The 56,020-nt window shown below is 64.8% G+C and carries 53 protein-coding genes (2 of these 53 running past the window's edge); 30 read left to right on the top strand and 23 right to left on the bottom strand.

What is annotated here, in order from left to right; all coding sequences use genetic code 11:
• Positions 1–225, top strand: partial view of an AEC family transporter gene (locus AABA84_RS16135; protein WP_338312491.1) — the end only. 729 nt of this gene lie to the left of the window's left edge; 225 of the gene's 954 nt are visible here — the last part of the coding sequence; the start codon falls outside the window, past its left edge; its stop codon occupies positions 223–225.
• Between the two features lie 220 nt (positions 226–445).
• Here AABA84_RS16135 and AABA84_RS16130 read toward each other — a convergent pair whose 3' ends face one another.
• On the bottom strand, positions 446–1,630 hold the full coding sequence (locus tag AABA84_RS16130; protein WP_212249486.1) for a UbiH/UbiF family hydroxylase: 1,185 nt from the start codon (positions 1,628–1,630) through the stop codon (positions 446–448).
• A gap of 128 nt (positions 1,631–1,758) precedes the next feature.
• On the opposite strand from AABA84_RS16130, the gene pcsA reads away from it, so the two are divergent.
• From pcsA to AABA84_RS16115, 3 genes are all read left to right on the top strand, one after another.
• On the top strand, positions 1,759–2,484 hold the full coding sequence (gene pcsA, locus AABA84_RS16125; RefSeq protein WP_433960979.1) for a phosphatidylcholine synthase: 726 nt from the start codon (positions 1,759–1,761) through the stop codon (positions 2,482–2,484).
• Positions 2,481–3,215 (top strand): TerC family protein, encoded by a 735-nt coding sequence (locus tag AABA84_RS16120; RefSeq protein WP_038970373.1) that lies wholly within the window; start codon positions 2,481–2,483, stop codon positions 3,213–3,215. The genes pcsA and AABA84_RS16120 overlap by 4 nt, the downstream gene beginning before the upstream one ends.
• A gap of 74 nt (positions 3,216–3,289) precedes the next feature.
• Complete coding sequence (locus AABA84_RS16115) at positions 3,290–4,264, top strand: quinone oxidoreductase family protein (protein WP_135175366.1); 975 nt, start codon at positions 3,290–3,292, stop codon at positions 4,262–4,264.
• A gap of 149 nt (positions 4,265–4,413) precedes the next feature.
• On the opposite strand, the gene AABA84_RS16110 is transcribed toward AABA84_RS16115, so the two are convergent.
• The 3 genes from AABA84_RS16110 to AABA84_RS16100 all read right to left on the bottom strand — a co-directional run bounded on the left by AABA84_RS16110 (position 4,414) and on the right by AABA84_RS16100 (position 7,783).
• On the bottom strand, positions 4,414–5,604 hold the full coding sequence (locus tag AABA84_RS16110; protein ID WP_338312490.1) for an acetylornithine transaminase: 1,191 nt from the start codon (positions 5,602–5,604) through the stop codon (positions 4,414–4,416).
• A 269-nt stretch (positions 5,605–5,873) separates the two neighbouring features.
• Positions 5,874–6,515 carry a hypothetical protein gene (locus tag AABA84_RS16105; protein ID WP_338312489.1) on the bottom strand — a complete coding sequence of 214 codons (642 nt, stop codon included), beginning with the start codon at positions 6,513–6,515 and terminating at the stop codon, positions 5,874–5,876.
• Between the two features lie 110 nt (positions 6,516–6,625).
• Positions 6,626–7,783, bottom strand: a complete 1,158-nt coding sequence (locus tag AABA84_RS16100; RefSeq protein WP_338312488.1) for a tetratricopeptide repeat protein — start codon at positions 7,781–7,783, stop codon at positions 6,626–6,628.
• A gap of 125 nt (positions 7,784–7,908) precedes the next feature.
• On the opposite strand from AABA84_RS16100, the gene AABA84_RS16095 reads away from it, so the two are divergent.
• From AABA84_RS16095 to AABA84_RS16085, 3 genes are all read left to right on the top strand, one after another.
• A complete protein-coding gene (locus tag AABA84_RS16095; protein WP_212249475.1) occupies positions 7,909–8,856 on the top strand; it encodes a hypothetical protein in 948 nt (315 codons plus the stop codon).
• 158 nt (positions 8,857–9,014) lie between these two features.
• Positions 9,015–9,446: a MerR family transcriptional regulator gene (locus AABA84_RS16090; protein WP_212249473.1), complete on the top strand. Its 432-nt coding sequence runs from the start codon at positions 9,015–9,017 to the stop codon at positions 9,444–9,446.
• Positions 9,379–9,798: a carboxymuconolactone decarboxylase family protein gene (locus tag AABA84_RS16085; protein ID WP_212249715.1), complete on the top strand. Its 420-nt coding sequence runs from the start codon at positions 9,379–9,381 to the stop codon at positions 9,796–9,798. The genes AABA84_RS16090 and AABA84_RS16085 overlap by 68 nt, the downstream gene beginning before the upstream one ends.
• A gap of 209 nt (positions 9,799–10,007) precedes the next feature.
• On the opposite strand, the gene rimO is transcribed toward AABA84_RS16085, so the two are convergent.
• Complete coding sequence (gene rimO / locus AABA84_RS16080; RefSeq protein ID WP_212249471.1) at positions 10,008–11,327, bottom strand: 30S ribosomal protein S12 methylthiotransferase RimO; 1,320 nt, start codon at positions 11,325–11,327, stop codon at positions 10,008–10,010.
• Positions 11,328–11,745: 418 nt separating this feature from the next.
• Here rimO and AABA84_RS16075 point away from each other — a divergent pair, with 418 nt between their 5' ends.
• The 6 genes from AABA84_RS16075 (at position 11,746) to AABA84_RS16050 (ending at position 18,259) form a co-directional block, all read left to right on the top strand.
• A complete protein-coding gene (locus tag AABA84_RS16075; RefSeq protein WP_246550485.1) occupies positions 11,746–12,174 on the top strand; it encodes a hypothetical protein in 429 nt (142 codons plus the stop codon).
• Between the two features lie 233 nt (positions 12,175–12,407).
• Positions 12,408–12,998: an ANTAR domain-containing response regulator gene (locus AABA84_RS16070; protein ID WP_212249469.1), complete on the top strand. Its 591-nt coding sequence runs from the start codon at positions 12,408–12,410 to the stop codon at positions 12,996–12,998.
• On the top strand, positions 12,995–14,158 hold the full coding sequence (locus AABA84_RS16065; protein ID WP_212249468.1) for a CmpA/NrtA family ABC transporter substrate-binding protein: 1,164 nt from the start codon (positions 12,995–12,997) through the stop codon (positions 14,156–14,158). The genes AABA84_RS16070 and AABA84_RS16065 overlap by 4 nt, the downstream gene beginning before the upstream one ends.
• 336 nt (positions 14,159–14,494) lie before the next feature.
• Positions 14,495–16,282 carry a NirA family protein gene (locus AABA84_RS16060; protein ID WP_212249467.1) on the top strand — a complete coding sequence of 596 codons (1,788 nt, stop codon included), beginning with the start codon at positions 14,495–14,497 and terminating at the stop codon, positions 16,280–16,282.
• The gene (locus AABA84_RS16055) at positions 16,279–17,904 is read left to right on the top strand and encodes a sulfite reductase subunit alpha (protein WP_212249466.1); all 1,626 of its coding nucleotides are present in this window, start codon (positions 16,279–16,281) and stop codon (positions 17,902–17,904) included. The genes AABA84_RS16060 and AABA84_RS16055 overlap by 4 nt, the downstream gene beginning before the upstream one ends.
• A 202-nt stretch (positions 17,905–18,106) precedes the next feature.
• Positions 18,107–18,259 carry a hypothetical protein gene (locus tag AABA84_RS16050; protein ID WP_212249465.1) on the top strand — a complete coding sequence of 51 codons (153 nt, stop codon included), beginning with the start codon at positions 18,107–18,109 and terminating at the stop codon, positions 18,257–18,259.
• Positions 18,260–18,370: 111 nt separating this feature from the next.
• On the opposite strand, the gene AABA84_RS16045 is transcribed toward AABA84_RS16050, so the two are convergent.
• Genes AABA84_RS16045 through pxpB form a run of 3 tightly spaced genes read right to left on the bottom strand, consistent with a single transcriptional unit; the run spans position 18,371 to position 20,938 of the window.
• On the bottom strand, positions 18,371–19,141 hold the full coding sequence (locus AABA84_RS16045; RefSeq protein WP_166096610.1) for a LamB/YcsF family protein: 771 nt from the start codon (positions 19,139–19,141) through the stop codon (positions 18,371–18,373).
• 31 nt (positions 19,142–19,172) lie between these two features.
• Positions 19,173–20,210 (bottom strand): 5-oxoprolinase subunit C family protein, encoded by a 1,038-nt coding sequence (locus tag AABA84_RS16040; RefSeq protein WP_338312487.1) that lies wholly within the window; start codon positions 20,208–20,210, stop codon positions 19,173–19,175.
• Positions 20,207–20,938, bottom strand: coding sequence for a 5-oxoprolinase subunit PxpB (gene pxpB, locus AABA84_RS16035; RefSeq protein ID WP_338308156.1), 732 nt, complete (start codon positions 20,936–20,938; stop codon positions 20,207–20,209). The genes AABA84_RS16040 and pxpB overlap by 4 nt, the downstream gene beginning before the upstream one ends.
• A 252-nt stretch (positions 20,939–21,190) precedes the next feature.
• Between pxpB and AABA84_RS16030 the strand changes: the two genes are divergently transcribed.
• Together AABA84_RS16030 and AABA84_RS16025 are read left to right on the top strand one after the other, a co-directional pair.
• The gene (locus AABA84_RS16030) at positions 21,191–21,889 is read left to right on the top strand and encodes a ribonuclease activity regulator RraA (RefSeq protein ID WP_028144577.1); all 699 of its coding nucleotides are present in this window, start codon (positions 21,191–21,193) and stop codon (positions 21,887–21,889) included.
• 25 nt (positions 21,890–21,914) lie between these two features.
• The gene (locus tag AABA84_RS16025) at positions 21,915–22,319 is read left to right on the top strand and encodes a (R)-mandelonitrile lyase (RefSeq protein WP_212249462.1); all 405 of its coding nucleotides are present in this window, start codon (positions 21,915–21,917) and stop codon (positions 22,317–22,319) included.
• Between the two features lie 66 nt (positions 22,320–22,385).
• Here AABA84_RS16025 and AABA84_RS16020 read toward each other — a convergent pair whose 3' ends face one another.
• The 6 genes from AABA84_RS16020 to AABA84_RS15995 form a co-directional block, all read right to left on the bottom strand.
• The gene (locus AABA84_RS16020; protein ID WP_338312486.1) at positions 22,386–22,742 is read right to left on the bottom strand and encodes a hypothetical protein; all 357 of its coding nucleotides are present in this window, start codon (positions 22,740–22,742) and stop codon (positions 22,386–22,388) included.
• A gap of 151 nt (positions 22,743–22,893) precedes the next feature.
• Entirely contained in the window at positions 22,894–24,159 is a 1,266-nt protein-coding gene (locus AABA84_RS16015) for a hypothetical protein (RefSeq protein WP_338312485.1), read from the bottom strand.
• A gap of 7 nt (positions 24,160–24,166) precedes the next feature.
• Positions 24,167–25,744, bottom strand: coding sequence for a CHAT domain-containing protein (locus tag AABA84_RS16010; RefSeq protein WP_212249459.1), 1,578 nt, complete (start codon positions 25,742–25,744; stop codon positions 24,167–24,169).
• The gene (locus tag AABA84_RS16005; RefSeq protein ID WP_338312484.1) at positions 25,741–28,653 is read right to left on the bottom strand and encodes a PAS domain-containing protein; all 2,913 of its coding nucleotides are present in this window, start codon (positions 28,651–28,653) and stop codon (positions 25,741–25,743) included. The genes AABA84_RS16010 and AABA84_RS16005 overlap by 4 nt, the downstream gene beginning before the upstream one ends.
• Before the next feature lie 327 nt (positions 28,654–28,980).
• Positions 28,981–29,856, bottom strand: a complete 876-nt coding sequence (locus tag AABA84_RS16000) for a DUF2147 domain-containing protein (RefSeq protein ID WP_338312483.1) — start codon at positions 29,854–29,856, stop codon at positions 28,981–28,983.
• 247 nt (positions 29,857–30,103) lie between these two features.
• Positions 30,104–30,883, bottom strand: a complete 780-nt coding sequence (locus AABA84_RS15995) for a transporter substrate-binding domain-containing protein (protein ID WP_212249456.1) — start codon at positions 30,881–30,883, stop codon at positions 30,104–30,106.
• A gap of 126 nt (positions 30,884–31,009) precedes the next feature.
• Here AABA84_RS15995 and AABA84_RS15990 point away from each other — a divergent pair, with 126 nt between their 5' ends.
• A complete protein-coding gene (locus AABA84_RS15990) occupies positions 31,010–31,507 on the top strand; it encodes a DUF1993 domain-containing protein (RefSeq protein WP_212249708.1) in 498 nt (165 codons plus the stop codon).
• A gap of 62 nt (positions 31,508–31,569) precedes the next feature.
• Here AABA84_RS15990 and AABA84_RS15985 read toward each other — a convergent pair whose 3' ends face one another.
• The 6 genes from AABA84_RS15985 to AABA84_RS15960 all read right to left on the bottom strand — a co-directional run bounded on the left by AABA84_RS15985 (position 31,570) and on the right by AABA84_RS15960 (position 37,711).
• A complete protein-coding gene (locus AABA84_RS15985) occupies positions 31,570–32,079 on the bottom strand; it encodes a hypothetical protein (protein ID WP_338312482.1) in 510 nt (169 codons plus the stop codon).
• 163 nt (positions 32,080–32,242) lie between these two features.
• Positions 32,243–33,232 carry a hydroxyacid dehydrogenase gene (locus AABA84_RS15980; RefSeq protein WP_338312481.1) on the bottom strand — a complete coding sequence of 330 codons (990 nt, stop codon included), beginning with the start codon at positions 33,230–33,232 and terminating at the stop codon, positions 32,243–32,245.
• Positions 33,233–33,266: 34 nt separating this feature from the next.
• Positions 33,267–34,367, bottom strand: a complete 1,101-nt coding sequence (locus AABA84_RS15975) for an ABC transporter ATP-binding protein (protein ID WP_338308165.1) — start codon at positions 34,365–34,367, stop codon at positions 33,267–33,269.
• 6 nt (positions 34,368–34,373) lie between these two features.
• Positions 34,374–35,285: a carbohydrate ABC transporter permease gene (locus tag AABA84_RS15970; RefSeq protein ID WP_212249452.1), complete on the bottom strand. Its 912-nt coding sequence runs from the start codon at positions 35,283–35,285 to the stop codon at positions 34,374–34,376.
• On the bottom strand, positions 35,285–36,223 hold the full coding sequence (locus AABA84_RS15965; RefSeq protein ID WP_212249451.1) for a carbohydrate ABC transporter permease: 939 nt from the start codon (positions 36,221–36,223) through the stop codon (positions 35,285–35,287). Before AABA84_RS15965 ends, AABA84_RS15970 begins: the two co-directional genes overlap by 1 nt.
• Positions 36,224–36,370: 147 nt before the next feature.
• Positions 36,371–37,711 carry an ABC transporter substrate-binding protein gene (locus AABA84_RS15960; RefSeq protein ID WP_212249450.1) on the bottom strand — a complete coding sequence of 447 codons (1,341 nt, stop codon included), beginning with the start codon at positions 37,709–37,711 and terminating at the stop codon, positions 36,371–36,373.
• A gap of 468 nt (positions 37,712–38,179) precedes the next feature.
• Between AABA84_RS15960 and AABA84_RS15955 the strand changes: the two genes are divergently transcribed.
• Positions 38,180–38,962: a Spy/CpxP family protein refolding chaperone gene (locus tag AABA84_RS15955; RefSeq protein ID WP_212249449.1), complete on the top strand. Its 783-nt coding sequence runs from the start codon at positions 38,180–38,182 to the stop codon at positions 38,960–38,962.
• A gap of 111 nt (positions 38,963–39,073) precedes the next feature.
• Positions 39,074–39,451, top strand: coding sequence for a response regulator (locus AABA84_RS15950; protein ID WP_338308166.1), 378 nt, complete (start codon positions 39,074–39,076; stop codon positions 39,449–39,451).
• A 178-nt stretch (positions 39,452–39,629) separates the two neighbouring features.
• Here AABA84_RS15950 and AABA84_RS15945 read toward each other — a convergent pair whose 3' ends face one another.
• From AABA84_RS15945 to glk, 3 genes are all read right to left on the bottom strand, one after another.
• On the bottom strand, positions 39,630–39,785 hold the full coding sequence (locus AABA84_RS15945) for a hypothetical protein (protein ID WP_212249447.1): 156 nt from the start codon (positions 39,783–39,785) through the stop codon (positions 39,630–39,632).
• 143 nt (positions 39,786–39,928) lie between these two features.
• On the bottom strand, positions 39,929–40,132 hold the full coding sequence (locus AABA84_RS15940; RefSeq protein WP_028136378.1) for a hypothetical protein: 204 nt from the start codon (positions 40,130–40,132) through the stop codon (positions 39,929–39,931).
• A gap of 149 nt (positions 40,133–40,281) precedes the next feature.
• Positions 40,282–41,283 (bottom strand): glucokinase, encoded by a 1,002-nt coding sequence (gene glk / locus AABA84_RS15935; RefSeq protein WP_338312547.1) that lies wholly within the window; start codon positions 41,281–41,283, stop codon positions 40,282–40,284.
• 271 nt (positions 41,284–41,554) lie between these two features.
• Here glk and pncA point away from each other — a divergent pair, with 271 nt between their 5' ends.
• From pncA to ilvD, 12 genes are all read left to right on the top strand, one after another.
• Positions 41,555–42,181, top strand: a complete 627-nt coding sequence (gene pncA, locus AABA84_RS15930; RefSeq protein ID WP_338312480.1) for a bifunctional nicotinamidase/pyrazinamidase — start codon at positions 41,555–41,557, stop codon at positions 42,179–42,181.
• A 16-nt stretch (positions 42,182–42,197) separates the two neighbouring features.
• Positions 42,198–43,316, top strand: coding sequence for an alpha/beta fold hydrolase (locus tag AABA84_RS15925; protein WP_338312479.1), 1,119 nt, complete (start codon positions 42,198–42,200; stop codon positions 43,314–43,316).
• A 167-nt stretch (positions 43,317–43,483) separates the two neighbouring features.
• Positions 43,484–45,517: an NAD(+) synthase gene (locus AABA84_RS15920; protein ID WP_338308171.1), complete on the top strand. Its 2,034-nt coding sequence runs from the start codon at positions 43,484–43,486 to the stop codon at positions 45,515–45,517.
• A 32-nt stretch (positions 45,518–45,549) separates the two neighbouring features.
• A complete protein-coding gene (locus AABA84_RS15915; RefSeq protein WP_338312478.1) occupies positions 45,550–45,930 on the top strand; it encodes a GrlR family regulatory protein in 381 nt (126 codons plus the stop codon).
• 91 nt (positions 45,931–46,021) lie between these two features.
• Positions 46,022–47,245, top strand: a complete 1,224-nt coding sequence (locus tag AABA84_RS15910; protein WP_338312477.1) for a DUF1236 domain-containing protein — start codon at positions 46,022–46,024, stop codon at positions 47,243–47,245.
• 450 nt (positions 47,246–47,695) lie between these two features.
• Positions 47,696–48,511: a sugar phosphate isomerase/epimerase family protein gene (locus AABA84_RS15905; RefSeq protein ID WP_212249441.1), complete on the top strand. Its 816-nt coding sequence runs from the start codon at positions 47,696–47,698 to the stop codon at positions 48,509–48,511.
• Positions 48,512–48,534: 23 nt separating this feature from the next.
• Positions 48,535–50,172: an ABC transporter substrate-binding protein gene (locus AABA84_RS15900; protein ID WP_338312476.1), complete on the top strand. Its 1,638-nt coding sequence runs from the start codon at positions 48,535–48,537 to the stop codon at positions 50,170–50,172.
• A 1-nt stretch (position 50,173) separates the two neighbouring features.
• Positions 50,174–51,157 carry an ABC transporter ATP-binding protein gene (locus tag AABA84_RS15895; RefSeq protein WP_338312475.1) on the top strand — a complete coding sequence of 328 codons (984 nt, stop codon included), beginning with the start codon at positions 50,174–50,176 and terminating at the stop codon, positions 51,155–51,157.
• Entirely contained in the window at positions 51,154–52,140 is a 987-nt protein-coding gene (locus tag AABA84_RS15890) for an ABC transporter ATP-binding protein (RefSeq protein WP_338312474.1), read from the top strand. Before AABA84_RS15895 ends, AABA84_RS15890 begins: the two co-directional genes overlap by 4 nt.
• Positions 52,140–53,069 carry an ABC transporter permease gene (locus AABA84_RS15885; RefSeq protein WP_212249706.1) on the top strand — a complete coding sequence of 310 codons (930 nt, stop codon included), beginning with the start codon at positions 52,140–52,142 and terminating at the stop codon, positions 53,067–53,069. The genes AABA84_RS15890 and AABA84_RS15885 overlap by 1 nt, the downstream gene beginning before the upstream one ends.
• The gene (locus tag AABA84_RS15880; RefSeq protein ID WP_338312473.1) at positions 53,066–53,926 is read left to right on the top strand and encodes an ABC transporter permease; all 861 of its coding nucleotides are present in this window, start codon (positions 53,066–53,068) and stop codon (positions 53,924–53,926) included. Before AABA84_RS15885 ends, AABA84_RS15880 begins: the two co-directional genes overlap by 4 nt.
• 297 nt (positions 53,927–54,223) lie before the next feature.
• Positions 54,224–56,020 carry the 5' portion of a dihydroxy-acid dehydratase gene (gene ilvD, locus AABA84_RS15875; protein WP_212249436.1) on the top strand. Its footprint extends 54 nt past the window's final position, so 1,797 of the gene's 1,851 nt are visible here — the first part of the coding sequence; it begins with the start codon at positions 54,224–54,226; its stop codon lies off the right edge, out of view.

The raw sequence follows: 56,020 nt of genomic DNA, 5'->3' as shown, positions 1-56,020 counted from the left end.
TTCGGCCTGATGCTGGCGTTCGGCCCCTTCGCGCAGCCCTGGGCTGCGACCGCCGTGCTGATGGCCTCGCTGCCACCGGCGCTGAACGTGTTCGTGATCGCCCGGCAGAACGATGCCTGGATCGAATCGGCGTCCGTCGCGGTGCTGCTCGGCACCTTCGCGTCCGTGGTCACGTTGACCAGCGTGATGTGGCTGCTTCAGAGCGGACGGCTGGTGTTTCCGTGAGCGGTTTTGGAGCTTCGCCGTTTCCGCAAGGACGCTGCGCTCCCTCTCCCGCTTGCGGGGGAGGGTTGGGGTGGGGGCTCTCTCCGCGTTGGGACTGTCTGAAATCCGCGGAGAACGTCTTTACGCGGAGAGAGCCCCCACCCGGCGCTACGCGCCGACCTCCCCCGCAAGCGGGAGAGGTTGCACCGAGCCAGCGGCCAATTCGTTCAACCTAACGCAGCTACCTTCGCCAGGTCGGCGTCAGGCCCTCGCGCATGGCAAAGCGCCGGAGCGGGCCGATGGCGCCGAGCAGGTGCATGCCGACGGCGCGGACCGGCTGGAGCGGCAGGAAATCGTTGAGCAGCGAGCGGTTGGCGATGTCGATCGCAAAGGTGCGGCTCAAAACGTCCGGACGCCGCGCGCGGTCGTAGCGCTTGAGCACGTCGGGCGCGCCGGGATCCTGGCCGGCTGCGATGACCTCGCCCGCCAGCCTGGCAATATCGGCTGCATCGCGCAGGCCGAGATTGAGGCCCTGGGCGCCGATCGGGGGAACCACATGGGCAGCTTCCCCGACCAGCGCGATGCGGTCGCGGCCGAAGGATTTCGGACGTTCGATCGCCAGCGGGAACAGGTTGCGGCCGGGCTCGACCGTCATGCGTCCGAGGATCGAATGCGACTGTTTCTCGATCGCGGCCGACAGCTCGGCATCGCTGAGGCCGCGGAGCCGTTCGGCCTCCGCAGGCGCCGAGACCCAGACGATGCTGGAGCGGTCGCCGGGCAGGGGCACGAACACGCAGGGTCCATGCGGTGTGTGGAACTCGGTCGAGACGTTGCGATGCGGCCGCGTGTGGCCGACGTTGAAGGTCAGCGCGGTCTGCGTCAGCTCGCGCCGCGTCACCGCGATGCCGGCAGCTTCGCGGCACAGCGAATGCCGGCCGTCGGCGCCGACCACCAGGCGGGCCGAGAGAAACTGCGCGGAGGCCGTGCGGACCGCGACGTCGTCGGCTTCGATGACGACGCTTTCGGCCTCGTCGTCGAAACGGACGAGATTGGGCAGCTCAGCCGCACGCTCTTCCAGAGCCAGCATCAGCGAGCGGTTGTCGATATTGTAGCCGAAGGCGTCGAGCGCGATTTCGTGACAGGAGAACCGGACCTCGGGGCTGCGGAACAGCCGGCCGGTGTCATCGACGAGGCGCATGGTTTCGAGCGCAGCCGCCTTGCCCTTGCAGCGCGACCAGACGTCGAGCGTTTCCAGCAGATCAACGGAGGCACCAAGCAGCGCGGTGGTGCGATTGTCGGCATAGGGTACGCGCCGCGCCACCAGCGCTGTCCGCGCACCCGCCTGCGCCAGTGCGATGGCCGCCGCAAGTCCGGCCGGTCCACCGCCGATCACGGCGGCGTCATGAAGTGTCGATGCGTCTGTCATGGAACGACAAATGACACGCCCGGCGGCAAATTCAAGCCCACTGATTTTGCCTGATTTTTCGACGAATTGTGCGGGCGGGCGGCGCCATGGCGGATGTGCAAAGCGGCCTCATTCTGATAGCAGGGGCCATGGACAGCCAAGAGGATTCCCTGAAGCCCACGCCCGCGATCCGCGCCGCGGCGTTCTCGGTGCACATCTTCACCGCGTTCGGCGCGGCGATCGCGCTATTGGCGATGCTGGAGGCCGTGCGCGAGCATTGGGCGGCGATGTTTCAGTGGCTGGGCGTCGCCCTGATCATCGACGCGATCGACGGTCCGATCGCGCGCCGGCTCGACGTCAAGAACGTGCAGCCGAACTGGTCGGGCGACGTGCTCGATCTCGTGGTCGACTTCGTCACCTATGTCTTCGTGCCGGCCTACGCGATCGTCGCCAGCGGCCTGCTGCTGCCGGTCGCGGCTCCCTTGCTCGGCATCGCCATCATCGTCACCAGCGCATTATATTTCGCCGATCTGCGCATGAAGGCGGACGACAATCATTTCCGCGGCTTCCCGGCGTTGTGGAATGCGGCGGCGTTCTATCTGTTCCTGCTGCACTGGCCGCCGCTGTGGTCGACGCTGCTGGTGGCCGCGCTCGTCGTGCTGACCTTCGTGCCGTTCCACGTGCTGCATCCGGTCCGCGTCGTGCGGCTGCGCTGGCTGACGATGTCGCTGATCGGGATCTGGGCGCTGCTTGCCCTCTACGTGCTGGAGATGGATTTCCGCGTCGGCGCCGGCGTCACCATCGCACTCTGCGCGATCGCGCTCTGGATCAGCTTCAGCGATGCGCTGATACGACTGGCAAGATCCTTCGCATGATGCATCTGTTGACCAGTCCCGAAGCCTGGGCCGCGCTGCTCACCCTGACCGCGCTAGAGATCGTGCTCGGCATCGACAACGTCATCTTCCTGTCGGTGATCGTCTCGCGCATCCCCCAGCAGCAGGCGGACCGCGCCCGCAAGATCGGGCTCGCTCTCGCGCTGATCTTCCGCATCATCCTGCTCAGCGTCCTGGTCTGGCTGATCGGCCTGACCGCGCCGGTGTTTTCATTCAAGGGTTCGGACTTCTCCTGGCGCGACCTCATCCTGATCGGCGGCGGCCTGTTCCTGATCGCGAAGGCGACGCACGAGATCCACGCCGAGGTCGAGGCCGATGACGGCGAAGGCGATCAGAAATCCGGGGGCAGCGCCTTCTTCTGGGTAATCGTCCAGATCATCGTCATCGACATCGTGTTCTCGCTGGATTCGATCATCACCGCGATCGGCATGGCTGAGGATATCGAGATCATGATCGCGGCGGTCGTGATCGCCTGCCTGATCATGTACATTTCGTCGGGCCCGGTGTCGCGCTTCGTCGCGGAGCATCCGACCACGAAAATGCTGGCGCTGGCCTTCCTGGTGCTGATCGGCGTCGCGCTGGTCGCGGACGGATTCCAATTCCACATTCCGCGCGGCTACATCTATTTTGCAATTGCGTTCTCGGCGGCGGTCGAATTCTTCAACGTGCTGGCCAAGCGCAACCGCAGGAAGACCACCAAGCCGTCGGTTTAGGCGTTCCAGCTACATCGAGTTGACAAGGCGGGCGCGATGTCTTTCGTTGGCCTATGAGAAGAGGAGGTCAGGTGATGACCAAAGCGGTCCGTGTGCACAAGGTCGGAGGCCCCGAAGCCCTGGTCTACGAGAGCGTCGATGTCCCGGCGCCCGGCCCCGGCGAGGTGCGCATCCGCCAGCATGCGGTCGGCCTGAACTTCATCGACGTCTACTACCGTACCGGTCTCTACAAGGCGCCGGGGCTGCCCTTCATTGCCGGCAACGAGGCCTCGGGCGAGGTCATCGCGGTCGGGCCGGGCGTCACGAATTTCCATCCCGGCGACCGCGTCGCCTATTACTACAATCTCGGCGCCTATACCGGCGAGCGCAACATCCCCTGGGAGAAGCTGGTCAAGCTGCCCGATCACATCACCCACGAGCAGGGCGCCGTGCTGATGCTCAAGGGCCTGACCGTCTGGTATCTCCTGCACAAGACCTTCAAGGTCGAGCCGCATCACCGCGTGCTGATCCATGCCGCCGCCGGCGGCATCGGCCTTTTGGCCTGCCAATGGGCGAGGGCGCTCGGAGCCCACGTCATCGGCACGGTCGGCTCGCGCGAAAAGGCCGAGCTCGCCGAGGCCAATGGCTGCGATCACGTCATCCTCTACAACGAGGAGGACTTCGTCGCGCGCGTCAAGCAGATCAGCCGCAACGAAGGCTGCGACGTCGTCTATGACGGCGTCGGCAAGGCGACCTTCCCGGGCTCGCTGTCCTGCCTGAAGCCGCGCGGCATGTTCGTTTCCTTCGGCAACGCCTCCGGCCCGGTGCCGCCGTTCTCGATCGCCGAGCTCAACAATCACGGCTCGCTGTTTGCGACGCGGCCGAAGCTCAACGACTACGTCGGCACGCGCAAGGAGCTGCTCGAAGGCGCCGACACGCTGTTCGCCGCTGTCATCAACGGCAAGCTGCACGTGCCGATCAACCACGCCTACGCGCTGAAGGATGCCGCCAAGGCGCATATCGACCTCGAAAGCCGCAAGACCACGGGCGCGTCGATCTTGAAGCCGTAGTTCTCGTGTCCCGGACCAGCCGCAACGCCTGAAGCGTTGCGGCGCAGAGCCGGGACCCAGATGCAACACGCTCTGCGGGGAGATTGGCCCCGGCTCAGCAGCGCACCGTCGAAGAGACGCTGCGCTGCGTCCGGGGCACGAGACTGCTCCTACGCCACCCGCCGTGCCGCGCCGGCCTTGGTTAGAATCCCGTCGAGACAATCGATCATCTCGGCGATCTCTGCCTTCGCGACGTTCAGCGCCGGCATGAAGCGCAGGGTGTCGAGCTGTGGTGCGTTGAGGAGCACGCCGGCTTCGAACGCTTGCGCGACGATGCCGGGCGCGATCGGCAGCTTGAGGTCGAGCGCGAGCAGCAGCCCGCGTCCCCGCACGCCGCCGAGCCCGTGCCGGGCCGAGACCTTCTGCAGCTCGCTTTCGAGCAGCAAGCCGGTCTCGGCGACCTGTTTCAGGAAATCCGGCTTGCTGACCTCCTCGAGCACCGCGAGCCCCGCCGCGCACATGATCGGGTTGCCGTTGAACGTGCCGCCCTGGTCGCCGTGCTCGAAGCAGGAGGTATGTTCGGTGGCAAGCAAGGCGGCGAGCGGCACGCCGCCGCCGATGCCCTTGCCGAGCGTCATGATGTCGGGCGCAATCCCGGTGTGCTCGTAGTGGAAGAGTTTTCCGGTCCGGCCCATGCCGGTCTGGATCTCGTCGAAAATGAGCAGCAAGCCGTGGGCTTTGGTCAGCGCGCGCAACGCTTGCAGGAACTGATCGGTCGCTGGCCACACGCCTGATTCACCCTGGATCGGCTCGAGCATCACCGCGACGGTGTTGTCGTTGATCAGCTTCTCGACCGAGGCGATGTCGTTGAGCTTCGCCTTCTTGAAGCCCGCGACTTTCGGCTCGAACAGCGGTTCGAACGCCTTCTTGCCCGAGGCCGACATCGTCGCCAGCGTTCGGCCGTGAAAGCCGCCTTCGAAGCTGATGATCTCGAACGCGCCGCCCTTGTGCAGGCTGCCATATTTGCGCGCGAGCTTGATCGCACCCTCGTTGGCTTCCGCGCCGGAATTGGCAAAGAACACCTGGTCGAAGGCGCTGTTCGCGACCAGGGCTTGCGCCAGATTGAGGCTCGGCTCGTTGTAGAAGGCCGGGCTCGGCGTCAGCAGCCGCTTCGCCTGCGAAGCGAGGGCATCGGCGATCGCAGGCGGCGAGTGGCCGAGGCAGTTCACGGCCCAGCCCTGCACGAAATCGAGATAGCGCTTGCGGCCATCGTCCCAGAGGTAGGAGCCCGCGCCGCGGACGAACACGGCCTTGGGCCGTGCGGTGATGTCCATCAGCGCGTCATACGGATGCGTGGTCATGTCGAACTCCTCTGGGGTGGGTGGAAAACGGGCGCAAAAAGCAGAAAGGCCGCACCTTGCGGGTGCGGCCTTCTCGAAAACTTCAGCTGAATTCAGTGGTTCAGCGGCGTCGTCGGACATGGCGCACCCTCTCATCGTCGCGGGAGCGACGACGGAGCATTTCGGTGCGCAGGTGGGTCCGGGAATTGATCATGGGGCGGGTCCGTACAGCCGAATGGCAGGGCTTGTCAAGCTGCTGTTTTGCAAGACACCCGCCTGGCGTGCAGCGATCAGGTCAGATGCGCAGCTTCCTCGGTGTCGTCGTCGCCCCAGTCCGCACTCGCAATCGACGTGTCGATCAGCTCGCCGCGCAGCAGCTTGAGCGGCGATGACCAGTACAGCGCGATGTTGTGGAAGGGGTCGGTCAGCACCTTGAAGACCCACACGAGGCCAGTCGTGAGGTCGCGGGTGACGAAGAGCTGGATCATGCGAATGAGGCCGCCGCCGATGCCGATCGCGAGCCAGAGTGCGCCGACATGACGGACGAAATCGAGACGCGTGGTGGGCGGATCGAACAGACCGAACAGGGCAGGGAACGCGTACAGCGCGACCGGCGCGCTACCCCAGACCAGCAGCAGGATGATCTTGCGGCTCTGGTTATATCCGACCTTGACCGCTTCCTTGTAGTCGTTGCTGACGTCGTTGACGGCGTCGTAGCCATTCGGCTCGAAGAAGAAATGCCCGGTCTGCCGCGTCAGCATCGCCAGCCAGCCGACGATGCCGGCAAGCGCGGGGTCTGCGAACAGCAGCGCATAGCAGCCGAGGAAGATCGCGGCGCTGATCAGGTGCAGCGTCTGGTTGACGGTGCTCTGGTGGTAGAAGCGGTAATCGTCGAAGCGCTGCGTGCGCAGCATGTCCGAGAGACGGCTCATCAAGAAATCCTCGCTCGCGTTGAAGGCGCGGCAGAGTTAGGCCGAGTCCGTGACCCCTGCGTGAATGCATTATAGTGTCACATTGCCGGCGCGCGGCGCTGCGGTGCGGCTTACTCGACACCGTAATGCGCGAATTCGTCGACGATCCCAGCGTTGATCGCTTTCGCTGCAGCGATGTCGCGCTCGGCGCCTTCGTTGTCGCCCTTCTTCCGCTTCGCAAGCCCACGACCGTAGAGCGAGCTGTCGTACGCGGGCTTGGTGCTCAGTGCCGCGTCGTAGTCCGCAATCGCCGCGTCGAGATTGCCGAGCTTGAGGTAGGTGAGGGCGCGGCTGTCCAGCGTGTAGGGATCGTCGGGGGCCATCTTCAGGGACTGATCGCAGTCGGCCAGCGCCTCCTGCAGACGGCCGAGGATCGCGCGCGTCATGCAGCGCGAATTGAATGCGGCGGGATAGTTCGCATTGGCCTTGATCGACCGGTCGTAATCCTCCAGCGCCAGCGCATAATCGTGCGCATCGAAATACATATTCGCGCGCGCATAGAAATCGCGGTCGTTGTTCGGGCTGAGCTGCAGCGACTTGGCGAAGTCGGCCAGCGCGCGGACCCGGTCGCCGCGATCGCGGTAGACGCGTGCGCGGTTGCCGTAAGCCGGGCCGTAGTTCGGGTTGAACTGGATCGACAGATCGAGATCCGCAAGCCCGCGCTCGTCCTCGCCGTGGTTGCGATAAGCGGTGCCGCGGTTGAAGTAGGCCAGCGCGAATTTCGGGTCGAGCTTGATGGCCTGATCATAGTCGGCGATCGCGCGCTCGTAGTCGTTCTTGTCGATGAAGGAGTTGCCGCGGTTGTTGTAGTAGAGCGGGTCGCGGGCGTTCAGCCGGATGGCGCGCGTGTAGTCGGCGATGGCCTGATCTTTCTCGCCGAGATCGTCATGGGCAATCCCCCTGTTGTACCAGAGGTCGGGATGTCTGGGATTGAGCTCGATCGCACGGTTGAAGTCCGCCAGCGCACGCACGGCGTCGCCCTTTCGCCGAAGCATCTCGCCGCGATTGGCGAGCGCATGGACGTCGTTGGGATTGGCCTTGAGCACGGCCGTGCAACCCTCGATGCGCTGCTCCTCGCTGCCCGCGTCGTCGTCCTCGTAGCACCATTGGCGCAGCTGTGCGGCTGACGGGGATCGCGCCGCGGCGGGGGCGGACAGCGCGAGCAGGGCCATCGTGAGGCCGATTGCCGACAGCTTGAACCAAATTCCCGATGTCTCGTGGTATTTCATTTGCGTACCGCGTCGAAACCATTGCGCCTCTAGCGCGTTTGTGATCGAACAACGCGACTTGGTTCGAACCGGACGCAACTCGGCTCAGACCAAGAGGGACGGGACCAACCAGACAGATTTCAGCCTTGTCCGATACGCCTTATCCCATTGATCTCGACAGCATTCGCGGCGCGTTTCCGCCGGGCATCGAAGCGCCTCCGCTGCTGGTCGACTTTGCCACCTGGCTCAACGGGCGGCCCTGGGGCAGCGTCGGCTGCTTCTCGCTGCAGGGCCAGTTCTCAGATCACGCGCCAATTACCGACGGTAGTCCCTTGCGGGACAGGTTTTCGCTGTTCATGCGGCTGCCGGACGGCTCGGCCGTCGGCGGCTGGTACGGCGCCGGTCTCGACCGCGACAATCCGCCGATCGTGGGACTGGGATCGGAGGGCGACTACGAGCTGCTGGCGCCGAGCCTCGACGGCCTGCTCGCCAAACTGACGTCGCAACAATTCAACAATGCCTGGAGCGATCTCAAGCCGCATGACGAGGTCGAGCCGCAGACGGTCGAGCTTGCGCAGTGGCTGGCTGGACGGCCGCTCGGCGAGCCAGCGACGCCCGACGACAATTCGTCGGAGCTGCCCGACTTCCGCGGCTTCATGGAAAAATGGAGCCGGGATCGCGAAGACTACTGGGCCAATCACCGCCTGATGGCCGAGCTCGGCTGGCGGCTGGCCGCTCACCTGCCGAAGGGCAAGAAGCCCTGGGACCGGACGAGATTCGAGATTGCGATCGTCGGCAAGCAATATGAGGCGCGCGTGCTCTCGCACGGACCACGGCCGTTCGATGAAGCCGCGTCGATCGAATCCCTGCTGCGCGACCTGCGCGAGGAGATGCGCCGCGCCCAGCCCGAGCTTGGCCTGTGGTACACGATGAATTTTGGGCTCTATGCCGACGGCCGCGTCATGCCGAATTTCGAGTACGATGTGCGCCCGACCATCGACGGCGAGCCGGCGACCTTGTCCGAAGCGCAGGCTGATCTCGCCCGCGCCCCGCGCCCGGAGCGCTGGGTGCCGAAATGGCTGACGACCTCCTGAAGCCTCGGAATTCCGCGACGCTGCCGCCCAGCCGGCGCCCCCAAATCTTCTGTTGTGGCGCCATCTTGACCTCGCGGGGACGGCACCTTCGATCCCTCTTGACTTAGAGCGCGCTCGAAGGGGTATCTGTACGTGCGTCAGTACGAGAACGGGCACACATGAAGATCGGTGACCTCGCAAGACGAACCGGCTTGTCGACTCACACGCTGCGTTATTACGAGCGCATCGGGCTGCTGCCATACGCAGACCGGGATCGCTCCGGCCAGCGTGACTTTGACGCATCGATTCTCACATGGATCGCATTCCTCGGTCGGCTCAAGACCACGGGAATGCCGATCCGGGACATGTTGCGTTATGCGGCGCTTCGTGACGAAGGCGAAGCCACTGGGCCAGCCCGGCGGCAGCTGCTGGAAGTCCACCGGGAACAGGTTCGCACGCAGATTGCCGAACTCCAGGAATGCCTGCTCGTCCTTGATACCAAGATCGCCGGCTATGCCGGCGACGAACAGAGGACGAAGGAAAATGACGCACGCCCAAACACAAGCCGAAAGCCGCTTCGATCGCGGCCAGCGGGCCCTGTCACGCATTGACGGCAGAGCCGGCGAAAAGGTCGTCGCCTCACTCGCCGACATCGCTCCGGATTTCGCACGATACGTGATCGAGTTTCCCTTCGGCGACATTTACAGCCGCGAGGGCCTCGGCCTGCGCGATCGAGAGATCGCGACGATCGCCGCGCTGACGGCGCTCGGAAATGCCGCGCCTCAGCTCAAAGTGCATATCGAGGCGGGTCTGAACGTCGGGCTGTCTCGCGACGAGATCGTGGAGATCATCATGCAGATGGCCGTCTATGCTGGCTTCCCGGCGGCGGTGAACGGCCTGTTCGCAGCCAAGGAGGTGTTTTCCGCGCATGACGGACGGCAGGCGTCGGGAGAAGCGACATGACGAACTTGCGTGGGCACCGCGCCCGGAGCGCCGGGTGCCGAAATGGCTGGCCTGACAGCATCCGCATCGTCATTGCGAGCGCAGCGAGCCCGAATGTGAGCCCTCATCCTGAGGTGCGAGGCATGGGACGCAGCGCGCCCCGTGGGGAGTCTCGAAGGACGACGGTGATGGAGCTATCATCATCGCTACGCTCGCAACGACGGACAGCCTCAGAACCCCGCGACGCTGCCGTGTAGATCGTACTGATCGGCGCGCTCGATCTTGGCGGTGACGATCTCGCCGACGCGCAAGGGACGGCGGCTCGTCAGGTAGACCGCGCCGTCGATCTCCGGCGCATCGGCCTTGGAGCGGCCCTTGGCCACGGTCGGGCCGACCTCGTCGATGATGATCTGCTGGCGCGTGCCGACCTTGCGCTTCAGCCGGCGCGCGGAGATCTTCTGCTGCCGGGCCATCAGCGCGTTGTAGCGCTCCTGCTTGACCTCTTCCGGCACCGGGTTCTCGATCGCGTTCGATGTCGCGCCTGCAACCGGCTCGTATTTGAAGCAGCCGAGGCGATCGATCTCGGCCTCGTCGAGCCAGTCGAGCAGATAGGCGAAATCGGCATCGGTCTCGCCGGGGAAGCCGACGATGAAAGTCGAGCGCAAAGCGAGATCGGGGCACTCTTCGCGCCAGCGCTTGATCCGCGCCAGCGTCTTGTCCTGCGCCGCCGGGCGCTTCATTGCCTTCAGCACTTCGGGGCTCGCATGCTGGAACGGGATGTCGAGATAGGGCAGCACCTTGCCCTCGTTCATCAACGCGATGACCTCGTCGACATGCGGGTAGGGGTAGACATATTGCAGCCGGACCCACGCTCCAAGCTCGCCGAGCTCGCGCGCGAGATCGAGGAATTTGGCGCGGACCTGACGTTCCTTCCACGGGCTCTCGGCATATTTCAGATCGACGCCGTAAGCCGAGGTGTCCTGCGAGATCACCAGCAATTCCTTGACGCCGGCGCCGACCAAGCGCTCGGCTTCGCGCAGCACGTCATTGGCCGGGCGCGAGACGAGGTCGCCGCGCAGCTTCGGGATGATGCAGAAGGTGCAGCGGTTGTTGCAGCCCTCGGAAATCTTCAGGTACGCGTAGTGCCGCGGCGTCAGCTTGATGCCCTGCGGCGGCACCAGGTCCACGTGCGGATCGTGGGCCGGCGGCAGCGCGCGGTGCACGGCGTCGAGCACGCTCTCATATTGCTGCGGGCCGGTGATGGAGAGCACGCCGGGATAGGCCTGCTCGATCTGCTCGGGTTCCGCGCCCATGCAGCCGGTCACGATCACCTTGCCGTTCTCGGCCATGGCCTCGCCGATCGCCGAGAGCGATTCCTGCTTGGCGCTGTCGAGGAAGCCGCAGGTGTTGACGATGACGATGTCGGCCCCGTCATGCTTGCGGGCGAGCTCGTAGCCCTCCGCGCGCAGGCGCGTGATGATGCGCTCGGAATCCACCAATGCCTTGGGACAACCGAGTGATGTGAATGAAATACGGGGCGCTCTGTCCATGTAATCGCCTGGAGCCTAGATCGGAATTGTCTGGATTTGCTATCCAACTAATTGAACCGATGGCGAAATTCAATCACTAACCTATGCGGTGCGATGCTAAAGCGATACTCGCGCGTATATGACGTGATCGGCCAGTCACAAGGGAGGTCTGGACTGACTGAGGGCTGCTGATGCGGGAAGCCGGTTCCGATCGTGTGAGTGGAGGAACCGAGATGAATTGCTCCAACGTGCACGTTTTAGTTGTTGTTTTCTTTCTTGCTTGATTCCACGGAGCTAAACTGCGATGCGCCGTTTCATCTTCGGCATGGCTTTCGTTACCGCTTCCTGCGGCGCGATGTTTCCGGTACGGGCTGAAGTCGACAAGATCCTCCATGTCTGCGATCGGCAAGAACGAATGTGTCCGGAATTCAGGCCACGCGTGAAGGCACCTGATGGGTGGACGAGGGACGAGGCCGCGAGTCTCAAATACGGCGCCTCGATGTTCGTGCCCAACGGGACGAGGTTTGGCAAAGCCGAAGTGATCATCTATGCCGAAGGCCGCTACAACAAGGATCGGACCGAATTGGTCCAATGGGTCGCAACGAGCGATAGGGATTGGGCGACGACATCCGGCAAGAATGCCAAGATCACCACGCTTCCCTCGGTGAACCCCAAGATCGTTGTCAACCGCTACGACAATCCGTCCCTGAAGGACCAGCCGATTGAAGTGATCGCGCATTACGCAGATCTCGACAAGGACGGCAATTCCTACGTCGTGCGGCTAGCGGTCTCCGGCCTCAACGAGACGGCGGTGCTGGCCGCCGTGCCACTTCTCGACGAAATGATCGCTGGCGCGAGGATTCCGTGAGAGCGTAAGCCCAAATGGCAGCTGCCGTCGGGCGGGAGTGGGCGGCTTTGAAAGTTTACATTCGTTGTCTCAGGCACACCCGAGCGACACGAAGCTGACCTTGGGCCCAGCCGCCTGATCCATATCTGATCTGCCTGATTGACCGGCCTGAGCTAGTCCCAATCGCCCACAATTACAACCCTTTGCAGAGCGTTCGGGCGTGCTATGGATGAATCACCTGCCGTGAGTGAGCCATGAGCGCCGAACAGTCGCCCAAAATCGTGATCGTCGACGAAAGCCCGATCCGCGCTGCGATCCTGGAGGAGGGATTGCGGGAGGCTGGATTCACGCAAGTGGTCCATATCCGCGAGATGCAGAGCCTGCTCGCCCGTATTTATGCGGTCGACCCCGACATCATCCTGATCGATCTGGAGAACCCCAGCCGCGACGTGCTGGAGGCGATGTTCCAGGTCAGCCGCGCCGTGAAGCGGCCGATCGCGATGTTCGTCGACCAGAGCGATTCAGCCTCGATCCAGGCCTCGGTCGAGGCGGGGGTGTCCGCCTACATCGTCGACGGGCTGAAGAAGGAGCGCATCAAGCCGCTCCTCGACCTCTGCGTGTCCCGCTTCAACGCCTTTGCCAAGCTTCAGGAGGAGCTCGAGCGCACCAAGTCGCAGCTCGAGGACCGCAAGATCATCGAGCGCGCCAAGGGCATCCTGATGAAGGTGAAGGGCCTCACCGAGGACGAGGCCTACGTGCTGCTGCGCTCCACCGCGATGCGCGAGAAGAAGAAAATCGGCGAGATCGCGCAGTCGATCATCACCGCGTCGGAGATGCTGAAATGACCGCCCCCCTTCGCATCGGGTTCATTCCGCTGGTCGATGCCGCAGCCCTGATCGTTGCCGTCGACAAGGGATTTGCCGCCGCCGAAGGGCTCGAGGTCGAGCTGGTGCGCGAGGTGTCCTGGTCCAACGTCCGCGACAAGCTCAATATCGGCCTGTTCGACGCCGCGCATCTGCTCGCGCCCGTGGCGATCGCGTCCTCGCTCGGGCTCGGCCACGTCAAGGTGCCGATCGCAGCCCCCTTCAATCTCGGCATCAATGGCAATGCCATCACGGTGTCGCCGGCGCTTCATGCGGCGCTGATGGAGGAGATCGACGGCGATCGCTTTGACCCGATGGTTACGGCGAAAGCGCTGGCGAAAGTGGTGGCCAAGCGGCGCAAGGCCGGGGCAGAGCCGCTGACCTTCGGCATGACCTTCCCGTTCTCGACCCACAATTATCAGCTGCGGTTCTGGATGGCGGCGGCCGGCGTCGATCCCGACGAGGACGTGCGCCTCGTGGTGCTGCCGCCGCCCTACATGGTCGACAGCCTCAAGAGCGGCCATGTCGATGCATTCTGCGTCGGCGCGCCCTGGAATTCGGTCGCGGTCGATCTCGGCATCGGCCATATCCTGCATTTCGTCTCCGACATCCTGGTGCGCGCCGCCGAAAAGGTGCTGGCGGTCCGTCAGGTCTGGGCCGACAAGAATCCGGACGTGGTCGCTAGCCTGGTGCGCGCGGCGGTGAAGGCCGCCGAGTTCATCGAGAGCCCTGCGAACCTGGCCGAGGCAGCGCAGATCCTGGCGCGGCCCGAGCGGATCGGCGTCGATGCCGAGGTGATCCAGCGCTCGCTCGTCGGCCGCCTGAAGATCTCGCCCGAGGGTGAGGTGCGCGAAAGCGGCCGCTACCTCCTGGTGGGGCGGGAGGAGGCAGGGCGCCCCGATCCGGTCCAGGCTGCCTGGCTCTATGCGCAGATGGTGCGTTGGGGGCAGACGGCGCTCACTCCGGAGGGCGTCAAGACGGCGATGGCCGTGTTCAGGCCCGACCTCTACGATGCGGCCGTTGGCCGCCGCCCGCCCGAGCAGGCTGCGACCGCGTTCGGGGCATTCGCCGGCCCGGTTTTTGATCCTGACAACATCCGGGGGCATCTTGAGGCCTTCGAGGTCGGGCGCTGGAAGGCTTGATTCGGTCTGCGCCTTTTTTAGGCATGCATTCCAGCTGCCTAAAATTTGATCCCGCTGCTCGAATTTCGTGAAAGTGCATCGCCCGGGATTTCCCGGGGAGGCGCCTAATCATCTGAAATAGCGGTATTTTCCATTTTGACCAAGCTGGCACGCAACTTGAATGTTGCAGTGCGGCCAGCTTGTCACAGGTGCCTGCTGAGCCGAGTCCCGCAGCAACGAAGCTGATCGGACCGTTGGGTAACGAAGCCGGCTCCTAAGGGCCAGCCCAGTTCCTCGCGGGTCGCGCCAATGTCCGTCGATGCCACCCAGGTGGCCGCAGGAGCTTCGTTACCGACCATGAAAATCGATACGCTCGCAGTCGACTTCACCGACGAGCAGAAACGCTATCTCGAAGGGTTTACGACCGGTTTGCAGATCAGCCGGGTCGGTCGTGGTCTCGGCGGCGGAGGCGGCGCCGGCAAGGCGAATGCCGAGCCCGTTGGTCCCGACGCCGTGCACATCAAGGCGCAGGACAAGGTGATCGCGTCGGGCAAGAAGCTCGCGGACCAGGAGAAGTTCAAGCGCGACGAGCATCCCTTCGATGCCTATCCGCGGCTGCGTCAGCAGGCGCACGACAACACGCCGCCGAGCCCGGCGGACAATTTCCGCTGGCGCTATTACGGCATCTTCTATGTCGCGCCGACGCAGGACTCCTACATGAGCCGCCTGCGGATTCCGAACGGCATCATGAAGCATTGGCAGATGTCGGGCCTTGCCGATCTCGCCGACGAAACGTGCGGGCCGTACAGCCACGTCACGACGCGCGCCAATCTGCAGCTTCGCGAGATCCCGCCGAAGAATGCCGTGAAGCTGCTCGAGGGCATCCAGGAGCTCGGCCTGTGCTCGCGCGGCTCCGGCGCCGACAACATCCGCAACGTGACGGGAACGCCGACGGCCGGCATCGACCCGCAGGAAATCATCGACACGCGGCCCTATGCGCGCGAATGGCACTACCACATCCTCAACGATCGCTCGCTCTACGGCCTGCCGCGCAAGTTCAACGTCGCCTTCGACGGTGCCGGCAGGATCGCGGTGCTGGAGGAGACCAACGACATCGCCTTCACCGCCTTTGAGGTGAAGGACGGTTTCGGCGTCGAGCCGGGCGTCTGGTTCCGCCTCGGCCTCGGCGGCATCACCGGCCACAAGGACTTTGCAAAGTACTCCGGCATCATCGTCAAGCCGGAGCAGGCGACGGCCGTCGCCGATGCCATCGTGCGCGTGTTCATCGACCACGGCGACCGCACCAACCGCAACAAGGCGCGGCTGAAATATGTGCTCGACGCCATGGGCCATGACGGCTTTCTCAAGCTCGTCGAGGAACGATTGAAGACGCCGTTCACGCGCGTGCCGGAAGAGGCGTTTCAGCCGCGCCCCGCTGCGGATCGCATGGCACATGTCGGCGTGCACAAGCAGAAGCAGGACGGCCTCAACTGGATCGGCGTCTCGCTGCCGCTCGGCAAGCTCACCTGCGATCAGATGCGCGGTCTCGCCAAGGTCTCGCGCGACCTCGGCGACGGTGAGATCCGCCTCACGGTCTGGCAGAACCTGCTGATCTCAGGCGTGCGCGACGAGAACGTCGAGCTTGCGATTGCCGCGATCAAGCAGATCGGGCTCGCGGCCGAGGCCTCGCACATCCGCGCCGGCCTGATCGCCTGCACCGGCAATGCCGGCTGCCGTTTCGCGGCGTCCAACACCAAGCGCAACGCGGCCGAGATCGGTGACTGGTGCGAGCCGCGCGTCGCCATGGACAAGCCGATCAACATCCACGTCACCGGCTGCCACCATTCCTGCGCGCAGCATTACATCAGCGACATCGGCCTGATCGGGGCGCGCGTGCCGGTGAACGAGGACGATACGGTCGAGGGCTACCACCTCTTCACCGGTGGCGGGTTCGGCCCCGACGCCGATGTCGGGCAGGAGGTCTATCACGACCTCAAGGCCGAGGACGCGCCGAAGACGGTCGAGGGACTGCTCAAGGCCTACATCGCCCATCGCTCGTCGCCCGACGAAACCTTCCTGTCCTTTGCGCGCCGTCACGACGGCGAGACGCTGCGCAAGCTTGCCGATGCACAGGTGTCCGCATGAACCAGATCACGCCTCCGCCGAAACTCGATATCATTCCCGCGAGCGCACCGTTCTCCGATGCGCAGCGGTCCTGGCTGAACGGCTTCTTTGCCGGGTTGCTGTCGCCTGATGTTGCCGCGCCGCTGTCGGCGGAGCAGGGCGCCGCCGTCATGCAAGGCGCAGCCGGGGACGGCGACGACGGCGAAGCGCCGTGGCACGACCAGACCATGCCGATCGCCGACCGGATGAAGCTCGCCGAGGGGCGCCCGGTGCGCCGCAAGATGATGGCGGCGATGGCGCAGCAGGATTGCGGCCAGTGCGGCTACAATTGCCACGACTATTCGGAAGCGATCGCGGGCCGCAGCGAAGCCCGGCTCAACCTCTGCGTTCCCGGCGGCAAGGAAACCGCGCGGATGCTGAAGTCGCTCTACGAGGAGCTGGACAAGACACCGGCGGCCAAGACAAGTGACAAGGCTGCTGACAAAACGGACGCGGTGACCGCGCCGGCCGTGACCGTGACGATCGCAGAGCCGGGCCGCTCGCGCGACAACCCCGTGACCGCGACCTTCCTGTCGCGCCGTCTGCTCAACAAGGGCAAGTCCGAGAAGGAAACCTATCACGTCGAGTTCGATCTCTCCGAGAGCAAGCTCGACTACGTCGTCGGTGACAGCTTTGGCGTGTTCGCGCGCAACGAGGTCGGGCTCGTCGACCAGATCATCGCTCTGCTCGGCGCCTCCCACACCACCAAGGTCAACGGCAAGACGTTGCGCGAGGTGCTGATCGACGACGTCTCGCTGTCGCCGGCACCCGACACGCTGTTCGAGCTGATCTCCTTCATCACCGGCGGCGCGGCGCGCGAGAAGGCACGGGCGCTGGCGCAGGGCGAGGATCCCGACGGCGATGCCGCCACCCTCGATGTCATGGCGGCGTTGCAGAAGTTCTCCGGCACGCGGCCGCATCCGGAGGCCTTCGTCGAAGCGCTGGAGCCGCTCCAGCCGCGGCTCTACTCGATCTCGTCCTCGCACAATGCGACGCCCGGAAAGCTGTCGCTGACCGTCGATTCCGTGCGCTACGTCATCGGCAAGCGCAAGCGCCTCGGCGTCGCCTCGACCTTCCTCGGCGAGCGCATCGGCGAAGGCGAAAATCTCAAGGTCTATGTGCAGAAGGCGCACGGTTTCGGCCTGCCGCAGGACCCGAAGACGCCTGTGATCATGATCGGCCCCGGCACCGGCATTGCGCCGTTCCGCGCCTTCCTGCTCGACCGCAAGGCGACCGGCGCGCCCGGCAAGAACTGGCTGTTCTTCGGCCATCAGCGTAGCGATTGCGACTTCTTCTACCAGGAGGAGCTCAACGCGATGAAGACCTCGGGCCTGCTGACGCGCATGTCGCTGGCCTGGTCGCGCGACGGCGAGAAGAAGTTCTACGTGCAGGACCGCATGCGCGAAGTCGGTCGCGAGGTCTGGACCTGGCTCGCCGAAGGCGCCCATCTCTACATCTGCGGCGATGCCAAGCGCATGGCCAAGGATGTCGAGCGCGCGCTGGTCGACATCGTCGCCCAGTTCGGCGCGCGTTCGACCGACGAAGCCGTCAGTTTCGTCGCCGAGCTCAAGAAGACCGGCCGCTTCCAGGCTGACGTCTACTAAGGCTGTCACTCCACCGTCATCCGAGCCGGTTCCAGCTGGCTCGGATTTGAACGAATGAGATTCTCGGAACCTCTATCTGGAGAGAATTTACGTCTGCGATGCGGCCCGTTCGAAGCAGGCGCATCGCTATTTGCTCCGGCATCTTGCCTCCCGCCCTGGTTGATCCCTCATAATCCCGCAAATGGGGCGTTGGAGATCGACCATGCGCGAACTATCGGCGGAAGCCAGGCTGCACTTTTACGCGCGCTCGCTCTCGCGGCAGACCCGGGCGAGCATGCATCATGTTGGGCTTTACAGCGCATTCGCCGTGATCGCGGCGATCGTGTTCGGGACGTTGTCGGTGCATCCGTTCTAAAGCTCTCGCAGGGTGGGCAAAGCGAAGCGTGCCCACCACCTGCCTCAATCATGTAGACATCGTGGGCACGGCGCTATGCGCCTTTGCTCACCCTACGGCACTTGATGTGTCTCACGCCCCGCGCTTGAACGGCGCGACCTCGATCCCCGCATCCTTCAAGGCCTGACGCAAGGTCCGCGCGATCTCGACCGCGCCATGCGTGTCGCCGTGGATGCACACGGTGTCCGTGCGCATCTTGATGACCTTGCCCGTCACCGAGACCACCGCGCCGTCCTGCACCATGCGCACCACGCGGTCGGCGATCGCCTTGGCGTCATGCAGCACCGCGCCGGGCTTCTTGCGCGAGACGAGGTTGCCGTCGTCCTCATAGGCGCGGTCGGCGAACACCTCGTGCACCATCGGCAGATTGGCGTCCTCGCCGGCCTTCACCAGCTTCGAATTGGCGAGCACGACGAAGATCAGGCTGGGATCGACCGCCCGGATGCCGGCGGCGATCGCCTTCGCCGTCATGTCGTCCTCGCAGGCGACATTGGAGAGCGCGCCGTGCGCCTTGACATGCGTCACCTTGTGGCCGGCCGCGGTCGCGATCGCCTGCAACGCGCCGATCTGGTAGGCGACGAGGTTCTCGATCTCGGACGCCTTCAGGCCCGCGATCGGATGCCGGCCGAAACCGTGCAGGTCGCGATATCCAGGATGGGCGCCGACCGAGACGCCGCGCGCTTTCGCCAGCTCGACCGTTCGGCGCATGATGTCGGGGTCGCCGGCATGGAAGCCGCAGGCGACGTTGACCGAGCTTGCAAGCTCGATCATCGCAGCGTCGTTGCCCATCTCCCACGCGCCAAAACCTTCGCCGAGGTCGCAATTGAGATCGATCGTCTTCATGGGTGCTCTCCGCCTCTGGTCGTCGTGTCGTTTAGGGCTCCGCCGTCACCTGCCAGGTCCCGGCATCCATGGCGCTCACCGCATAGCCCGCGACGTTGGCATCGCTGAGCGCTTCGATGTTGAGCGCGACGGTGTCGGCAGAGCGCAGGCGATCGGGCAGGTTGCGGATCAGTTGCGCGAACTTCCTCGCCTCGTCCTGCGCCTCAGCCATGCCGACCGCCTTGAAGCGGAACGCGGTTCCCGCCGAGGTCTGGGCGAGGCGGCCGACATCGGCAGTGATCACCGTTGCGATCTTCGGATAGCCGCCGGAGGTGCCGCGGTCCATCATCAGCGCGATCGGCGAGCCGTTGCCGGGCACCTGGATGCTGCCGTTGACGGTGCCGTCGGAGACGATGTTATGGCCGTGCAGATGCTTGATGGTGGGGCCCTCGAGGCGGTAGCCCATGCGATCTGAGGTCGCCGAGATCTTCCACTCGCTGCCCAGGAACAGCGCCTTGTTGGCGTCGTCGAACTCGTCGTCCTGCGGACCCAGCACGACGCGGATCGGGCCGCTCACGGGCTTTGGCAGCTCGATGCGCAATTCGCCCGCGCCGCTTGCAGCATCGACCGAAAATTCGTCGCCGGCCTGCAGCGGGCGCGGGTAGGGGCTGCCGAGACCGGCGCGAGCGTTGACCGCGAGGCTGCCGAACACAGGCTCGCCTTTGATGGCGCCTTCGATCGCGAGATAAGTGAACGCGCCGCCGCGGGCAAAGCCCAGCGTCAGCGTCTCGCCGTCCTTCAGCGTCACCGATGTGTCCATCGCGACCGGGCTTCCAGCGACGTCCGCATTGCGCGGTGCGCCTGAAATCGCCACGCGCACGGCGCCGTCACGTGCGGTGAAGGCCGCACCGAACGGACCGATCTCCACAGTGGCTGCGAACGGCTCGTTGCCGACCAGCGTATTCGCCGCGGCCAGCGACAGCCGGTCCATGGCGCCGCTGACCGTCAGGCCGTAGCGCTGCGCGCCGTGGCGGCCGCCGTCCTGGACCGAGCTTGCAGGGCCGATGCTGGCGACGACGAGCCGGCTCATGCGAGCACCTGCTCAGCGATGATCTCGCCGGCTTCCGCGGCGCGGTCCAGCTCCTCGAACGTGTTGTGGTCGATGGCGAAGAACGTCACGCGATCACCGGGTTCGGTGAGGAAGGTCGGATTGCGGTGCAGTTGATAGGTTCTGACAGGCGTGCGGCCCAGAAGGTGCCAGCCGCTCGGGGCGGCCAGGCACTGGATCCCGGCCTGGATGCCGCCGATCGAGATCGTGCCGGCGGGCGTGAGCAGCCGCGGATTCTGCCGCCGCGACATGTGCAGGGATTTGTCGAGACCACTGAGATAGGACCAGCCCGGCGTGAATCCGATCATGGCGACCTTGTAGTCACCGGCGACGTGACGGGCGACGATGTCGTCGGGGGTGGTGCTCAGCGCCTTGGCGACATCCTCGAGATCGATGCCATGCTCGCCGCCATAGGCGACGGGAACGCGCCAGCGGCGCGCCTTGGTCACCGGCGGCGGCGGCTGGATAGCGATCGGGAGCAGCTTGTCGCCGAGCGCGTCGAAACCGATCTTGCCGGGATCGTAGTGCACCAGCAGAGAGCGATAGGTCGGCACAGTCTCGGTGATGCCATCGATGGGGCTTGCTGCAAGCGCCTTGTCCAGCGCCAGCACGCGCTGGTTGGCATCGTCGTCGATGGTACGGCTGAACTCGACCGTGACGGCGCTGTCGCCACTGGGCAGAAGGCGGGGCGGGGGGAGCGTCGCGGCCATTGAGCTGTCGAAGAGCTGTCGAAATCGGGCTTTTGCAGGAGCGGGCTCGAAGTTCCGCTTCACCCCTGCTTCGCGTAAATGCGCCCGCAAGTCCAATAAATTAATGCAGGAGGCCACGATAAGGCTTTGTTATCGCGTCGCATAACAGCCCACCGGCCCTGCATTATTGATAGCCTCTTGGCCCTTGACGCAAGGGCTGCGGCTCGCAAGATGCGCGCGTTGTTTCCCGCACCTCGGAGCTCGTCTGTTTCCATGTCGCTGTCCCCCGAAGCCCGCAAGATTCTCGCCGGCATCACCACTGCCACCATCACCACGGTCCTGCTGAAAAAGGGCCTGCGCAATGTGTGGATGCGGGGCGCGCGGCCGCTGCGCCCAGGCCTGCCGCGTCTGGTGGGGCCGGCCTTCACGCTGCGCTTCGTGCCGGCGCGCGAGGATCTGGCGACGCCGGAATCCTGGTCGTCGCCGATCTCGACCCGCACCGCGATCGAGGCGATGCCGGAGGGCTGCATCGCCGTGGTCGATGCCATGGGCATCACCGATGCCGGCATCTTCGGCGACATCCTCTGCGCCCGCATGATGAAGCGCGGCGTCACCGCGCTCGTCACCGACGGCGTCGTGCGTGACGTCGAGGGCGTGCTCGGCACCAATCTTCCGGTGTGGTGCGACGGCTATGCCGCGCCGCCCTCCGTGGCCGGTCTCACCTTCGTCGGCTGGGGCGAGCCGATCGGTTGCGGCGGGGTTGCCGTTTTTCCGAACGACATCGTGGTCGCCGACCAGGACGGCTGCGTGCTGATCCCGCAGGCGATGCTCGACCACGTCCTCAACGAGGGCGTCGAGCAGGAGCGCATGGAGGCCTGGATCGTCAACGAGGTGAACAACGGCGCGGTGCTGCCGGGCCTCTATCCCATGAACGCCGAAACCAAGGCGCGCTACGCCGCCAGCAAGAAGTAATCGGGAAAGAAGCGAGGTTATCCCCATGGAGATCACTGTAGCAGGCACGCGGCCGACCCGCCGCGCGCCCAAGGAAAACTTCACCGGCACCGTGTGGCAGGACCCCGTGATCATGGCGCCCGCGCCGGCACGGTTGAACTGCTCGCGCGTCGCGTTCGAGCCGGGGGCGCGCACCAATTGGCATCACCACCCGCTTGGGCAGACGCTCTACGTCATTTCCGGCGTCGGCCGCGTCCAGACCAAGGGCGGTCCCGTCAGGGAGATCCGTCCCGGCGACACCGTCTGGATTCCGCCGGGTGAGCTGCACTGGCACGGCGCCACGCCGACCAACGGCATGTGCCATATCGCCATGCAGGAGGCGCTCGACGGCGTCTACTCGACCTGGCTGGAGCCGGTGACCGACGCGGAGTACGGCGCGGCGGTCGGCTGAGGCCTTCGTGTCCCGGACAAGGCGCATCGCCCAAGGCGATGCGTCGCAGAGCCGGGACACGGCAACCTACATCCGTTCCGCCGTCCAGGTGCCCGTGCACAGCGGGCCGCGCCAGGTGCCGGAGCCCGAGGTGCCGCTGAGCCGGCCGAAGCCGACGGCGCGCTTGATGCCGGTGCTCAAGGTGACGTTGATGCTGCCGGCATCCGCCACACGGCCCGATGCCGTTACCGCGGCGCTGGTCGATGCGATCTGCCCATTGTTGATACCGATCGCGACGGTGGCGCCGTTGCCGCAGGTCTCGCTCGAGGACGAGATCCGCACGTTCCAGGCGCCGTCGAAGCTGGTCGATGCTGCATTTGCCTGTCCGCAGAGCAGAGCGAGGGCCCAGATTGCAGCAAAGATACCCTTGCAAAGATGTCGCATGACACGCCCCATTGGCTGAACCTGCGGGGCATCGTGTCACGACACCGGGTGGGCCGATGTGAGAGGTGTCACGCATGAGACCGGACGGTGCCATCGCGCCGAGCGCCGCCGCATCAGCCAGGCAGAGCCGTGAACGGGGGCGTTCTTGCCATCACCTTGTTTTCGCGGTGCGATTGATCACGCGCGCCAGCGAGACGGCGGAGTTTGTATCGACCAGAGGGGCCTTGCCGACCGTCTTTCGCAATGCGAACGCCTCGGACGCAAAAAGCTTGTCCGGATCGTCCGGGGCGTCCTTGATGCCGGTGAGCAGGCGGATTTGCATGCCCTTCAGGAGCTCAGTCACGGCCGGCTTGGCGATTGTCTTGTCGTTGGGGTCGGCCAGGAGTGCCTCTTCCCAGCCGCGGTGAGCATTTTTCGGTGTCACGCGCTCCACGAGCTTGTCGTAGCTGGTCTGGTAGGCGCCGATGGCCACGAGACGATCGCTCTCGGCGAGTTCAGGCGAAATTATCACCTCGGAGCGCAGGGTCAGCATCTGTTCGTCCGCATGCTCCAGCTCCCGCTTCATGATGCTGCTTGCAACACCCTGCCAGTGTCGATGAAATCCGAGCTGCGTGAGCGGGTTGATCGTATCAGGCCCCTCGGGCAGCAGGCTGGCTGTGAACTCTATGGCCAGGAGGCAATAGTCCAGGCCAGACACACGCTGGCCGTCCAGCAGCAATCTGTCGTCGGTCACCATCAGTCGCTTGGCAACCGCTTCGTCGAGATCGGAGCCGGCAACCAGGAGATAGCCGCTGCGGCCGAGCGCATTGCCGTCGGCATAGGAGAACAAGGGCGTGACGATGTTGAGTCCGAACAGACCGGAGACCCGGTCGTAGATCTTTTCAGCCACACGCAACCCGTCGGAAACACCCGGCGCGAGCCCGGTCTGTGTGGTCAGGTCGGCGGCCAATTGCAGGACCTGCTGCGCGACGTCGTGAAACGGAAGGCGGAACAGCCCGACGAACAGGGACAGATTGTCCTGCTTCATGGGCGCGCGCCTGACGGCGTAGATGTTCTTGAAGTCGACGTAACCTGGAGCGGCACCGGCCGCCTTCAGCTGAGCGGCGATCTCGTCATTGCTCAAGATCGTGGGCCGGCGCTGACGCCCGTCGCCGAAGCTGAATTCGGTGAGCACGACGCCGAGCGGAAGGAACGAGCTGAAAAACTTGCCGCCCTCTTGCAAGCCCATTTCGACCATACGCACGCCGAAATAGCTCGCTTCGGGCAGGAAGTTCTGTCCCGCTGTCATCGCATTGCTACCGCTCGACGCGACGTAACCGACATATGGGCGCCGCAACTCGCGGCTCGCCCAGTGCTCCACGACGTTCTTGAGTGTGGCCCAGACTGTCATGACATCCTTCCACTGCAAGCTGCTCACCGGCTGCTCACTGGCAGCGTGCTGCCCAATCGGTCGACTGCGCCAGCAGGATCGGCGAAAGCCAGATCGGACTTTCTTCGTCGTAGTTCAGGCTTTCCCACGATGCGCGGCACGCTTTCCGGAATGCGACGCAAACGGACCGCGTCTTGTGGAGTTCGTCATAGAACTCCCTGGCGAACTGCGGCGCGCGTTCGTCTTCGACATTCCATCGGAAGCCCAAGGCGTAGGGAATCCCGTTCATCACCAGTTGCTGAACGCAGCCCTTCGAGATGCCACGGCAGGCCGAGAGGTAGACCAGAGTCGTCGCTGAAAGGCCGTCGGAGGCCGCCACCCTGTCGAGCTTCAAGCCGACCGCTTGCTCCGGCTGCAGTCCGGGAAGCACGAGGGTCGCGGTTTGCTGGCCGTCGCTCCAGGCGTGACCGGCGTAGTGGAGAATGGTCGGCCGAAACGCGTCGAGCTGCTTCAGCAGATAGGGGGCGGCCTCGCCCGGAGGGGCATCCGACAAGTTGACGATCTTCAAATCGAAACAGCCCGCGGCACCCAGCTGTTTCACATGCTCCAGTTCGGTGTCGATATTGCCAAGCTTGTCGAATTTCTTGCCGGCGCAGATCGCGCTGTCGAGCTTCATATCGGGGTGTTCGCCGATCTGTGAACGAACGAACATCAGTTTTGCGCCCGGTTTGATCCGCGCCCGCTCGCTGGCCCTTCCGCGGACAAAGGACGGGATGCGCCGGACAATCGGTGCATAGAGCAGCACGAATGGCCCATTCTCCTCCGAGAGATAACGTACGCTCGCCTCGAAGGGCACCGGATAGAAGCCGGCGTCGCTGATGACGAACCGGAACGACAGTCCCACCAATCCGCCGGCGGACTTCTCGATCTGCGAGAACAGATGTTCGCCGATCGCTTTGACGACGAAGCTCTTGAACAAGCGGGTCCCGATGTCCCGCGTTTGGCCGAGCCAATTGTTCAGCGGCATCTCGTCGCGCGCGTAGGTTTGAGCGGCAGATTTGAGGTCATCGAGATCGCTGATGGTGTTCCAGCGAAGCATCGGGGAGCCGTCCTCACCCGTTCCGAGCCGGCATTCCACCTTGGCGCTGTGGATCTCGATCTCGATGACGCGGAATGCGCCCGGAATCGCATTCGTCTCGTCGGGATGCCCGGTCAGGATCGCAATGAACGGGCGCAAGATCCGATGCCGGTGCAGCTGCAGCGCGTCCATCGGCAGGATCAACGCATTGCCTGCTGCTCTGCACTCTTCCTCCAGGTCCGCGCAGGTCCCGAACGAGGGTGCGATGACCAGCACGGAGGTGTGGGGGTCCTGGGCCAAGACGACGGTGTTGAGGACGTGCTTCGCGCCGAGAGTTGTGCGTGTGTCGTATACGGCGCTGGGGTCAGTCGGCAGCCGGGCGTCGAGCACGAGCAATTCCGTCTCATTCGCGATGAGCCACTCGCTGGTCTGGTCGGGGGTCATCAGAGGCTTGTCGTACAAGTCCTCCAGGGCCACTCCTGCCGCGAGCAGATGTCCCCGTAGCGTCTCGAACATGTTTGGTTCGGCGGTGGCTATGGCAATCTTTGCTGTCATACCGGGGCCTCCTGCGCGCACAATGGCAGGTTGAATTCGAATCCCGCGCCGTCCAACTCGACCAGAGTGCCGTCGTGCTGCTCGGCAGCCTTGCGTATCGCCTCGATCGCGATGCTGGCCATCTGCCGTGCCCTGTGCTGGCTCTGCTCGATCGGGTCCGCTGCAGACGGAGCCAGGGTGTCGACGCTCGTGGCGGGCAGGCGCATGGACACCGAGAGGTGATGCGGCGGCCGCTCGGCAATCGTCACGGTCAATCGGTCGTTCGGCGTGATGCGCAACAGCAGGAGGGAGCTGAGGGCGGAGCGAAACGCAAAGCTCAACCTCTTCGTCCACCCCTTGACCCACAGAGGACGACGTGTCGCAATCTCGTCGATGAGATTGATCGCGTCACGGTCTTCGACGGGGAGGCCCTCGACCTCGTGATAGAGCACGTCCACTACGTCGAATAGCTCGGGCACCTCCTGCGGCGTCTGCTGAACGGTAAGACGCTCGGACAGACGTTCGAAAGTCAGGTCGGCCCTCAGCAGGTGGTTGGCGGCCTGCTCGAGCAGGCCGGCGCAATTTCGCATGAGGTCTGGCTTGCTCAGGAGCGACGCTGCGCCGCGCAGCAGGCCATCGGCCATCAACAGTGGGGCGCGGGTCTCGCGCGCAACGGCCGTGACGGTCTCCTCCAGATAGCCCCAGTCGCTCTCCCGGCTTTGGTCGGCAAGGCTGGTGAACAGCCAGAGTTGATGACCATAGTCGTCATTCAACGGCTCGCGATTTGCGAGAGTCGTCAGCTCGGTGCGCGGTGCGTCGCCGATCGTCAGGTGGATGTGAAGACGGTGCTGGATCCCGCATTCCGATAGTTGCATGGAATCTTCGTTCCGGGCGCCAAACGACGAGAGCTTCTTGTCACGCGCCTGGCCGAAGATGTTCTCCGCGGCACCATTCATGTGGCAGATGGTCCCAACGGCGTCGACGATGACGGCCGCCTGCTCGATTCTGTCCATGAGCGCGTGCTCGATCGCCTCGTGCCAGCGAGCCGCAAAGATCTGTTCGCAGTCGGCGGCGAGGCCACTTGCAGCGTCCCGATCAGGCCCACGGAACGCGTTGAGCTCCGATGATTCCATGTCCAGAATCAGTTCGATCTTGCCATTCACGAACAGGGGGACCGTCATGGCCGATCGTTGATCGGGTGCGGTCTTGATGAAGCCGTAGTTGCGCTCGGTATCGCTGATGTCAGGAACAACCAGGATGTCCCGCTCGGCCAGGCAGCTGCCGAGCATGCCGCTGGACAGCTCCTGGGTGTATTCGGCCTTGCGGTCAGGCGCTTTCACGAGCAGGTTTCGGTCGTTCTTGACGTGCTCGGCGACCAGCACGAACTTGCTGCGGCGGCGATCGACCCGGAACACGCCGACATATTCCCAGCCCAGGCATTTCGTGGTGCCTTTGGCCAGCAGCTCAGCGATGGCGCGTGCGCTCGCGGCCTTGTTCAGATCGTCCTTGAGTTTGCGCAAGGCGCGTGCCTGGGCATGTTCCATGGCGGCATCTGCGGCCTGCAAAATCTCCTCGACGCCGAGATTTTGCAGCGTCCGCAGGTCCGAGGCCGTGTATTTGTGCTTGCGGGACAGCAGAGCCAGCGAGCTTCCAAACCGGCCTCCGGCTTTCCGAATCGGCAATACGAGCATCGACTCGAATTCGTCGGCGATGATGGCCTTGCTCACCGGGTTGTCCATTTCCTCCGGGTTGAGGCGCTCGACGAACGCGGCCAGATTGTTGTCCCACGTCTTGCCCTGCTCGAGCCAATCGATCACGCCGGGCGGCACCTTGAACCAACGCGTGCTCCACTCCCAGCTGGGTCGTGGAAAGACAGTGACCGCTCGCCAGTAATCGCTGAGATCGTTGTAGACCCCGAACGTGCTCATTTCGAATGGGATGACCTTGCCGATGACCTGAAGCGTCGCCTCGATGATCTTCTGCGGATCATCGTGCTCGGCCAGAATCGTCTTGAGCTCGCGACGGGCGCGATCTTCGGCCAGAGGCGCGAACAGCACCAATAACCCGGCCGAGCTATTCGGTGCTTCCATGTAGGGGGTTCCGCTGACCCTTGCCAGAACAGAACGACCGTCCTTCGGGCGGAGCCTGACGAAGCTCGAGAAGCCCGTCTGCTCGGTGATCCATTCGGCGAACGGGTCCGTCGCTCCCTCGTCCTCGGGTCCGAATACGAGGGAGAGCGACATCTCTTTGAGCTCTGATTCCGAGAAGCCCAAAACCTGCACCGCGCGCTCGTTCGCGAACCGGATCTTGCCTGTCAGGTCGGTGCGGAGCACGCCATCCTGCAAGGCATCGAGGCGGCTCTGCTCAGCGCTCTGGTCGAGAAGAAGTGCATAATTGCCCTGCATTCCGTCTTCGTCGCGCAGCGGACCGATCTCGACTCTGACCTGACGAACCGCTTCGTCGGTCTGGATGTCTGCGCGCAAGCTCGTGTTGTGATTTGCCCGGAGGGCCATGCACACATCGGCTGCACGGGATCCGAACAACCCGGAGAAGGGAGCGCCGCGCCTGCCGGGAATGAGCTTGTCGAATGCCGCGTTCGAATAGACGATACGGCCGTCGTTCGCCAGTTCGACGAAGGGAATCTCGCTGTAATGTGCGGCTTCATCAAGCGCGTCATACCGATCCGACAATACGCTCAGCATGGTGTTTTGCGATTGCAGGATTTTGCCGACGGTCTCGGCGTCGAAACCAAACTCCGAAACGAGCATCCGCGCTTGCTCGTTGACCAGAGGCTGCAGCGCGGTCGTCAGGCTTGTCTGCCGACTTCGGAGCGCGCCGATCACATGGCGTCGTATGCTCTCCTCCGACATCAACAAGCCGGAGCCCCAGTCACCTGAGACCAGCGATGGCGTCGCACGGAGTTCCTCCATAACAACCTCGCTCGCTTACGCAACTAAAGGCGCCGAAAGGATCGGGAAACGACTCGTTTCGGTCTACTCAATCTCGGCGAAACGGCGCCGACTGCGTCGTACGCAGGTCGCAAATAGTCTGGCGATCAATCCAGACTAGAAGCAGCGAGAGCGGGCAGAGTATGAAATGGCTCACAGTGGGGGCATTTGAATCGAGCGGTCGTACGGCACGAGGCCCCGGCGGGATAGCGACGACTATCCCGGCAGTCGGATCATCGATTGCAGGTGGCGCAGCGAAAATGCGTCAGCCCACCTGCGCCATGTCGGCTCACGTGCAATCAGCGCCGCTCAGTTCACGCGCGTCCAGGTCTGGCCGCCGCAGAACATGCCGCCGAAGGCGCAGCCCTGCACGCGCAGGCGGTCGGTGCCCTTCATCGCGATCGTCGAATCGTAGGTCGAGCCGGAGTTCGGATCGAGGATGCGGCCGGACCATTTCTGTTCCTTGCTGGGCTTCATGTTGATCAGAACCTGCTCGCCATTCTGGTTCGATTTGCCGTCGACCGAATAGCCACAGAGATTGGTGCCGCATTGCTCGATGCGGACCTTGCCTTCCTTCTCCTCGGTGAGCCAGACGCCGAGCGGTGAATTGAGATCGCGCGTGGGCGCGGTCGCAGGAGCTGGTGGAGCGACGGCGGCGGCCTGAACGGGGGCTGGGGCCGGTGCGGGCGGTGGAGGCGGGGCCGCAGCCGGGGCTGCGGCAGCCACGGTCGGGGCCGGCGGCGGCGCGGCGGGCGCTGCCTGCTGCTCGACCGGCGCAGGGGCCGGAGGAGAGGGCGCGGGCGGCGGCGACACGGCAGTCTCGGCCGGCGCATTGCTGGCGGTCGCGGCCGGAGGCGGAGCGGGCGGCGGGGGTGCTACGGCGGCGGGGGCAGGCGAAGGCGCCTGCGCAGCCGCTGGCGGCGGGGCGACCGGCGCAGGAGCGGGAGCAGCCGGCGTTTGCGGCTCGACGGTGGCTTGCTGCGGTGCCTGCTGGCCCGGACCCGTCTCGTTCTTCTTGGCCTTCTTCGCCTTGCCCTGGCCGGTGTTGTCGTACACGCCGGGAATCTGGACGGTGCCGCGGTCCGGGTCGATGCGGATGGTGCGCCCGCCATATTCGAAAGTGTACTGCGCCTGCGCAGCGGTGCTCGCCAAAAGGAATGCGGCCGTGGCCAACAGCTTCCTCATTTCCATCTCCTGAACAGGTGGTCCCCGCACCGACGCTTACGCGCCGGCTCGATCGTAAAAAGTGATCTAGATCACTGTCACGGTATGAGTCGTCGTCCTGCGGTTTCGGGTTCAATAGGCCAACAGCCGGTCCAAAGTTTGGCGGGGGCAAGCGACAGGAGGACGCGGCTGGAGCCTATTCAGTTCCGACGCAATCGGAACGGGGCTCTCGTCGCGCGAACCGGTACCCACTTCGTCCGGAAACGCTCTAATCGAACCAGGCGGCGTAGATTTTCTTGTAGCTGCCGTCTTCCATGGAAATGTGCAGCCATTGGTCGACGAAGGCCTTCAGCGCCATGTCGCGCTGGAGCCAATAGGCCTTCTCGGAGAAGTCGAACGGCTTTTCGGGATGCACCGCGCAGAGCACGCCGGCATGCTGCTTCTGCTGGTAGCGCGTCTCGGAGGCGTCCGTCATCATCAGATCGGCGTTGCCCTTGGCGATCTCGTCGAAGATCACGGTGTTGTCGGAGAAGACGCTGATCTCGGCGTCCTTGATGTTGGCGCGCGCGAAGCGCTCGTTGGTGCCGCCGGGATTGACGATCACGCGGGTGCCCTTCTTGTCGATATCAGGAAGCGTCTGGTACTTGCCGACGTCGGCGCAGCGCGTGATTGGCGTCTTGCCCTCGCGCATGATCGGCGTCGAGAAGAATCCCTTTTTCTGCCGGTCGAACGTGACCGAGACGCCGCCCATGGCGACGTCGAACTGGTCGGCCTCGAAATCCTTCATCAGCTTCGGCCAGGCCGTCGGGACGAACTCGACCTTGACCCCGAGCGCCTTGCCGAGCGCCTCCGCCATGTCGACATCGAAGCCGCTGAACTGCTGCGTCGCCTTGTCCAGATAGGTGAAGGGCTTGTAGTCGCCGGTCATGCCGACGCGCAAGGTGCCGCGCTTGACGATCTCGTCGAGGCGCGAGGGCGCCTGCTGGGCGTGAGCCGGAAGGTTTGCCAGCAACGCCACGGCCGCAGCCGCCAGGATTCGAACAGCCATTCGAACGATCATCTCTTCTCCACCCCTGCGCGAGCTGTCATTGTGCAGCTCTTGAGGGGTGGATTTAGACCAGATGCCAGTCGCTGGCGAGATGGAATTGAAGGGAATCTTGACGTGACGATCTCGATGTACGAGGCCTCGGTCGGCCTCTTCGTGCCGCATTTGCGCAATCTGTCGGGGCTGCTCGACAAGGGCGTGGCCTATGCGGAGACCCGCAAGTTCAATCCGGCCGTTCTGCTCGGCATGCGGCTGGCCCCGAACATGTACGATCTGGCGCAGCAGGTCGGCGAGGCCTGCCGGCATGCCGTGGTCGCCCCGGCCTTGCTGGCGGAGCTCGAGCCGGTGGCGCTGCCGGCGCTGGAGCACGACATGGCCGGGCTTCAGGCGCGCATTGCGACCTCGATCGAGTTCATCGAAAGCCTGCCGCGCACGGAGATCGATGCGGCGGCGGAACGGAATGTCTTCTTCAGGCTGAAGAACGGGACCGAGCTGCCCTTCACCGGGCGAGCGCTGCTGCTGACGTTCAGTGTCCCGCAGTTCTTCTTTCACGTCACGACCGCCTACGACCTGTTGCGGCATGCAGGCGTCGAGCTCGTGAAGAAGGATTATCTGGGAAGGAAGTAGTTGCCGAGGCGCGATGTCACCTCTCCCCGGCGGGGAGAGGTGGAGAATTTCGACCTGTGGCCTCAGGCTTCGCCCTTGCGCTCGTAATCGGCGAGCGAGCTGCGGCCGGCGATCTCGCTGCGCAGCTGCTCGAAGCGCCTGTTCGCCTCGTCCTCCTGGACGTCGACGAAATGCACCGCGGCCTCGCTCGTCATGGGGCCGCTGACCACGGGCGCGGACTGCTCGCCGATGGTCTCGTGGACGTAGTACTGGCCGTCATCGCCGCGATGGACCGTCCATTTGAGCCGGATCGCCACCATGGGTCCGGGCCCGATCTTGCTGTAGCCGTCGGCATCGGTGTGCTCCGGCACCAGCGGCTGCTCCTCGACGACCGGATGCTCGTCGAGAGCCGCCTGTTCGTCGATGACCGCCTGTTCGTCGATGACCGCCTGCTCGTCGGAAGCCAGATGCTCACGCTCGCCGGCGACCACGATTTCAGTCTCGGTGTGGCGGACGACGAGGACGGGCTCGGGGTGCTCCAGGATGCTGGCGATGGTCGCCAGCGCGTGGTCGGTCGGGTCGATCTCTGACAAGGGTCCATCCTCCAGCTCGACGCGGCCGGCTAGTCTGTCCCACTGCCGCCGCGGCCGGTCTTATTACGCGCGTTTGATTAAGGCTGAGTTGGGGCTCGATCTGCACCAAAATGGGACGCATTCTGGCCTTCCGAAGGCGGGCTATCCGCCCGCCCTCGCTTGTTCAAGCCAGCACGTCCTGATTGATGATGTTCTGCCGGATGGGATCGCCGTCCAGCACGCTCAGGATATTGCGCGCGGTTTGCTCGCTCATGCGGCTCACCGCCTCCACCGTGACGCCGGCGACGTGCGGGGCGATGATGACATTGGGCAGCGCGAACAGCGCGTTGCTGACCGGCGGCGGCTCCACCTCGAACACGTCGATGCCGGCGCCGGCGAGCTTGCCGGAGACCAGGGCGTCGTACAGCGCGGCTTCCTTCACAATGCCGCCGCGCGCGGTGTTGATGAGATAGGATTTCGGCTTCATCCGGCGAATCCGCGCCGCATCGAACAGGCCGACCGTTTCCGGCGTCTTCGGGCAGTGGATGGTGACGAAATCGGCGTTCGGCAGCGCGGCGTCGAGGTCAGTGACGGGCTCGCAGCCGGCGGCCTTGATCTCGGCGGCAGGCTTGTAGGGATCGTAGACCTGCACGGTCATTTCCATCGCCAGGCACCGCTTGGCGGTACGGGTGCCGATGCGGCCGAAGCCGATGATCAGCACGGTCTTGCCGTAGAGATCGAACGGCAGCATGCCGAGCCGGTCGGCCCATTTGCCGTCCTTGACGCAGGCGTGCAACTCGTTCGCGCGCTTGGCCAGCGTCAGCATCATGAACAGCGCCTGCTCGGCGACCGAGGGCGAGTTGGCGCTGCCCGCAACCATCAGCGGCACCTTGCGGCGGGACAAAGCGGGCACGTCGACAGCGTCGTAGCCGACGCCGATGCGGGTCACGACCTTCATGTCCTTGGACGCCTCGAGCTCGGTCTCGCCGAACGCGGTCGCGCCGAGCGCCACGCCGTGGACCGGCGCATGGCTCTTCAGCAAGGCCTCGAAGTCCTTTGCCGAGATCAGATTCGCAAACTCGACGAGCTCGATATCGTCCCGCTGGGTGAGGAGAGCGCGTGCCCCTTGCGACAAAGTTTGTGTAACGAAAATCTTCTTCTTGTTGGTCGCCATCGTCCCCTGCCTGCGCGAGTTTCTTGGACCGGCGTCACAACACGACGCCGGTCGCCTCGTTTAGCAGGTGCATGTTATTGAGGTCCATCGCCAAACGCATGGGTGACCCGTCCTTGGCGCCGGCATTGGGATTGACGCGGCCGCAGACCGGCGTGCCCTCGAGCCCGAAATAGACCAGCGTCTCCATCCCCATCGGTTCTGTGACGTCGAGCACGGTGTCGAAGCTCTCGACGCCCGGCTCCAGATGCGCATGCGACTCGGTGAGATGCTCGGGCCGGAGGCCGAGCAGCAGCTTGTCGGTGCGCGGCAGCGCGTTGTAACGCGCCGCGCGGGCCGGCGGCAGCGGAAAGGCGATGCGGTCGGTGAGGCGGATCTGAAGCGTGCCGCCGACGTCCTCGAGCCGGCACGGCAGGAAGTTCATCGCGGGCGAGCCGATGAAGCCGGCGACGAAGCGCGTCGCGGGCTTGTGGTAGAGCTCGTTCGGCGTGCCGATCTGCTCGATCTTTCCCTTGTTCATCACCACGACGCGATCGGCCAGTGTCATCGCCTCGACCTGGTCGTGGGTGACGTAGACCGTGGTGGTGCGCACCTTCTGGTGCACCTTCTTGATCTCGATCCGCATCTGCACGCGCAGCTTGGCGTCGAGATTGGACAGTGGCTCGTCGAACAGGAAGACTTTCGGGTTGCGCACGATGGCCCGGCCCATCGCCACGCGCTGGCGCTGGCCGCCCGAGAGCTGCTTCGGCTTGCGGTCGATCAGGTCGGTGATGTCGAGCAGGCGGGCGGCTTCCGTCACCCGTGCCTTGATCTCGGCCTTCGGATAGTGCTTCAGGCGCAGCCCGAACGACATGTTCTCGGCGACCGTCATGTGCGGATAGAGCGCGTAATTCTGGAACACCATCGCGATGTCGCGGTCTTTCGGCGGCACGTCGTTGACGACGTCTCCCCCGATCATGATGTCGCCGTCGCTGATGTCCTCGAGCCCCGCGATCATCCGCAGCGTCGTCGACTTGCCGCAGCCGGAAGGGCCGACCAGCACGATGAACTCGTGGTCGGCGATATCCAGGTCGATGCCGCGCACGGCTTCGACATCGTCGTAACGCTTAACCACTTTCCGCAAAGCAACGTCAGCCATGAGACATCAACCCTTTGTCGCACCGGCGGTCAGGCCGGCAATGTAGTAGTCCATCAGGAAGGCGTAGATGATCAGCGGCGGCGCCGCGCCGAGCAGCGCGCCGGTCATGATCTGTCCCCAGTTGAAGACGTCGCCCTTGATCAGCGTGGTGGTGATGCCGACCGGCAAGACGAGCTGGTCGATCGACGTCGTGAACACCAGGGGATAGAGGAACTGCGCCCAGGACACCGTGAAGGCGAAGATGGTCGCGGCGATCAGGCCGGGCAGCGCCACAGGGATGAAGATCCGCGTCAGCGTCTGCAGCCACGAGGCGCCGTCGATCAGGGCGGCCTCGTCGAGCTCCTTCGGAATCGAGGCGAAATAGCCGATCATGATCCAGGTGCAGAACGGCACCGTCAGCGTCGGATAGATGAACAGCAGCACGTACCATCTGTTGAGCAGCGTGATGCCGGTCAGATCCTGGACCAGGCCGAGCGTCTTGAACAGCGGTATGAACAGCAGGCTGTCCGGGATCAAATAGGTGAGGAAGACGCCGGTGGCCAGCGTCGCCGAGCCCCAGAACTTCATCCGCGCCAGCGCGAAGGCCGCGGGGATGCTGATCAGCATCGTGATGATGACGACCACGATCGACACGATCGACGAATTCCAGAAGAAGCGCAGGAACTGGTTCGAGCTCAGGAGCTCGACATAGTTCGCCAGCGTCGGATGGAATACCCACCAGGGATTGGTTGCTGCCGATATTTCCGCGCTGCTCTTGAGCGAGGTGATCAGCATGTAGATCGGCGGCGTCAGGAAGAAGATCGCAAACAGCACCAGGAAGAAATAGGACCAGCGTAGCGCCCAGGTGCGGTCGCGGCTCATGCTGCCGTATTTGACCTTGCGGGAGGGGCCGGCCTTGTCGATTGCAAGCGTGCTCATCAGGCTTCGTTCCCGCGTTTGTTGACATCGCGCAGGATGAAGATCGCTGCGACGGCGAGGATCGGCACCATGAACAGGGAGACGCAGGCGCCGAGCGGAATATCGCTGCTCTGAATGCCAACCTGGAACGCCCAGGTGGCGAACAGATGCGTCGTATCGAGCGGGCCGCCTGACGTCAGGATGCGCACGATGTCGAAATTGGCGAAGGTCACGATCAGCGAGAACAGCGTCGTGATGGCGATGATGTTGCGCATCATCGGCAGCGTGACGTACCAGATCCGCTGCCACCAATTGGCGCCGTCGATCGCCGCGGCCTCGTAGAGCTGCTCGGGGACCGACTTCAGTGCGGCGAGGTACATGATCAGGAAGAACGGCGCGCCGTACCAGACGTTGACCAGGATGACGGAGAAGCGCGCCCAGAAGGTGTCGCCGAGCCAAGGGATCGGACCGACGCCGAAGAAGGACAGCGTGTAGTTGAAGGCGCTGTAGGAGGGATCGAACAGCCACAGCCAGGCCAGCGTGCTCATCGCGGGCGGAATCACCCAGGGAACCAGCAGCATGCCGCGCCACTTGCGCTGTTTCTTGCCCGGAATGTTGTGGACCAAATGCGCGACGATGAAACCGATCAGCGCCTTGAAGACCACGGCTGTGATGGCGAAGATGCAGGACTGCCGCACCACCATCCAGAACGTCTCGCGCTTGAACAGGAAGGTGAAGTTGCTGAGGCCGACGAACTTCGTCATCGCCTTGTTCAGCGTCGCGAGATAGACGGAGTAGAAGGCCGGGTAGAGCACGAGCAGGGCGATCAGAAGGATCAGCGGCAGCGTCAGGAAGAACGCCACCGTCGATTTCCGCCCGAGCGCGTTGCGCAGGCTTGTTCTCTTCCGCGCGCCCCCTGCACGGACGATGCGACCTTGCTCGACGACGACATCGGCCATCTCAGCTTCCTTAAGTCAGCTCTATTGGATCTACTTCTTTGTCCAACCGCGAAGCCGGCCATTGAGGTCGGCTTCCCGGCCGTGCGAATCCGATGACGGGATTCGGGCCGCTCACGCAGATGGCGTGAGCCGCCCGGCACACCCCGGCTAGCTCCGCATGAAGCCTTCGCACTCGCCCTCGGCCCAGGCGAGGGCCTGATCCATGGTCTCGCCGCGCGCAAAACGCAGCGCCATCTTGGTCAGCGTCGCCTGGAAGTAGATCTGCTGCGCAATCTTGGGCGGAGCGGGCGATGCCGCGATCGACAGGGTCTGGTGCTTGTGCGGATCCGGATAGTGATAGAGCGTGCCCTGCGGCGGTCCTTCCTCCGCCCAGGTCTTGAACTTGGTCATGTTCGCGTAGGCCGGCAGGTCATAGCCGCCGCTCACCGCGACGAACTTCTCAATCGACGATGGCGAGGACATGTGAACGAGCAGGCTCTTGGCCGCCTCCTTGTTCTTGCCGAAGCTCCAGACGCCCCAGAAGTAGGGCAGGTACGGCGCAAACCGGCCCTTCGGACCGGACGGGAAGCCGTGCGTCCAGCACTGCTCGGCGACCTGCGGCGCATCGCGCTTGGCAACGGCCCAGGCGCTTGGCGGATTCAGGATCATCGCGCCGCGGCCGGAGATCAGCCATTTGTTGTTCGACGCGTCGTCCCAGGACGGCGCATCCGGCGGCAGGAACGCGATCAGCTTCTTGTAGAACTCCATGGCTTGGCGAACCTGATCGGTCTTCACCGTGATGTCGCCCTTGGCGTTGACGAGCTCGGCGCCGAACGACTGGAAGATCGCGCCGGCGGTGTCCACGCTGTCGGTGGTCTCGCCGAGGCCGATGCCGAACGCGAAGCCGGCCTTTTGGCAAGCCTCGGCTGCCTTCAGGAAGGTCTCCATGGTCCAGTTGTCCGCCTTGGGCGGGGCGCCGGCCGGGTACATCTCCTGCACGTCGATGCCGGCATGCTTCTTCATCAGATCGATGCGGGAGCAGGGGCCCTTGATCTGGCTGCCGGGTGTCGCGGGCACCGCGAGCCATTTGCCGCCCGACTGCCCGAGATATTTGACCGTGCCGTTCACGTCGCCATTCTGCTTGAGGAGCGGCTCCATGATGTCGTTGAGAGGCTCGAGATTCTCGGAATAGGCCTGCGGCCACCAGCTCGGCATCTGAAGGATGTCGTGCCCGGACTTGGCCTGCGCTTCGGCCGCGGCGGTCAGCTCGATCTTCTTGTTGTTGCTGGTGATGTAGTCGATCGAGACTTCGACCTTCTCCTTCGCCGCCCATTCATTGACGAGATCGGTCGAGGCCTTGTTGGCGCCTGGCACCCAATGGTCCCAGAAGCCGATCGAGAGTTTGCCGGCGGCGTAAGCGCCCCGAACATAGGGCGCCGAGATCAGCGCCGCGGAGGACATTGCAGTGGCAGCCACAAATTGACGTCGCGTCAGTGTCTTGCGTGACATCTCGTTTCCTCGCCTGGGTGTTTGTTGTTGGAGTTTCCTCTAAGACTTCTTTTCCGAATTCTTGTTGTTGGATTTTCTTATTGATGCCGTCGGCCCAGGTGAACAATTCACGCAGACCGCAGCAAATTGGTAGCGCGATCAGATCATGATTGACCGCGTCTGTCGAGAAAGCCGAACGGCTCGCAGCTAGAACTAACGTTGCGTCCTGGAACGCGGCAGCGCTGTGCCGGTGGGTGAGCTGCGGTCGCTTGTTTTGCGACGCACACGTTGCGTGAACCGGCCTGGAACGATCCGTGCGCAATTACGCCGCAGTTTCGAATAAGCCTGCATAACCGCTTCGCGCGAAAGACTTTTCGGGCGTGGACAGCACTTGGCTGCGTCTGGACCGCGAAGCGGCGGAAACGATAGAATTGCAGCTGGCGGGTGCACCGCCCCAACAGGCCAGTCAGTTCGACGATGGAGACGAGAATGATCAACCCGGCGCCGTCAGCGCGGCTTCACATGCGGCGATGGCTCGCGCTGGGGGCCGTGCTTACGCTGCTGCTCAGCGCGGCCGCAGTGGCCCATGCTCAGGGTTTGGTCAAAGGCGTTCAGGACGGCGCGGCGGCCGGAAACAAGGCGGCAGGTCCGGTCGGTGGCGTGCTCGGCGGCGCAATCGGCGGCGTGGTCGGCGTTTTCACCGGCGTGCTCGGCGTCGGCAACAACAATGGCAATCAGGCCCCGGCTGCCAAGGATGCTGGCAAGGATGCCAAGCAGCAGGGCGCGGCCAAGGACAAGGATGCCAAGGGCGCCAAAGCCGGCAAGGGCGCCAAGGCGAGCAAGGAGGCCAAGAACGCACCGCAAGGCAAGGACAATAAAGATGTCACCGTGCTCACCCAGACCGGAGCGCCGCAGCAGTCCGCCGAGCAGATCGTCGCCAACAGCGATTCCTATATCGACCGGATCAAGACCCAGCTGAACCTCACGGCTGATCAGGAGAAGCACTGGTACGGCTTCTCGAGCGCAATGCACTACCTTGGGCATAATGGTGCAGAGCGGCTCAACTTGCGGGTTGCGCGCGCCAAGCGGGATCCGCCCGACGACATCATCGAGCAAATGCGCAACGAGGCGCAGTTTCTGATCGACCGCGCCGCCGACCAGCGCAATGTCGCCGACGCCGCCGAGCCGCTCTTTTCAAGCCTCGATGACAAGCAGAAGCAGGTCTTCATTCAGGAGATGGTGCGTCTGAGCCACGAGCGAGGATTGGATTGATCAAGTTGAATCGGATCGGGCGCGTTCGAATTAACGGCGCCTGCCACGAATTCGTGAACCCTCTCCGGGATTGAGGTATGATTATCTTCGCAAGCTGACTGCGGGGGTGATATGGCGGACGGACTCTCCGTTTTCCTGGTCGAAGACGAGGCGTTGATCCGGATGATGATCGCCGACATGGTGGTGGAACTCGGCCACCACGTCGTCGCGGAAGCGGACAATGTCCGGGACGCAAGCGCGTTCGCCATGACCGCGCAATACGACATGGCCATCCTCGACATCAATCTGATGGGCGTCTACGTCGATCCCGTCGCCGACCTGATCGAACGTCGCGGAAAGCCGTTCATGTTCGCCACGGGTTACGGTCCGGAATTGCTGCCGTCCTTGCTCCGGCGCAGGCCGATCTTGCGCAAGCCGATCGCGATGGATCAGCTCAAGGCGATGATCGATTCCATGTTTCCGGAAGCCTCGGTCAAATCGCCGCACTAGTGACGGCGAGGCGCCGCGCTGGCGACGGCGAAGACGCCGCGCTGGCGACGGCGAAGACGCCGCGCTGGCGACGGCGAAGACGCCGCGCTGGCGACGGCGAAGACGCCGCGCTGGGATAGCCAACGAAAATGGCCGCCCGTCGGGGGCGGCCATTTGGCGACGGAATTTGTCGCGGGTCTCAGATCAGGCCGGCGCCGAGGTCGATGCCGTGCGCCATCAGGCCGAACGAAGCGACCAGGCCCGTGCAGCAGAACAGCAAGATGGTCTTGAAGGAAGAATCAGCGAAACGCGTTTCGACGACGGCCGGCATCGCGGCGAGCGAAATCATGCTCATGTTCATTGCCCCCTTTGTTGACCCTGACTTGGATCAGGTGAGGGAACCCTAGAGCAAAAAGTTTGACGTCGGATTGCGAGGCATCGTTAACGAAATCGCAAACAAATCTCGCGTTCGCAGCTCTCCGTGATGGATTGCAAGTCTCAGTTGCGGCCGTTCTTCAGCACCCTGGCGATGGTGTGGGCCGTCATGGCCGCGCGATCCGAAGCGCGCTGAGCGGCGAGCCGGTCTCGCGCCTTTTCCTCGATCAGCAGGTCGATCAGGGCCAGCCGCTTGTCTTCGTCATCCGCCTCGCTCAGCAGGCGGTGATAGCGGTGATAGTCGAAACCCAAATCCTGCTTACGCATGTCACGCCCCCCGCAACTACGCCACACACACACGGTAGGATTGTTTCTCATCCGGAACACGCAGGCAAGCGCGTTCATGCCTGAAACCGCGCGCGCGGGGCAATCAGCTGTGCATGACTGGAACCGTGAGCAGGAAGGACAACGGAACTTCAGTTCGGATTGGAGTCGGCGAACATTTTCAGGCCGACGAAGCTCGCATCTGGCTTGGTCACGAGCCTGGTCGGGATGTTGCGCAAATAATCCTGGAAGCGCCCCTTGGCTTCGAAGCGCGCCCGGAACGCGGAGGCGAGAAGGAAGTCGGGAAAGCGCGGCACGATTCCGCCGGCGACGTAGACGCCACCGCGGGCGCCGAACGTCACCGCGAGATTGCCGGCGACCGAGCCAAGGATGGCGCAAAACATCTCCAGCGTCGCGCGGCTGACGGGACAACTGTCCTCCAGGGCGGCCTTGGTGATGGCGGCGGCATCCCGATGCGGCACCTGCGCGCCGTCAACCTCGGCCAAGGCTTCGTAGAGGCTCTGCAATCCGGAACCCGAGAGCGCGCCGCGCTCGATGGAGACGTGACCGAGGCGTCGGCGCAAGCACGCAATCACGCGTTCCTCGCGCTCGTTCTCCGCCGGCAGGGTCGCGTGTCCGGCTTCGGTGACGACGGCCAGTCGCGCGCCATGGCGTTCGACCAGACATGAGACGCCAAAGCCGGTTCCGGGTCCGACCACCAGCAACGGCTCTCCGGGCAGGCCATCCTGTCCGCCGAGGGGGATCAGATCCGCAGGCTGCAAGGCGGGCAGGGACCATGCCACCACCTCGAAATCGTTGAGCACATGGACGCTGTCGAAGCCGAGAGCCGGCTGCAGCTCGTTGCCGTCGATGACCCAGGGACTGTTGGTCATGACGCAGCGGTTGTTGGTGACGGGACCCGCCACCGCCAGTACGGCTCTTTGCGGCTGCTCGCCGCCTGACCGGCGCGCCAGCACGTCCGCGATGGCTTCCCGGACGGTCGGGAAGTCGGCGACCTTTACATAGTCGATCGGTCCGGTCTGGTCGCCGTTGCCCAAATCGCCGTGGCCCAATTCGCTCCGGATCAGCGCGAAGCGCGCATTGGTGCCGCCGATATCGGCGAGAAGAATTTGTCCTGTCTTGCCGATATTCATGACTTCGTGGCCGCCGTCGCCTTGCGGCGCGGCAACCCTGTCCTCCACTCCTTCGACCCGATCCGCGCAGTCACGGACAGGGCGAGAATCCGCCCTTGGGTGCGCCTAGTCAACACGGACGAGGCCAAACCGTTGCATCCTGGCGGGCTTCCCATGGCCAATTCGCGCGGGGCTTCGCTCTGCGCCAGCAGTTGCGAAGCCGCGCGGGAAGGCCGACACTAAGGGGACTTGTCCGGTGCCGGCGCGCCGGGCACATCGAACGAGACCGCCGATGAAGATTTCCGACCGCGACGTGCTGCTGGTGATCGACGTGCAGAACGATTTCTGCACCGGCGGGGCGCTCGCCGTTCCCGGCGGCGAGAAGGTCGTCCCCGCCATCAACCGAATCGCCCAAAAATTCGCCAATATGGTGCTGACCCAGGACTGGCATCCGCGCGACCACGTCTCGTTCGCGCCGAACCATGCGGGCAAGCAGCCGTTCCAGACCATCGAGCTCGACTACGGCACCCAGGTGCTCTGGCCGGCGCATTGCGTGCAGGGGACCTCGGGCGCGGAGTTCCATCGTGAGCTTGACGTCGCCAGGGCGAGCCTCGTGGTGCGCAAGGGCTTTCGCCGTGGCATCGATTCCTATTCGGCGCTGTTCGAGAACGACAAGCGGACGCCGACGGGCCTGCTTGGATATTTGCGCGAACGCGAGCTGAAGACCGTGTTCGTCGCCGGCCTCGCGCTCGATTTCTGCGTTCGCTTCTCGGCGGAGGATGCCCGCAAGGCAGGGTTCGAGGTCGCCGTCATCGAGGACGCCTGCCGCGGCATCGATCTCGACGGCTCTGTCGCCGCGACCCATCGGAGTTTTCGGGACCTCGGCATCTCCATCGTGAGCCTGGAGGCGTTCCTGTGACGATCGTGAGATAGCGATGGTAAAGCAGCAGCCCGGTAAACAGAGCGGTGCACAGAAGCCCGTCCCGGACGACCCGCTGCTGTGGCCGTTTGCAGCGGCGCGCCTCGCCATGGACAGCTGCTTCTGGTGGCTGGAGCGCGGACCGGCGGAGCAGGACGACAGTACTCTGTCCTGGACGACGCCGAGCACCGTGGCGCTCGAGCTCGCGACCATGCGTCTGCGCGATTGTTCGCAGACGCGGTCCGGCCAGCCGGCGCTGGTCTGCGCGCCCTATGCGCTGCATCGGGCCCTGATCGCCGATTTCGCCCCCGGCCACAGCGTGGTGCAGTCCCTGCAGACCGGCGGCATCGACCGGGTCTATCTCACCGACTGGCGGTCGGCGACGCCGGATATGCGCTATCTTTCGATCGACAGCTATCTCGGCGATCTCAACGTCGCCATCGATGAGATCGGCGCGCCGGTTGATCTGGTCGGCCTGTGCCAGGGCGGCTGGCTGTCATTGCTCTATGCGGCGCGCTTTCCGGCCAAGGTGCGGCGGCTGGTGCTGGTCGGTGCTCCCGTCGATCTGTCGATTGAGTCTTCGTTGTGCCGGCTCACCCGGAACGCGCCCGAGATGGTCTATGACCAGCTCGTCGCACGCGGCGGCGGCAATGTCCGTGGTGAGGAGATGCTCCGCTTCTGGTCCAAGGCGCCGGACAGCGACGACATCGTAACGGCATTGCAGAGAGACCTGTCGGACGCGGAGGGCGCGGCGCTGCTCGCGCGTTTCGACCGCTGGAACGCCGAGACGCTCGATCTGCCGGGCAAATATTATCTGGAGATCGTCAACCGGATTTTCCGGGAGAACCAGATCGCCGGCAGCAGCTTCATAGCTCTTGGCCGCACGGTCGATCCGAGGGACGTCAAGGCGCCCGTCTTCCTGTTGGCCGGGCTCGACGACGAGGTCGTGCCGGCTGCGCAGGCGCTCGCCACCGCTGGTCTCCTCGGCACGCCGCCGGCCTTCATTGCGGCGGCGTCCGAGCCGAGCAATCACCTCGGCCTGTTCATGGGCGCGCGCACCCACGCGCACGCCTGGCCGCGGATCGCCGCGTGGCTGCGCGACGATCTGTCCGGCGTGCTGGCCCGCAGCGCCTGAGCTCGCCAAGGCAAAACCAAGGCGCTGGACAGACCAAGGCGCTGGGCAGACCAAGGCGCAAATCCGTTATGCATGACGGCGGATGGCCTGCACGGGACCCGGTCGATGGGCTACATATGGTCCGGAGCCGACGGCTGCGGCAGCGAAGATTAAGGGTACGGCGCTCGATGACTTTCCACTCGATCTACGCTCACGGGTTTGCGCGCGTGGCCGCCTGTGTCACCACGTCCCATGTTGCCGATCCCTCGGCCAACGCGAAGGCCGTGCTGGCGGCCGCCAATGCCTGCCATGAGCAGGCGGTGGCGGTCGCCGTGTTTCCCGAGCTGTGCCTGTCCGGTTATGCGATCGAAGACCTCGTCAAGCAGGACCCGCTGCTCGATGCGGTCGAGCGCGGCCTGGCGGGAATCGTGGAAGCCTCCGCGGGACTGATGACGGTTTTGATCGTCGGGGCGCCGCTGCGCTTTGGTCATCGCATCTACAATTGTGCCGTCGTCATTCACCGCGGCAACATCCTCGGCGTGGTGCCGAAGACCTATCTGCCGACCTACCGCGAATTCTACGAGGGCCGGCATTTCGCTTCCGGCGCCGGCATGGTCGGGGAGACGATTGCGTTCGGTGGGCTGCATGCGCCGTTCGGCGTCGACCTGCTGTTTGCGGCCGAGGACGTTCCGGGCCTCACCATCGGCGTCGAGATCTGCGAAGACATGTGGATTCCGGTGACGCCGGCCTCGGAGCTGGCGCTTGCGGGCGCGAGCGTGCTGATCAATCTCTCGGGCAGCCCGATCACGATCGGCCGTGCGCGTTCGCGCGCGCTCTTGTGCCAATCGACATCGGCGCGCTGCCTCGCGGCCTACGTCTATTCGGCTGCAGGAGCAGGGGAATCGACCACGGATCTCGCCTGGGACGGCCAGACCTCGATCTACGAGAACGGCGTGCTGCTGGCCGAGGGCGAGCGGTTCCGCCAGGGCGGCCAGATCACCTATGCTGATGTCGATCTCGATCTGCTGAGGCAGGAACGTGCGCTGATGGGGACGTTCGACGACAACCGCCGGCAGCGTGAAGCGTTTTTCCGCAAGGTGACATTCGCCCTGAAGCCGCCGGCCGCCGACATCGGCTTCCTGCGCAAGATCGAGCGCTTTCCGTTCGTGCCGAGCGACGAAAGCCTGCTCGAGCAGGATTGCTACGAGGCCTACAACATCCAGGTCGCCGGCCTCGTGCAACGCATGCGCGCCACCGGCACCAAGCGCGTCGTGATCGGCGTCTCGGGCGGGCTTGATTCCACCCATGCGTTGATCGTCGCAGCCAAGGCGGTCGATCTGCTCGGCCTGCCGCGCGAGAACATCCTGGCCTACACCATGCCGGGCTTTGCCACCGGCAGCGAAAGCAAGACCCATGCGCTGGCGCTGATGCAGGCGCTGCAGACGAGCTGGCAGGAGCTCGACATCCGCACCACGGCGACGCAGATGCTGAAGGATATCGGCCATCCCTTCGGCACCGGCGAGAAGGTCTACGACGTCACCTTCGAGAACGTGCAGGCCGGCCTGCGCACGGACTATCTGTTCCGGCTCGCCAACCATCACGGCGGCATCGTCATCGGAACCGGCGATCTTTCCGAGCTGGCGCTCGGCTGGTGCACCTATGGCGTCGGCGACCAGATGGCGCATTACAACGTCAATGCTGGGGTGCCGAAGACGCTGATCCAGCATCTGATCCGCTGGGTGATCGCATCGAAGCAGTTCAGCGGCGACGTCAACCGGACGCTTGGCTCGATCCTGGTGGCCGAAATCTCGCCCGAACTGGTGCCGGTCGAGCCCGGCCAGAAGCCGCAGAGCACCGAAGCATCCGTCGGCCCTTACGAGCTGCAGGATTTCAATCTGTTCTACACGCTGCGGTTCGGCATGCGTCCGTCCAAGATCGCCTTCATGGCGCAGCACGCGTGGAAGGACGTCGCCAAGGGCGAATGGCCGCCGGCGTTCCCGAACGACCGGCGCAGGGCCTATGATCTCAAGGACATCCGACGCTGGCTCGAGGTGTTCCTGCGCCGCTTCTTCGCCTTCAGCCAGTTCAAGCGCTCGGCGATGCCGAACGGCCCGAAGGTCTCGGCGGGCGGCTCGTTGTCGCCCCGCGGCGATTGGCGCGCGCCCTCGGATTCGAGCGCGGCGGCATGGCTCGAGGATCTCGAACGGAACGTGCCGAGCTGAAGGGCGCGGCGGATCGGTGGGGAGATGATCGGATGTCGGCGGGGCATGGAGCGGAAGCGGAGGAGGCCAGGGTCGTCAACGGCCTCTACATCTTCGACATCGAAATGCGCGACGGCAAGCGCGGACAGGCGAGGGGCGTCGTCGTGCTCTGCGACGGACGCATCATGGGCGGCGACAGCTATTTCTACTACACCGGCACCTACACCTTCCGAAACGGCAAGTGGCGCGGCGACATGATCGTCAATCAGCATACCGAAGCGGTCGGCAGGACGCTTGCGTTCGGCGGCAGGGAGGTCACCTGCGGCTTCTCGGGCGACTATTCCGCAGGCGGTGCCGAGGTCGAAGGCATGGCACTGGTCGGCAAGACCAGCGTGACATTCACCGCCCGCCTCACATTGAAGGACGCGATGTAAATCCGCGTGACCGGCCCTCGTTCCTGCTCAGGAACCTTCGCACTTACAGAGCGTTCGCGTCTGTTGTTGCGAATTGTCGAGGAGAGGGACCATGCGTCAACACTTGATGTTATCGACTGCGGCCGTCGGGCTCATGCTCGCGTCCGGCATAGCCTACGCCCAGGCGCCCGGTGAGCGCAGAGACGAGCCAAAACGGACCGAGGAACCGGCGAAAGGCGCCGCGCCCCAGCGCGGTGGTGCAGCTCAAGAACGCGTCCAGGATCGCGCCCAGGGCGCACAAGAGAAAATGCAGGGAGCCGGCCGTGAGGAGAAGGGCGGCGGCCGCCGGGCAGACGAAGAGAAAGGACGGCCGGGCACCGCCACCGAACGCGGCCAGCCCAATGCGAAGGAGCAGGCACAAGACTCCCGCGAGCCATCGCGAGATCGCAACCGAGAAGCCGACACGACGAAACAAGGTCGCGAGACCGGCAAGAGCAGCGCCGAGACGAAGCAGGACAAGTCCGCGCCGCAGAAATCAACGGCCGAGTCCGAGAAGTCCAAGTCCGGTCCGGCTGGCCAGCAGAACGAGCGCAACCAGAACCAGCCTCCGCGCAATGCGGCCGAGCAACCGCCGGCGCAACAGAACAGCCGGCCTGCCACCGCGACGGACACGAACCGCGCGGCTCCGACCAACAATGCGCAAACCGTGCCTTCCGGTACGCAGACCAATCAAGCCAATCAGACCACCCAGACCAACACGCAGGTTGGTCAGCAGACCAGCGTGACCACCGAGAAGCAGGTGCGGATGTCTGAAACGGTGAGCCGCGCGCGGTTGGCGCAGCCGGAGCGCAACCTGAACATTTCGATCCGGGTGGGCGAGGCGATTCCCTCGCGCGTGCGACTGTACCGGCTGCCGCCCGAGATCGTCTCGATCGAGCCCCAATATCGGGATTACGAGTATTTCGCGACCGATGACGACGTCGTCATCGTGGAGCCGCGGACGCATCGCATCGTCAGCCAGGTGCCGCGCGATCCGTCGCGAGCCCGCGCGCAGATGGGCGGCGCTGCCTCGTCGAACGTGGCAGCCGCCGGCAGCGCGACGGGCAATAGCGTGAATTGCCGGATCATGCGGCGTGATGCATCGGGCAATGTCGCCGAAGCAGAGCCGTCAACTGTCGGCTCGACCGCGCGCACGGATTCGCTGAGCGTGATGGTTCAGATGCCGGACGGCAGCTCGTCCGCACCGGTCGCCCTCGGGGCGGCCGCCGGCAATATCGTGGTCGCGACGCAAGGGCAGGGCGACTGCACGGTGACGATCGAGCCGCAGACGCGCTGATCGAAAGACGACGCTGAAACGACAACGCGCCGCCCGGATGCCCCAACCGGACGGCGCGTTGCTGCGTTCAATCTGAAAGTTTCGAGGTCCGGAGTGCCTAGGAGTCCGGACCTCGTCACCTTGCCCCAGCCTTCAATCCCCCGCCCCATGTGGTCCCCCAACCCCATGTAGCGCGATCAGAGGGTGATGCCCGTGGAAGTGGCCGCCGATCGATGCACGCGATGTACGTGACATCGCGATAGGATTCTATTCCGGATCACTACGGACACAGATGCCGCTTGCCATGTGCCCGTTCTGCATCGGTGGTCTGATCGCCGTGGCCTGATCTACCGCACGCGATCGGCAGGATGTCCACATCTCCGCGGCGCTGCTGAACCTCGATTTCACGGGCCTGTCATTGAACTGGTCTAGCGCTGCTCCCTGTCATCGCCGACAGCCAAGGAGCAAGCCATGTCGAAGCCGGTGTTGGGCGCCGCATTGTCCATCAAATCTATCCCCGCGCATCGCGACTGGCTTCTCGACCGGCAGCGCGATCTCGAAATCCAGGATTTCTTCCGCGCCGATCTGCTCGATAGCGACTGGCGCAGCACGGCCGGCGAGATCAAGCAGATGCTCTCGGGCCATACCGGCCGGCTCGGCATCCACGGCCCGTTCTGGGGCTTCAAGATTGACAGCCACGATCCCATGATCCGCCAGGCCGTGACCAAGCGCCTGCTTCAGGGCCTCGACGCCGCCGAATTCCTCGGCGCGACGCAGATGGTGATCCATTCGCCGTTCACGACCTGGGACCACAACAATCTCGATCTTTATCCGGACAATCGCGGCAACCTCGTCGAGCGCGTCAAGGCGACGCTCGCCGAGGTGATCGCGCGCGCCGAGACCATCGGCTGCGAGATCGTCATCGAGAACATCGAGGACAAGGATCCGCGCGACCGGGTGCGCCTCGCCAGGGCGCTGGAAAGCGCCAAGGTCCGCGTTTCGCTCGACACCGGGCACGCCAACTACGCCCACATCTCCACCGGCGCGCCGCCGGTCGACTATTACGTCGAGACCGCTGGCGACATGCTGACCCATGTGCATCTGCAGGACACCGACGGCTTTGCCGACCGGCACTGGGCGCCGGGCGAAGGCAACATCCCCTGGGTCGCCGTGTTCCGTTCCCTGGGACGGCTGAATTCCAACCCGCGGCTGATCCTCGAACTCCGCAACCACGACGACGTCCGCGCCGGCGCAGCCCATCTCGCCGCGCTCGGTCTCGCCGAATAACCGCATCATCTGGGGCTACCGCCATGAGCAAATTCACCCGTCGCACCATCCTGAAAACCGGCGGCGCCGCCGCAGGTACGCTGCTGCTGCCGCGTTTTGCGATCTCGCAGGGCGACAACCGTCCGTCGGTGACGATCGCCGTGCAGAAGGTGACGAATGCGAACGTGCTCGACGTGCTGCGCGAGCAGTCCAATGTCGGCGAACGCGTGTTCTTCTCCTCGATCTGGGAGGGCCTGATCTCCAAGAACTGGCGCGGCAGCCTCGAGGCCGTGCCCGGCCTTGCCACCGAGTGGCGGCGCATCGACGACCAGACCGTCGAGGTGAAGCTTCGCCAGGGCGTCAAGTTCCACAACGGCGACGAGCTGACGGCCGAAGACGTCGTCTTCACCTTCAGCCGCGAGCGCATGTTCGGCGAGACCGAGGCCAAGAGCCGCTCGACCATCCAGGCCTTCGAGAAGATCCCGACACCGCGGCCGGGCAAGGAATTGCCGCCCGACGTTCCCGCGGTCGCACGCCGGATCTGGCCGGACCTCGTGCGCGTCGATGCGATCGACAAGTACACGGTGCGCTTCTACAACGCGACGCCCGACGTCACGATCGAGGGCCGGCTGTCGCGCTACGGCTCCGACATCATGAATCGCCGCGCCTGGGACGAATCCGCGAGCTACCTCGACTGGGCGCGCAAGCCTGTGACGACCGGCCCCTACAAGGTCGTCGAGCTCAAGCCCGACGTGTCGCTGACGCTCGAAGCGCACGACGAATATTGGGGCGGTCGTCCGCCGCTCAAGCGCATCCGCTTCCTGGAAGTGCCGGAGGTTGCCAGCCGCATCAACGGGCTGCTCTCGGGCGAGTACCAGTTCGCCTGCGACATCCCGCCGGACCAGATCGCCGGCATCGAGAAGAACGCCGCGTTCGAAGTGCAGGGCGGCACCATCCTCAATCACCGCCTGACCGTGTTCGACAAGAACCACGCCCAGCTCGCCAATCCGCTGGTGCGCCGCGCCTTCACCCACGCGATCGATCGCCAGGCCATCGTCGACAGCCTGTGGGCCGGCCGCACCCGCGTGCCGAAGGGCCTGCAATGGGAATTCTACGGCGACATGTTCAACGCCGACTGGAGCGTGCCGGCCTATGATCCGAAGCTGGCGCAGGATCTGCTGAAGCAGGCCAATTACAAGGGCGATCCGATTCCGTACCGCCTGCTCAACAATTACTACACCAACCAGGTCGCGACCGCGCAGGTGCTGGTCGAGATGTGGAAGTCGGTCGGCCTCAACGTCCAGATCGAGACCAAGGAGAACTGGTCGCAGATCATGGAGCGCGCGCCGAGCCGCGCCGTGCGCGACTGGTCGAACTCGGCCGCCTTCAACGATCCGGTTTCGTCGCTGGTCGCCCAGCACGGGCCGAATGGCCAGCAGCAGCAGATCGGCGAATGGACCAATGTCGAGCTGAACAAGCTCTCGGAGTTCCTGGAGACCTCGACCGACCGTGCCGCCCGCAAGAAGGCGTTCCGTCGCATGTTGGAGATCGCCGAGCGCGAAGACCCCGCCTACACGGTGCTGCACCAGAACGCGACCTTCACGGCCAAGCCGAAGTCGATCAAGTGGAAGGCCTCGCCGGCGTTCGCGATGGATTTCCGCGCCGGCAATTTCGAGGCCTGAGGTGTCACCACTGGTCAGCATTGCGGGCCTGAGCGTCGCCTTCAGCGGCGTGCCGGTCCTGCGCGGCGTCGATCTCGCTCTTGGCAAGGGCGAGGCGCTCGGCCTCGTCGGCGAGTCCGGATCGGGCAAGTCGGTGACCTGGCTTGCCGCGCTCGGGCTGTTGCCACGGCATGCCAAGGTCTCGGGCTCGGTGCGGCTCGACGGACGCGAGATCCTGGGCGCGGCGGCAGCCGAGCTCGACACGGTGCGGGGCGGGCGCGTCGCCATGATCTTCCAGGATCCGGCGAGCGCGCTCAACCCGGTCTTGACCATCCGCAGGCAGCTCTGTGAAGCGCTGGCGCTGCATCGTGATCTCCAAAGCAGCGCCGTGAAGGCGGAAGCGCGACGGCTGCTCGATCTCGTCGGCATTCCCGATGCGGTGCGGCGGCTAGAGGCCTATCCGCACGAGTTCTCCGGCGGCCAGGTCCAGCGCATCATGATCGCGATGGCGCTCGCCGGAAATCCGGACCTCTTGATCGCGGACGAGCCGACCACCGCGCTCGATGCCACCATCCAGGCGCAAATTCTGGAGCTGCTCTCCACAATCCGCCGCGAGATGAACATGGCGATGGTGCTGATCAGCCACGATCTCGGCGTCGTCGCCGAGAATTGCGACCGCGTTGCGGTGATGTACGCCGGCCGCATTGTGGAAGAAGCGCCGGCCAACCAGCTCTTCGCCGATCCCGTGCATCCCTATGCCCAGGGCTTGATCGGCGCGCTGCCGCCGCTCGACGGGCCGCGGCGGCGTCTTGTCGCCATTCCCGGGACGGTGCCCGATCCCGCGCACATGCCCGTCGGCTGCGCCTTCGCGCCGCGTTGTGCGATGGCGGCCGAGGCGTGCGGCGTTTCCGCGCCGAGTCTGGCGCCCATCGCCGATGATCGGGCTGTCGCCTGCATCCGCGCCGAAGCCTCGCGCCGCGCGCTGCTCGGGATCGCGGCCGAATGAGCCCGCCGCTCGTCGAGGTGTCGTCGATCATGCGCAGCTACAGCATGCGCTCCGGCATGTTCGGTCGCAGCACGGCCGTCCACGCGGTCGACGGTGTGTCGCTCACGATTGCGAAGGGCCAGACGCTGGGCCTCGTCGGCGAGTCCGGTTCCGGCAAGTCGACCACCGGGCGCATCGTGCTCGGCCTCGAGCCGCCCGATAGCGGCGAGGTGAGGTTCGACGGCAAGCCGATGGCGGCGACCGGAACGGCCGCGTGGCGCGCAGAGCGGGCACGCATGCAGATGATCTTCCAGGACCCGCTGGGCGCGCTGGACCGGCGTTTGCCGGTCGCAGCGCAAATCCGCGAGCCCCTCGACATCCACGGCGTCGGCACACCCACGATGCGCGAGGAGCGCGTCCGCGAACTGCTGCGCGCGGTCGAACTGACGCCTGCGCATGGCGCGCGTTATCCGGGCGCGCTGTCGGGAGGCCAGCGTCAGCGCATCGTGCTGGCGCGGGCGCTCGCCACAAAACCGGATTTCCTGGTCTGCGACGAGCCGGTCAGCGCGCTCGACGTCTCGATCCAGGCGCAGGTGGTGAACCTGCTTTGCGATCTCCAGGCCCAGCTCTCGCTCACCCTGCTGTTCATCAGTCACGATCTGCGCGTTGTCAGGCAGATCAGCAACGTCGTCGCGGTGATGTATCTTGGCCGCATCGTCGAGATCGGCAGCGCGGACGATTTGTTCGCGCGGCCCGAGCATCCCTACACCCAGGCGCTGGTCTCGGCGTCGCCAGCGCCGGGCCGCCGCAGCGCAGGCCGCATCGTGCTCGCGGGCGACCCGCCGAACCCGGCCTCGCGCCCCGGCGGCTGCGCGTTCCATCCGCGTTGTCCGCGCGCCATCGCCCGATGCGCACACGAGGTGCCGGCGCTGTCGACCGTCGGCGGGGACCGGCAGGTCGCCTGTCATCTCGTTACGGGCGCTCAAACGCGAGACGCCGCGTGATGGGACGCTACTTCGCCATTCGCATCGGTCGCGCTGCACTCACGATCGTGCTCGTCGTCACCTTCGCCTTCGTCGTGCTGCGGCTGTCAGGCGATCCCGCGCTGATGATTTTGGGACCGGAGGCGCCGCCCGAGGTGCTCGCGGCTTTCCGCAAGGCCTGGGGCCTCGATGATCCCATCTGGTTTCAGTATCTCGATTATTTCGGCGCCATCGCCAAGGGCGAGCTCGGCCGCTCCATGCGCGACGGACGGCCCGCGATCGAGCTGGTGCTGGAGCGGATTCCGGCGACGCTGGCGCTGACCTTGCCGGCCTTCGCCTTCAAGGTCGCGCTCGGCGTTCCCGCCGGCATCTACGCCGCGCTGCACCGGGGCTCCGGAATCGACCGCGCCGTCATGATGACGGCGGTCGCCGGCTTCACCGTGCCGAGCTTCGTCCTCGCGCTGCTGCTGGTGCTCGTGTTCGCCGTGCAGCTCGGCTGGCTGCCCTCGGGCGGGCAGGACAGTTGGCGCCACGCGATCCTGCCCATTGCGACGCTGAGCCTCGGCGGTGCCGCAGTGCTGGCGCGCTTCACCCGCAGCGCCATGCTGGAGGTGCTGGGCCAGCCCTATATCCGCACGGCCTCGGCCAAGGGGGTGCCGTGGCGCAAGGTGGTGACGTCGCATGCACTGCCGAACGCGGCGATCCCGACCGTCACCATTTTGGGCTTCATGGTGGGCACGCTGATCGCGGGCGCGGTCGTGGTCGAGAGCGTGTTTGCCTGGCCGGGAGTAGGGCGGCTTCTTGTCGTTGCGGTCGCCAATCGCGACCTCGCCGTCGTGCAATGCATTCTGCTGCTGGTCGCCATGACCATGGTTACGTCCAACCTGGTGGTCGACTTCCTCTACGGCTTCCTCGATCCGCGGCTGCGCGCCAAAGGAGCGCACGCATGACCGACGCCACGCTGAAAGACACGGCCAGCGGCCGCCGCATCAATCTCCCAGCGATCCCGGTCTCGGTCCTGCTTGCGATCACCTGGATCGCCGCGATGCTGGTGGTTGCGGCTTTCGCGGAGAAGATCGCGCCGTACGGCTTCACCCAGCTCGACTTGCGCAACCGGCTCGCCGCACCCGGCAATGTCGCGCACTGGCTCGGCACCGACGAACTCGGCCGGGACGTGCTGTCACGGCTGCTGGTCTCGATCCGCATCTCGCTGCTGATCGCCTTCGGTGCGACCGCCATCTCCGCGATCGTCGGCACCACGCTCGGCTTCCTCGCCGCGCATTTTCGGGGCGCCGTGGAGCAGCTTGTGCTGATGCTGACCGACTTCCAGGCCAGCATGCCCTTCCTGATCATGGCGCTGGCGGTGCTCGCCTTCTTCGGCAATTCGCTGCCGCTCTTGATCGGCCTGATGGGCATGTTCGGCTGGGAGCGCTACGCCCGCATCGCCCGCGGCCTTGCCATCTCCGCCAATGCGCAAGGCTACGCCGCCGCGGTCCGTCAGCTGGGCGCGACGCCGCCCCGGATTTACCTCCGGCACATCCTGCCCAACATCGCCTCGACCCTGATCGTCTCGACCACCCTGGTCTTCCCCGAGGTGATCCTGATGGAGTCGGGCCTGTCCTTCCTTGGTCTGGGCGTGCAGCCGCCGATGACCAGCCTCGGCAACATGGTCGGCTACGGCCGCGAATATCTGACCCGGGCACCCTGGATCATGCTGGCGCCGGCCACCACCATCGTCGTGACCACGCTGGCCGTCTCCGTGATCGGCGACTGGCTGCGCGACCGGCTCGATCCGACGTTGCAGTAACGGATGCGCCTCGGGATCATCCGCCGTCATTCCGGGGCGCGCCGAAGGCGCGAGCCCGGAATCCATTGTCCCGCGGGTGCTGCCGCCCGATGGATTCCGGGTTGGATGCTGCGCATCGCCCCGGAATGACGGAGAGAGGTAGGCTAGGCGCCGAAAACCCCGCGCCGGGAGCAGGGGAGCCCTGTCCGCCCCAAGTTCCCGTTGCGCGCGTTCCCCGCGTGCGCTATCCGGCCACAAAGGCCTGAGGCGGCACCACATTTTCCCGCCCGGCCGGTCAAACCGAGGACGGAAACCGCCATGCCAGCCTATCGCTCCCGCACCACCACTCACGGCCGCAACATGGCGGGCGCCCGCGGCCTCTGGCGCGCGACCGGAATGAAGGACGGCGATTTCGGCAAGCCGATCATCGCGGTCGTCAACTCCTTCACCCAGTTCGTGCCGGGTCACGTCCACCTCAAGGACCTCGGCCAACTGGTCGCCCGCGAGATCGAGCAGGCCGGCGGCGTCGCCAAGGAGTTCAACACCATCGCGGTCGACGACGGCATCGCCATGGGCCATGACGGCATGCTCTACAGCTTGCCGTCGCGCGAGCTCATCGCCGACAGCGTCGAGTACATGGCCAACGCGCATTGCGCCGACGGCCTCGTCTGCATCTCCAACTGCGACAAGATCACGCCCGGCATGCTGATGGCCGCGCTGCGGCTCAACATCCCCGCCGTGTTTGTTTCCGGCGGGCCGATGGAGGCCGGCAAGGTCAAGCTGCAGGGCAAGACCAAGGCCGTCGACCTCATCGACGCCATGGTCGCCGCGGCCGATAGCAAGGTCAGCGACGACGACGTCAAGGTGATCGAGCGCTCGGCGTGCCCGACCTGCGGCTCCTGCTCGGGCATGTTCACCGCCAACTCCATGAACTGCCTGACCGAGGCGCTCGGCCTCGCGCTGCCCGGCAACGGCACGGTGGTGGCAACCCATGCCGACCGCAAGCGTCTGTTCGTCGAGGCCGGCCACACCATCGTCGATCTCGTCCGCCGCTATTACGAGCAGGACGATGCATCCGTGCTGCCGCGCAACGTCGCTAACTTCAAGGCGTTCGAGAACGCCATGACGCTCGACATCGCGATGGGCGGCTCGACCAACACCGTGCTGCATTTGCTCGCCGCCGCCCATGAAGGCGAGGTCAAATTCACCATGCAAGACATCGACCGGCTGTCGCGCCGCGTGCCCGTGCTGTGCAAGGTCGCGCCGTCAGTCGCCGACGTGCACGTCGAGGACGTGCATCGCGCCGGCGGCATCATGGGCATTCTGGGCGAGCTCGATCGCGCCGGCCTGATCGACACCTCGGTCTCGACCGTGCATGCGCCGACCATGAACGAGGCGCTGGAGCGCTGGGATATCAAGCGCTCCAAGAGCGAGGCGGTCCGCACCTTCTTCCGCGCCTCGCCGGGCGGCATCCCGACCCAGGTCGCCTTCAGCCAGGAGCGCCGCTACGACGAGCTCGACGCCGATCGCGAGAAGGGCGTGGTGCGCAATCTCGAACACGCCTTCAGCAAGGACGGCGGCCTCGCCGTGCTCTACGGCAACCTCGCGCAGGACGGCTGCATTGTGAAGACGGCCGGTGTCGACGCCTCGATCCTGACATTCTCGGGCCCCGCGCGCGTGTTCGAAAGCCAGGACGCCGCCGTCGAGGGCATTCTGGGTGGGAAGGTCGTCGCAGGTGAAGTCGTGGTCATCATCTACGAAGGCCCGCGTGGCGGTCCGGGCATGCAGGAGATGCTCTATCCCACGAGCTATCTGAAATCGATGGGCCTCGGCAAAGCCTGCGCGCTCGTCACCGACGGCCGCTTCTCCGGCGGCTCCTCCGGCCTGTCGATTGGCCATCTCTCGCCGGAAGCCGCCGAGGGCGGCAACATCGGCCTGGTGCGGACCGGCGACCGCATTGCCATCGACATCCCGAACCGCAGCATCACGCTCGAGGTCTCCGACGAGGAGCTCGCCCAGCGGCGTGCCGCGGAAGAGGCCAAGGGTGATACCGCCTGGCAGGCGGTGGGCCGCAAGCGCAACGTCTCGACCGCGCTGCAGGCTTACGCAGCGCTC

It is taken from the genome of Bradyrhizobium sp. TM239 (genome assembly GCF_036247985.1).
Classification (GTDB): domain Bacteria; phylum Pseudomonadota; class Alphaproteobacteria; order Rhizobiales; family Xanthobacteraceae; genus Bradyrhizobium; species Bradyrhizobium ottawaense.
Note: the sequence above shows the minus strand (reverse complement) of the source record. Positions and strands in the feature narration are given on the sequence as shown.

Bases quoted from the DNA above. Each gene is read 5' to 3' on its own strand.
- AABA84_RS16130 (WP_212249486.1), bottom strand. From the start codon at position 1,630: ATGACAGACGCATCGACACTTCATGACGCCGCCGTGATCGGCGGTGGA.
- pcsA (WP_433960979.1), top strand. From the start codon at position 1,759: ATGGACAGCCAAGAGGATTCCCTGAAGCCCACGCCCGCGATCCGCGCC.
- AABA84_RS16120 (WP_038970373.1), top strand. From the start codon at position 2,481: ATGATGCATCTGTTGACCAGTCCCGAAGCCTGGGCCGCGCTGCTCACC.
- AABA84_RS16115 (WP_135175366.1), top strand. From the start codon at position 3,290: ATGACCAAAGCGGTCCGTGTGCACAAGGTCGGAGGCCCCGAAGCCCTG.
- AABA84_RS16110 (WP_338312490.1), bottom strand. From the start codon at position 5,604: ATGACCACGCATCCGTATGACGCGCTGATGGACATCACCGCACGGCCC.
- AABA84_RS16105 (WP_338312489.1), bottom strand. From the start codon at position 6,515: ATGAGCCGTCTCTCGGACATGCTGCGCACGCAGCGCTTCGACGATTAC.
- AABA84_RS16100 (WP_338312488.1), bottom strand. From the start codon at position 7,783: ATGAAATACCACGAGACATCGGGAATTTGGTTCAAGCTGTCGGCAATC.
- AABA84_RS16090 (WP_212249473.1), top strand. From the start codon at position 9,015: ATGAAGATCGGTGACCTCGCAAGACGAACCGGCTTGTCGACTCACACG.
- AABA84_RS16085 (WP_212249715.1), top strand. From the start codon at position 9,379: ATGACGCACGCCCAAACACAAGCCGAAAGCCGCTTCGATCGCGGCCAG.
- rimO (WP_212249471.1), bottom strand. From the start codon at position 11,327: ATGGACAGAGCGCCCCGTATTTCATTCACATCACTCGGTTGTCCCAAG.
- AABA84_RS16070 (WP_212249469.1), top strand. From the start codon at position 12,408: ATGAGCGCCGAACAGTCGCCCAAAATCGTGATCGTCGACGAAAGCCCG.
- AABA84_RS16065 (WP_212249468.1), top strand. From the start codon at position 12,995: ATGACCGCCCCCCTTCGCATCGGGTTCATTCCGCTGGTCGATGCCGCA.
- AABA84_RS16060 (WP_212249467.1), top strand. From the start codon at position 14,495: ATGAAAATCGATACGCTCGCAGTCGACTTCACCGACGAGCAGAAACGC.
- AABA84_RS16055 (WP_212249466.1), top strand. From the start codon at position 16,279: ATGAACCAGATCACGCCTCCGCCGAAACTCGATATCATTCCCGCGAGC.
- AABA84_RS16050 (WP_212249465.1), top strand. From the start codon at position 18,107: ATGCGCGAACTATCGGCGGAAGCCAGGCTGCACTTTTACGCGCGCTCG.
- AABA84_RS16045 (WP_166096610.1), bottom strand. From the start codon at position 19,141: ATGAAGACGATCGATCTCAATTGCGACCTCGGCGAAGGTTTTGGCGCG.
- AABA84_RS16040 (WP_338312487.1), bottom strand. From the start codon at position 20,210: ATGAGCCGGCTCGTCGTCGCCAGCATCGGCCCTGCAAGCTCGGTCCAG.
- pxpB (WP_338308156.1), bottom strand. From the start codon at position 20,938: ATGGCCGCGACGCTCCCCCCGCCCCGCCTTCTGCCCAGTGGCGACAGC.
- AABA84_RS16030 (WP_028144577.1), top strand. From the start codon at position 21,191: ATGTCGCTGTCCCCCGAAGCCCGCAAGATTCTCGCCGGCATCACCACT.
- AABA84_RS16025 (WP_212249462.1), top strand. From the start codon at position 21,915: ATGGAGATCACTGTAGCAGGCACGCGGCCGACCCGCCGCGCGCCCAAG.
- AABA84_RS16020 (WP_338312486.1), bottom strand. From the start codon at position 22,742: ATGCGACATCTTTGCAAGGGTATCTTTGCTGCAATCTGGGCCCTCGCT.
- AABA84_RS16010 (WP_212249459.1), bottom strand. From the start codon at position 25,744: ATGACAGCAAAGATTGCCATAGCCACCGCCGAACCAAACATGTTCGAG.
- AABA84_RS16005 (WP_338312484.1), bottom strand. From the start codon at position 28,653: ATGGAGGAACTCCGTGCGACGCCATCGCTGGTCTCAGGTGACTGGGGC.
- AABA84_RS16000 (WP_338312483.1), bottom strand. From the start codon at position 29,856: ATGAGGAAGCTGTTGGCCACGGCCGCATTCCTTTTGGCGAGCACCGCT.
- AABA84_RS15995 (WP_212249456.1), bottom strand. From the start codon at position 30,883: ATGGCTGTTCGAATCCTGGCGGCTGCGGCCGTGGCGTTGCTGGCAAAC.
- AABA84_RS15990 (WP_212249708.1), top strand. From the start codon at position 31,010: ATGTACGAGGCCTCGGTCGGCCTCTTCGTGCCGCATTTGCGCAATCTG.
- AABA84_RS15980 (WP_338312481.1), bottom strand. From the start codon at position 33,232: ATGGCGACCAACAAGAAGAAGATTTTCGTTACACAAACTTTGTCGCAA.
- AABA84_RS15975 (WP_338308165.1), bottom strand. From the start codon at position 34,367: ATGGCTGACGTTGCTTTGCGGAAAGTGGTTAAGCGTTACGACGATGTC.
- AABA84_RS15970 (WP_212249452.1), bottom strand. From the start codon at position 35,285: ATGAGCACGCTTGCAATCGACAAGGCCGGCCCCTCCCGCAAGGTCAAA.
- AABA84_RS15965 (WP_212249451.1), bottom strand. From the start codon at position 36,223: ATGGCCGATGTCGTCGTCGAGCAAGGTCGCATCGTCCGTGCAGGGGGC.
- AABA84_RS15960 (WP_212249450.1), bottom strand. From the start codon at position 37,711: ATGTCACGCAAGACACTGACGCGACGTCAATTTGTGGCTGCCACTGCA.
- AABA84_RS15955 (WP_212249449.1), top strand. From the start codon at position 38,180: ATGATCAACCCGGCGCCGTCAGCGCGGCTTCACATGCGGCGATGGCTC.
- AABA84_RS15950 (WP_338308166.1), top strand. From the start codon at position 39,074: ATGGCGGACGGACTCTCCGTTTTCCTGGTCGAAGACGAGGCGTTGATC.
- AABA84_RS15945 (WP_212249447.1), bottom strand. From the start codon at position 39,785: ATGAGCATGATTTCGCTCGCCGCGATGCCGGCCGTCGTCGAAACGCGT.
- AABA84_RS15940 (WP_028136378.1), bottom strand. From the start codon at position 40,132: ATGCGTAAGCAGGATTTGGGTTTCGACTATCACCGCTATCACCGCCTG.
- glk (WP_338312547.1), bottom strand. From the start codon at position 41,283: ATGAATATCGGCAAGACAGGACAAATTCTTCTCGCCGATATCGGCGGC.
- pncA (WP_338312480.1), top strand. From the start codon at position 41,555: ATGAAGATTTCCGACCGCGACGTGCTGCTGGTGATCGACGTGCAGAAC.
- AABA84_RS15925 (WP_338312479.1), top strand. From the start codon at position 42,198: ATGGTAAAGCAGCAGCCCGGTAAACAGAGCGGTGCACAGAAGCCCGTC.
- AABA84_RS15920 (WP_338308171.1), top strand. From the start codon at position 43,484: ATGACTTTCCACTCGATCTACGCTCACGGGTTTGCGCGCGTGGCCGCC.
- AABA84_RS15915 (WP_338312478.1), top strand. From the start codon at position 45,550: ATGTCGGCGGGGCATGGAGCGGAAGCGGAGGAGGCCAGGGTCGTCAAC.
- AABA84_RS15910 (WP_338312477.1), top strand. From the start codon at position 46,022: ATGCGTCAACACTTGATGTTATCGACTGCGGCCGTCGGGCTCATGCTC.
- AABA84_RS15905 (WP_212249441.1), top strand. From the start codon at position 47,696: ATGTCGAAGCCGGTGTTGGGCGCCGCATTGTCCATCAAATCTATCCCC.
- AABA84_RS15900 (WP_338312476.1), top strand. From the start codon at position 48,535: ATGAGCAAATTCACCCGTCGCACCATCCTGAAAACCGGCGGCGCCGCC.
- AABA84_RS15890 (WP_338312474.1), top strand. From the start codon at position 51,154: ATGAGCCCGCCGCTCGTCGAGGTGTCGTCGATCATGCGCAGCTACAGC.
- AABA84_RS15885 (WP_212249706.1), top strand. From the start codon at position 52,140: ATGGGACGCTACTTCGCCATTCGCATCGGTCGCGCTGCACTCACGATC.
- AABA84_RS15880 (WP_338312473.1), top strand. From the start codon at position 53,066: ATGACCGACGCCACGCTGAAAGACACGGCCAGCGGCCGCCGCATCAAT.